The sequence below is a fragment of the Thalassospira sp. ABL2_045 genome (assembly GCF_056161285.1).
Genome location: NZ_JBSWYV010000004.1, coordinates 171547 through 229217 on the forward strand (window position 1 = coordinate 171547; position 57671 = coordinate 229217).

The window sequence follows — 57671 nt, forward strand, 5'->3', positions numbered from 1 at the left end:
TCTTTCAGACCGGCTTCATCAAGGATGTTGCCATCGATCAGGAGCTTTTTGACCATATCGATCGGATCGTGCTCTTTACGCATTTTGTCGAGCTCGTCCTTGGTCCGGTATTTCGCCGGGTCGGACATGGAATGCCCGCGATAACGATAGGTTTTGAGTTCCAAAATGTAAGGCCCCTTGCCCGAACGGCAGTGTTCCACAGCACGTTCACCAGCGGCTTTCACCGCCAGAACATCCATGCCGTCAACCTGCTCACCCGGGATGCCATAGGCCTTGCCGCGTTCATACAGGTCCGGGCTGGACGAGTGACGCTGGGTCGAGGTGCCCATCGCATACTGGTTGTTCTCGATGCAGTAAATTACCGGCAGTTCCCAAAGGGCTGCCATGTTAAAGGACTCATAGACCTGACCCTGGTTGACGGCACCGTCACCAAGATAGGTCATGCAGACCTTGTTCTCACCGCGATATTTGTAATTGAAGGCAATACCGGTTCCGAGCGGAACCTGCGCGCCCACGATGCCGTGTCCACCATAGAAGTTCTTTTCCTTGGAGAACATATGCATCGAGCCGCCTTTACCGCGGGAATACCCGCCTTCGCGGCCCGTCAATTCGGCCATGACACCGGCTGAATCCATACCCGTTGCAAGCATGTGGCCATGATCACGATAGCTGGTGATAACACCGTCTTCGTCCGATGCGGCGGCCTGCATGCCGACAACAACGGCTTCCTGCCCGATATAAAGGTGGCAGAAACCACCGATGAGACCCATGCCATACAGCTGACCGGCTTTTTCTTCAAAGCGGCGGATCAGCAGCATTTCACGGTAATATTTGAGGAGATCGTCACTGCTCGCCTGGTTGTCGGCGCGCGTCGTGGCGCGTTTGCGTTTTGTGGTCGCCATGTTTCCTCCCGGTGGATGGCTATCGCTTAAGCATCATGTATGAGCGCTTAATTCGGTACTGGACCACCGAAATGACTACCGAAAACAGACCTCAAGGGCAAGCAATCTCACCGCGTTTAAACCGTTGTTTTGCAACGCACAATCACAAATAAACTGTAATTTGGTTAATCTATGAGTTTACGTGTTTTTGCAGAGATGCTGGTTTTTCAGCAACTTGAGGCACTGCCTTAAAACTCGTTCATTCCCCTGCGTCACAAATGCTATGCTTTCTCGAGGATAATTTCGCATAGCAGCGCACAACGGAAAACAACCGGAAGAATGCATTAAATATCAAAGACCTCTACCAGATCAGATCAAAATGGCGTTTAAACCATAACTCAGTTTAAACAACTACTTACCCGTTTGCGAGCATTCCTGAACGCATTTCACAACCGGTAATTTCTGTCTCACCGAGCGATATAGGCCCATCAAAACGGATTTTTTCGTGCCAAAAGCCACACTTGGTCAAAAATGGATTCTTTCCGGACGGTGCGCGCAACAAGATCAGGAGAATTCAACAGGGATCAGTGGTGATCAGCGGAGGCCAGACAGTACAGTGCCCTGCCCGACGTTTAGTTCGCCCCGGCGGCAACCGTCGTAATATCGGCGACGTCGCTATATCCATCGTGATGGAAAATGATCACGTCATCTGGATGGGCGGCATTGAGCATTGCCCGCGCGCGCTCATCAAGCAGGTCGGGATCAAGGTGCTTTGCGCGTAGCGAAATCACATGCTGCTCAAGCGACTTGCGCTCCTCGGTGGTTTCTTCGAGCACGCGGGCAATCTCGCTCACCCGGTCCTGCATCGACCAATAGGTCAGCAGACCGCGCTCCCCTTCCACGCTATGGAAGATGAAATACGCCATCACTGTAAATGCGATTACCGGTGCGACAGCCTGTTTCAGGCGACGAAAAACCGGCGAATTGGACGCCATTTACCCTATGCCCCTTGCACGCTAACGCGACTTGGAAACAAAACACACCATTCCGGGTTCACAACGTAAAAACAACATGCGTTATTTCGCTTGCCTGACAGTGACTTACCATCAAACAAGGCTACAAACCCGGTAACATTACACCTAACCTTGCGCATAAGCGGGTAAAAATAGAGTTAAGCGACCAGCGCAAACCAATGCGATTACGCTCAATCCGCTAATCCTGATATTCGAATTTACTGCCCTGTTCCGGAAGCAAACAGGCCGCTTTCCCATCGGAAAGCGGCCTGTTAGTACATCTGAAATGTCGTGCAGCGTGGTATTACTTCAGGATCGAACGACCCGGGAAGTGTGCACCGGCATCAAGAAGTTCCTCGATGCGGATCAGCTGGTTGTATTTTGCCATACGGTCAGAACGCGACAGCGAGCCGGTTTTGATCTGACCGCAATTGGTGGCAACTGCAAGATCGGCAATGGTCGAATCTTCGGTTTCGCCCGAACGGTGCGACATCACCGCGGTGTAACCGGCACGGTGGGCCATCTCGACCGCTTCAAGGGTTTCAGACAGCGTCCCGATCTGGTTGACCTTGACCAGGATCGAGTTGGCAACGCCCTTCTCGATACCGTCAGACAGACGCTTCGGGTTGGTGACAAACAGGTCATCACCGACCAGCTGGGTTTTGGCACCAATGGCAGAGGTCAGCTCTGCCCAGCCATCCCAATCGTCTTCGGCCATGCCGTCTTCAATGGAGAAGATCGGATATTTGCCGACAAGATCGGCCCAGTATTTGACCATCTCACTCGGATCAAGCGACTTGCCTTCACCAGACAGCACATATTTGCCGCCTTTGAAGAACTCGGTCGATGCTGCGTCAAGCGCCAGCACAACGTCTTCTTCCGGGCGATAGCCCGCCGCTTCGATCGATTTCATGACATAGCTGATCGCAGCTTCGGTCGAGGCGATGTTCGGCGCAAAGCCGCCCTCGTCACCAACGTTGGTGTTAAGGCCATCTGCCGACAAGGCTTTTTTCAGGTTGTGGAAGATTTCAGCGCCCATGCGGATCGCGTCCGAGCAGGTCTCGGCCGATACCGGCATGATCATGAATTCCTGAACGTCGATCGGATTGTCGGCATGCTCGCCGCCATTGATGATGTTCATCATCGGCACCGGAAGCGACCGGGCAAACGAACCACCAACATAACGATAAAGTGGCAGGCCCGCATCTTCGGCCGCAGCCTTGGCCGTTGCCAGCGATACGCCGAGAATGGCGTTTGCGCCGAGACGGCCTTTGTTTTCGGTGCCATCAAGCTCGATCATGGCACTGTCGATGGCAAGCTGGTCTTCGGCATCCATGCCGGCCAGTGCTTCAAAGATTTCACCATTCACGGATGCAACCGCCTTGGTGACACCCTTGCCAAGATAGCGGTCTTCCTTGTCACGCAGTTCGACGGCTTCGTGTGCACCGGTGGATGCGCCCGACGGAACGGCAGCACGACCAAAGGCGCCATTTTCCAGGGTGACATCAACCTCGACCGTCGGGTTACCACGGCTGTCAAGGATTTCGCGGCCGCGAATATCAATAATAGCGGTCATGACAGAAACGTTCTCCTCACTGGTAGGAACCATACCTGTTTATCAGGCATGCAGGTTACAGCAAAAAAGAATGCCGCCAATCCCTGACTGGCGGCATCTGATATTTACGCGTCAAACATATCCAGACGAACCGGATTGGCTTTTGCCACTTTGTCCAGTTCCATCAGAACCGAAAGAACTTCGGGAAGCTTGTTTAACGGGATCTGGTTCGGGCCATCGGAAATGGCCGTCGCCGGGTTATCGTGGGTTTCGATAAACAGTGCTGCGATACCAACCGAAACGGCCGCACGGGCCAGAACGGGTGCAAACTGGCGCTGGCCACCTGACGAGGTGCCCTGTCCGCCCGGCTGCTGAACCGAATGGGTGGCATCGAAGACAACCGGATAGCCCTGCTGGGCCATGGTGGGAAGTCCACGGAAGTCCGTGACAAGCGTGTTATAGCCAAAGCTGGTCCCACGGTCACAGAGCATGATGTTTTCATTGCCGGTCGCAGCCAGATTGTTGGCGACATTGGCCATGTCCCAAGGGGCCAGGAACTGGCCCTTTTTGACATTGACCACACGGCCCGTCTTGCCGGCTGCTTCAAGCAGATCGGTCTGACGGCACAGGAATGCCGGGATCTGCAGGATATCGGCAACTTCGCCAACAGCCGCGCACTGATCCGGCAGATGCACATCGGTTACGATCGGAAGCCCGGTAGTTTCCTTGACCTCGGCCAGGATATCAAGTCCTTCCTTGAGGCCGACACCGCGCTTGGACGTCGCACTGGTGCGGTTGGCCTTGTCAAACGAGCTCTTATACACAAGCCCGATGCCAAGCCCTTCGGACAGTTCCTTAAGGGCCGAAGACATTTCGAGCGCGTGCTGACGGCTTTCAATCGCGCACGGCCCCGCCAGAACGGCGAACGGCTTGTCATTGGCGATTTCGATATTGCCGACTTTGACAGTTTTAATTTCGGTCATTGCAAAGGCTTTCAGTCGATCACGTGTCTGTTGCTATCAAATAGTCCGACAGTCGCGATTACACCAGACGGCTGCGTTCTTTGGCGGCCTTGATATAGGAAACAAATAGCGGATGCGGATCAAGCGGACGCGAACGCAGTTCCGGGTGAAACTGAACGCCGATAAACCACGGATGATCCGGATATTCGACGATTTCCGGCAAACGACCATCCGGCGACAGGCCAGAGAATTTAAGACCTTTTTCCTCAAGCTGCGCCATGAAGTTGACGTTCACCTCATAACGATGGCGGTGACGTTCCAGAACGGTTTCGTTGCCATAAATGTCGCGCGCATGGGTGCCATCAACAAGTTTGCACTCATAGTTGCCCAGACGCATGGTACCGCCAAGGTCATCATCATCGGTACGACGTTCAACCGCACCACCATCCTTGGCCCATTCGGTCATAAGACCGACAAGCGGTGTCTTGGTCGGACCAAATTCGGACGAAGACGCATCCTTGATCCCGGCAAGGTTACGCGCGGCTTCAAGAACCGCCATCTGCATGCCAAAGCAAATCCCGAAATACGGCACCTTGTTTTCGCGGGCATAACGGGCGGCGGCAATCTTGCCTTCTGCGCCACGTTCGCCAAAACCGCCCGGCACCATGATCGCATCAAGCTTCGACAGGATTTCGTTGACGTTGCCGTCTTTTTCAAGCGCGTCAGACGCAATCCATTCAAGCTTCACACGCACCTTGTTGGCGATCCCGCCATGGGTCAGTGCTTCGGTCAGGGACTTATAGGCATCGGGAAGCTGGATATATTTGCCAACGATCCCGATGGTGACCTCACCTTCCGGATTGCGGATGGTGCTGCAAATATCTTCCCACGGCTGAAGGTCGGGTTCCTGCGCCTGCAGGCCAAAGTGATGCAGCACTTCGTTATCCAAGCCATACTGGTGGTAGCTGATCGGCACCTGATAGATGTTATCAACGTCATAAGCCGGAATAACCGCCGCTTCACGGACGTTACAGAAACGCGCAATCTTGCGGCGTTCATTGATCGGAATTTCACGATCACAACGGCACAGAAGAATGTCTGGCTGAATACCAACGCTCTGCAGTTCCTTGACGGAATGCTGGGTCGGCTTGGTCTTAAGTTCACCGGCCGAAGAAATATACGGCACAAGAGTCAGGTGCATGAACAACGCCCGGCCATCGCCAAGGTCGTTACCCATCTGACGGATCGCTTCAAGGAACGGCAGGCTTTCGATATCGCCAACCGTGCCGCCGATCTCAACCAGGACAAAGTCCTCGGTCGCGTCCGACATTACGAATTCCTTGATCGCATCGGTGATGTGCGGAATGACCTGCACCGTCCCGCCAAGGTAATCACCGCGACGTTCGCGTGCGATCACGTTGGAATAGATACGACCGGTGGTGACGTTATCGGAACGGCGCGAAGAAACGCCGGTGAAACGTTCATAGTGACCAAGATCAAGGTCGGTTTCCGCCCCGTCTTCGGTCACATAGCATTCGCCATGCTGGTACGGGCTCATGGTGCCCGGATCGACGTTGATATATGGATCAAGTTTACGCAGACGAACTGTAAAGCCGCGTGCCTGCAGGGACGCACCCAAAGCAGCGGAAGCCAGACCTTTGCCCAGCGAAGAAACAACGCCACCGGTAATAAAGATATAACGAGTCATTATCTTGGCCTCATCTCAAAGCACAAAGCCTCGGTTCAGTGCATCACGAACCGGGAAATACAACAATCAAAAATTGAGGCGGCAAGTTTGCCGCCTCATGTCGTCGGTTTATTTTTTATCGGGTCGGAGCCGCAGGCCCGGTATCCTCGGCGGGCTCAGTGACCGCCGGCGCCGGTTCCGGTGCCTGATCAAGGATCGAAGCCGGCTGGGTATGGGTGTTCGACTGAAGGGCAAGGATGATGCTGGTGATCATGAATGCGCCTGCCAGTATAGCAGTGGTACGGGTCAGCAGGTTCGCAGCGCCGCGTGAACTCATCACGCCGAAGCCGCCGCCTCCGCCGCCACCGCCGCTGTTACCGCCGATACCAAGCCCACCGCCCTCGCTGCGCTGCACGAGAATCACGGCGATCAGGCCGAGCGCAAGAAGAAGGTGGATTACCAGAATGACTGTTTGCATGGTGTCGAAACTCTTGTCCTAATCTACCGATCCAAACGCAATTGTGCCCGGATCGGGCATAAATTTGATGCGTATTTAACGCGTTTTATGGCTGTTGGCTAGACCATATTGAACAAAATCTGCAGCACTATCCGTTAGGCGCAGGATTCAATAATCTGCCAGAAATCTTCAACCTTCAGGCTCGCCCCGCCGACAAGCGCACCGTCGACATCTTCAACGCCCAGCAATTCCTTGGCATTGGACGGTTTGACCGAACCACCATACAGAATGCGGAACTCATTGCCATCCTCGAACCGTTTGACCAGTTCGGCACGGATCGCGGCATGAACCTCGGCAACTTCGGCAACACTTGCCGTACGGCCCGTACCAATCGCCCAGACCGGCTCATAGGCCACAACGGTGTTTTTCGCGGTTGCCCCCTCGGGAAGCGATACAGCCACCTGCCCGTTCACCACCGAAAGCGTCGCACCAAGATCACGTTCTTCTTCGGTTTCCCCCACACAGACAACCGCCGTCAAACCGGCATCATGGGCGGCAATCGCCTTTTTGCGGATATCGGTTGAGCTTTCAGCATGATCCGCGCGGCGCTCGGAATGGCCAACCAGAACATATTCCGCCCCGATATCAGCAAGCATCGCAGCCGCCACATCACCGGTATGCGCACCAGAAATCGCAGCGTGGCAATCTTGCCCGCCAACAGCAACGGCACTTCCGTGTGTGACGCCAACCACGTCCGAAAGAAGCGTCGCCGGCGGACAGACCAGAACATCACAACCAAGCGCCCCTTTTTCAGACGCCTTCGCCGCCAGGCTTGACGCCAGCGCAAGACCGTCTGCACGCAAACAGTTCATTTTCCAGTTTCCGGCAATCAGGGGACGGCGTTGGGTCATCGGGGGTACCTCGTGCTGATCAGGTTCATATTATGTCCGTGTATCAAGGCAATAACAACCCGTTTGCGGCCGTTACGATTTGTTACAGGACCTGTTTCGACGCGGGTTTTAGCATGCCATGCCAGCGGGGCCAAGTACCCGAAAACGCCTGATCGCTTATTTAGGATGTGATTGCAGTCATCTTCTATACAATCGCCTGTTGCCGCTGATAACACTCGCCATTAAGATGCGCGGCAAATTTGCTCGGCCCGTGTCATCTGAGGCGCTGTCCGGGCGATCAATAATGAAACGACGTCAAAGCCTGACTTTGGCGTCAAACCACGGATTGTTAGGCTTATCATATGCTTGCTGGCATTCGCACATTTTCGAAATCAATCTTCGCCAAGATTATCTTTGGCGTGATTGCACTGAGCTTCGTGATCTGGGGCCTGAACGCATCGATGCTTAATCTGGGCACCTCGCGTGAAGTTGCCGAAATCGGCAGCCAGAAGATCACCCCGGTCGAACTGGACCGCGCGTTTCAGCGCAGCGTTCAGAATATGCGAAACATGTTCGGACCGAACTTCAACCAGCAGCAGGCCGTCCAGATGGGCCTTCTGAACAATACGGTGCAGTCGCTCGTCTCGCAGAAGATCCTGCGTGAAGATGCCAAGAATATCGGCATCGGCATCAGCGACGAAAAAGTCCGCGATCAGATTTTCTCATCTGACAGCTTCAAGGACCCGGCCACTGGCCAGTTCAGCCGTGACCGCTTCATGCAGGCACTTTATCAGGCGGGCTACACCGAAAACGAATTCATCAATGGTGTCCGTGGCGACATGATGAGCCAGCAGGTTGTTGACAGCCTGACCAGCCCGGCAGCTGTGCCTGACATCATGGCACGCCAGATCGTTGCCTATCGCAATGAACAGCGCAGCGGTTCGTTCTTTGCACTGAATGCGGACGAGTTCGCCAACATTCCGGTCGCCGATGATGCAACCCTGCGTGCCTATCACGAAGACAACGCCGCACAGTTCACCGCACCGGAAAGCCGCGACGTGACCCTGGCAACGCTCAGCGCAGCCGATCTCATCCCGACCATCACCGTGACCGAGGATGAAATCGCCGAATCTTATGCCCAGCGCGAACCTGAATTCCAGACCCCGGAAAAACGTACGGTCGAACAGATCCTGTTTGCCCCGAACGAAGAACAGACCGCGCGTGACGCCTATAACCGCCTGACGGAAGGTGCTGACTTCATGGCCGTTGCCGAAGATGCCGGCATGGACGAAGCCATGGTCAAACTTGGCGAATTCACCGCCAATGACATCCTGCCGGATCTGAGCGAAGCCACCTTCGCCCTTGAAGAAGGTGGCATTTCCGAACCGGTTGAAACCGCCCTTGGCTGGCATATCATCCGCGTTCCGTCCGTCACCCCGGGCAGCACGCAAAGCCTTGATGAAGTCCGCGACATCATTGTTGATGGCCTCAAGCAGTTCAAAGCCGAAGACGCGATCTACGATCTTGCCGCCACCTTTGACGAGGAACTCGGTGCAGGCACCCCGATCGAAGATGCCGCACGTGACGTTGGTGCAAAAACCTACAAGCTTGACGGCGTTGTCCGTGGCGAAGGCCTTGCAGGTCAGAACGTTGACGGTGCAGAAGAAATCAACGCCAAGATCTTCGAGCTTGAAAACGGCGAGGAAAGCTTCCTCGAAGAAACCGCTTCGGGCACCCGTTATGTTGTCCGCGTTGAAAACGTAACGCCATCGGCCCTGCGTCCGTTCGAAGACGTCCGTGAAGACGTCGTCGCCGCCTGGACCGCCGAAGAACGTCAGCGCCTGATGATGGAAAAGGCCGAAGAACTGGCTGGCAACATCAACAATACCGGTGCTGACATCGCGACGCTTGCATCCGAAGACGCGACCACCGTTCGCGAAACCGGCATGACCCGCCGCACCGGCCAGGGCCTTGGCGATGATGTAAACCCGGCTGTTGCCGCAGCCCTCTTCACCCTTGAAGATGGCAAGGCCAAAGCCGTTCAGACCGGTGAAGACGTTCTTGTCGTCAAGCTTGATGACATCGAGGCCGCCGACATCAACACCGCAGACGCACGACCGGTAAATGACGAGCTCAAGGAAGCGCTTAACGAGGACATCCTTGCGCAGTATCTCAATTACCTGAACGAGGAAATCTCGGTCAGTGTGAATAACAGCGTGATCAACGAGCTTTATCAGCCAACCGCTGCAAACTGATCAGTCAACAAGGGCGACCGGAACACTCCGGTCGCCCTTTTTCTATCCTGATAACGCGCCCAACCATCGGACAGACCATGGAAATCAAACCGGATTTCACCAGTTTCAAGCATAACTACGACAACGGCATTTCGCAGGTTCTCTGGACCTCGCTGACCGCTGACCTTGATACACCGGTCTCGGCCTTTCTCAAGATCGCCGAAGGCATGCCAAACACCTATTTGCTTGAATCTGTTGAAGGCGGATCCGTCCGTGGGCGGTATTCCTTCCTGGGGCTCAAACCCGATCTGATCTGGCGCTGCTTTGGCAACAAGGCCGAACTCAATCGCCGGGCAATGGCCGATGCCGACGCCTTTGTGGCAGAGGATGACGCCCCGCTTGACAGCCTCAAGAAACTGATCGCCGAAAGCTACATCGAACTGCCTGACAACCTACCGCCGATGAGTGCCGGTCTGGTCGGCTATATGGGCTATGACACCGTCCGTCTGATGGAAAAGCTGCCCGACAGCAACAAGGATGAACTTGATGTGCCTGATGGCATTTTCATCCGCCCGACCGTGACCGCAAGTTTTGATACCATCGAAGACACGGTAACCGTCGTCACCCCGGTCCGCCCGGAAAACGGTATCTCGGCTGATGCGGCCTATGATCTGGCCTGCGCACGGCTCAATGACGTGGTCCAACAGTTCCAGCGTAACCTGTTTATCGACCGCCGCTCCAAATCCGTGCCCGACACCCTGCCCGCCCCAAAGGTCAGCGTGACCGAGGCCGGCTTCCACGACATGGTCGAAAAGGCCAAGGATTACATCCGCGCAGGCGACATCTTTCAGGTGGTCCTCTCACAGCGCTATACGCTGCCTTATCAGTTGCCGCCCTTTGCCTTTTACCGCGCCCTTCGCCGGATCAACCCGTCGCCCTTCATGTTCTATCTTGATATCGGCGGTTTTCAGGTCGTCGGCGCCAGCCCGGAAATCCTGGTGCGGTTGCGCGATGGCGAAGTCACCATTCGCCCGATTGCCGGCACCCGACGGCGCGGCAAGACGTCCGATGACGACAAAGTCATGGCGCAAGACCTGCTTGATGATCCCAAGGAACGCTCGGAACATCTGATGCTGCTTGATCTTGGCCGTAACGATGTCGGGCGCGTTTCCAAGCCGGGAACCGTGCGCGTCACCGACCGCGAACAGATCGAATACTACTCCCACGTCATGCATATCGTCTCAAACGTGGTCGGTCAGATTGACGAAACCAAATATGACGCCATGGACGCGCTCAAGGCCGGTTTCCCGGCCGGAACCGTTTCGGGCGCCCCCAAAGTCCGCGCCATGGAAATCATTGATGAACTGGAATCGGTCCGTCGTGGCATCTATGCCGGCTGTATCGGCTATATCTCGGCCGACGGTTCGATGGATACCTGCATCGCGCTGCGTACCGCCGTCATCAAGGACGAGAAAATCCACATTCAGGCAGGCGCAGGCGTCGTTGTCGATAGCAAACCGGAACTCGAGCACAAGGAATGCCAGAACAAGGCCGGCGCGCTCATGGCCGCCGCCCGCGAAGCCCATCGCTTCGCGTGACGGGAACAAACCATAACAAAGATGAAAACCGTCATTCCGGGCGAAGCGAAGCGTAGACCCGGAATCCAAACAGCGTTGCTACCGTTTTGGATTCCCACCTTCGTGGGAATGACGATTTGTTCAGGTTAAGCTTAGCCAGTCACACTCTGCATTGATCGGCGCAGAACATCTGTAATCGGGACCAGCTCGAACCCCTTGGCCTGAATTTCAGGAATCCATTTCGCAAGCGCGCCAAGCGTCCGATCGCGTGGATGTCCAATGGCGATGGCATATCCCTGTTTGCTGGCCACCCGTTCGATTTTATCAAGCATCTCAGCAATCTTGGCAGCATCGTCTGCATCATCGATAAACACATCACGCGTCAGAGCCGGAACACCAAAACGGCCCGCTGTGGAGTAGGCAACAGACTTTGCACTGGTGCGGGAATCGAGGAACATCAGTCCACGGGACTTCATGACTTCCATGACCATTTTCATATGGGCGGGGTCCGATGTAAACTTGCTGCCCATATGGTTGTTCACACCGACATAGCCATCGAACTGATCCAGCATCCAGTTCATTTCCGACAGAACCTTGTCACGACCATCGCTGACATACAGGGCATGTGGCCCCGGATCAACCGCACTGGAGGACGGCTCCATGGGCATATGCAGCATCACTTCATGTCCGGCCTTGCGCGCCGCATTGACCTGTGGCTGCAAGTTACGTGCATAAGGCAGATAGGAAATCGTGATCGGGCCTGGCAGCTCGACCGTGCGGGCAGTGCGCGGCTGATCAAGGCCGGCATCATCAATCACAATCGCAATTACCGGCTTGTCGCCGGTATCCTGTGTCAGGGCGGCATATTTTCGCCACGGCTGATCCATGGCGGCAACCGACGAACCTGGCACATCACTGCCACTGTCACCCGGAAGGATATCACCCCCTTGGGTAGGCTTGCGGGATGCAGGTGCCGGGACATAGTCCGTCAGGCCTGGTTCACCCTGCCCGATCTGTCCCTTTGATGCGCCGGCACCGTCATTCTCGCCAACGAGATATCCCGTGCGTCCGCGCTCGGAAACCGATGCGTTGTCTGACAGGGTGTAATCCTTGCGCAGCATCGGGGTCGGTTCGGGGTCAGCCAGCGCATAATTTGGTGCGCCCTGATCCGAAGCACGGCCAATTTCATCGGACGCGCGATCAAGTTCAAGCATGCTGCCGACCGCAATGATCGCCGATAACGTACCCGCAACAAAGGCCCCGCCCAGCATCAGGCGACCAATGCCACCCGTTTTCTTTTTCGGAGCGGTCTTTTTACGGTTGGATTTCTTGGGTGCCGCCTTTTTACGGCTGGCGGTCGTTGCCCGGGTTGCCCGGCGTGCCACGCTGTGGTCTCCAGTATTCGTTTGCTGGGATGCTCGTAGCGGCTGTTTCGTTGATTGAACAGCCCCTTCCCATATGGTGATTATACACCGATCCTGTCGGTGGTTCTTTTGATCTTTTTAAAACGGCTCTGGTTAGCGCACGGTTAAAGGATTACACCTCGCGTGATCAAAGACTCGCCAGAGGCTAAAAAAGCCTTGCTCTGCTTCTGCTTGACGTAAATACAATGGCGTTTATTCTCTGCCGACCTTAATGTGCGTGAGCCTGCTTTTTTATGTATCTCCTCATCGATAATTACGACAGTTTCACATTCAATCTGTGGCACTATCTGCGCGAACTCGGCCCCGAGGTCGAAGTGCGCCGCAATGATGAGGTCAGCGTTGAAGAAGCGCTCGCACTTAACCCCGAAGGCATTGTGATTTCGCCGGGTCCCTGTGACCCGGAACGGGCCGGTATTTGCCTTGATCTGATCAAGGCGGCGGCTGGCAAGGTCAAGTTGCTTGGTGTGTGTCTTGGTCATCAATCGATTGGCCAGGCATTTGGCGGCAAGGTCATCCGCGCCCCCGAATGCATGCATGGCAAGACCGATGCGATGACCCATTCCGGACAAAGCGTCTTTGCAAGCCTTCCCAGCCCGTTTGAAGCCACCCGTTATCATTCATTGGTGATTGAACGCGAAACTTTGCCCGACAGCCTTGAAATCACCGCCCAAAGCGGAGATGGTCTGATTATGGGCGTGCGTCACAAAACCCATCAGATTCATGGTGTTCAGTTCCATCCCGAAAGCATCGCTTCGGAACATGGACACGCCCTATTGAAGAATTTTATCGACTATACCAGTGCCTGACCGATAGTGCCCAACACGCACTGGACCGCAAACCAAGGAAGACCCGATGTCGACTGATCATGATCTGAAGCCAATTCTGGCCAAAGTCGCAGATGGCGAAAAACTGACCGAAAGCATGGCCGAAGGCGCCTTTAACGTGCTGATGTCCGGTCAGGCGACGCCGTCGCAGATGGGGGCTTTCCTGATGGGGTTGCGCCTGCGCGGTGAAACCATTGATGAAATCACCGGGGCGGCGCGTGTCATGCGCGAAAAGGCCACCGGCATCGTTGCCCCGGAAAATGCGGTTGATACCTGCGGCACGGGCGGTGATGGCAGCGGCACCTATAACATCTCGACCGGGGCGGCCATTGTGGCAGCCGCCGCTGGCGCAACCGTTGCCAAACACGGCAACCGTGCGGCGTCGTCAAAATCCGGTTCTGCGGACGTTTTGATGGCGCTTGGTGTCAATCTTGATGCCGATATGAAGCTTCTCGAAAAGGCGCTGAAAAAGATCAATCTTTGCTTCATGATGGCCACCCGCCATCATTCGGCGATGCGCCACGTCATGCCGACCCGTGTTGAAATGGGCACGCGAACGATCTTTAACCTGCTCGGCCCACTTGCCAACCCGGCCAAAACCAAACGTCAGGTTCTCGGTGTCTTTGGCAAACAGTGGGTTGAACCGATTGCCCATGTGCTGAACCGTCTGGGGTCGGTCCATGCCTGGGTAGTGCATGGTCATAGCGGCCTTGATGAAATCTCGACCACCGGCCCGACCTTTGTCGCCGAGGTCAAGGATGGCACCGTCACCACCTTTGAAATCAATCCAAGCGATTTCGGTCTTGAAACCGCAACGCTTGACGATCTCAAAGGCGGCGATGCCGACGAGAATGCCAAGGCGATTACGGACCTGCTCGCCGCCAAGAAAGGCCCCTATCGCGATATCGTTCTGATGAATGCCGGTGCGGTCCTTGTGGTGACCGGCATTGCCAGCGATCTGGCGGATGGTATCAAAAAGGCCGCCGACGCGATTGATAGCGGCAAGGCTGCCGAGACCCTTCAGGGCCTTGTAGACATTACGAACGAAGGAAACGCGGCGTGAGCGACGTACTGACCAAAATCTGCAACGACAAGCGCGATCATGTCGCGGCCTGCAAGACGCGCAAGACCCCTGGCGCGCTTGAGGCAGAGGCAAAAGAACAGTCCGCACCGCGTGGCTTCATCAATGCGCTTGAAACCAGTGTTGCTGATGGCCGTTATGGCCTGATTGCCGAAATCAAGAAGGCATCACCGTCCAAGGGCCTGATCCGCGCAGACTTCAATCCGCCGGAACTGGCCAAGGCCTATCAGGCTGGCGGGGCAAGCTGCCTGTCGGTTCTGACCGACATCCCCTATTTCCAGGGCGATGACAGCTATCTGGTCGCCGCCCGTGCAGCCGTCGACCTTCCGGCCCTTCGCAAGGATTTCATAATCGATCCCTATCAGGTGACAGAGGCGCGTGCGCTTGGCGCTGACTGCATCCTTCTGATCATGGCAGCCCTTGAAGACAGCCTTGCGGCCGAACTTGAAGATGCCGCGCACAGCCTTGGCATGGACGTCCTGATCGAGGTGCACAATGCCCCGGAACTTGAACGTGCGCTCAAGCTGAAATCGCGTTTGCTCGGCATCAACAACCGCAACCTCAAAACCATGGAAACCAGCCTTACGACGACCGAGGAACTGGCAAGCATGGTCGGTGATGACCGTTTGCTGGTCGCGGAAAGCGGCCTGTTCACCCCGGACGATCTCGCCCGCATGGCAAAGGTCGGCGCGCAGTGCTTCCTGATCGGTGAAAGCCTGATGCGTCAGGACGACGTCACCACCGCCACCCGTAACCTGCTCGGCCTTGCGGCCTGACCCATACTGGACCGAAAATGGCAGACAAGCTTTCCCATATTGATGCCGGTGGCAATGCGGTGATGGTCGATATTTCGGCCAAGGCGGAAACTGCGCGCATCGCGATTGCCAAAGCCCGGGTTCTGATGTCTTCGGAAACGGCCAAGCTGATTGCGGATCGCGGCCATAAAAAGGGTGATGTTCTTGGCATCGCCCAGCTTGCCGGGATCATGGGCGCGAAAAAGACCCCCGATCTGATCCCGCTCTGTCATCCCCTGCCCCTGACCTCGGTCACGGTCGACCTTGAGCTTGCGGAAGATGCCGACGCAGTCGATATCACCGCCACCTGCAAGACAACCGGCAAGACTGGTGTCGAGATGGAGGCCCTCACCGCGGCATCAGTTTCAGCACTGACGGTTTTTGACATGTGCAAGGCGGTTGATAAAAGTATGAGGATTACCGATCTGCGGGTCACCCGGAAAGAAGGTGGTAAGTCGGGGACCTTTACGGCGGACTAACATCCTGTCCTGTTTCACGGCCTACTATTCACATTTTTTGAAGGATTGCCGCGATTATTCGGTTTTTGCGTTTAATCGCACAGACCCGCTTGACCCGCGAAAAGAACTAAAGTAGAACATTCGTGTATCCTTTTTGTTCTTTTTACAGGTTCGGGAAATATCATGCTGACGCGCAAGCAATATGAGTTGCTGGTCTATATAGACAATTACCTTCGCGATCACGGGATTTCGCCCTCTTTCGATGAAATGAAAGAGGCCCTGAACCTTAAATCCAAATCCGGCATTCATCGCCTGATTACAGGCCTTGAGGAACGCGGTTTCATCCGCCGCCTTGCCCATCGGGCGCGTGCACTGGAAGTCGTGCGCCTGCCTGAAAATAACGAGGATGACACGCCCGACACGCCCAACAACGTGACATCCATCGCCAGTGCGCGAAAGGCCCCGCATCGGCCCGCGACTGTGCCAACCGCCTTCTCTGAGGCCGGGGAATCCATTGGGTTGCCGCTTTATGGCCGGATTGCTGCGGGTACGCCGATCGAGGCGCTTCGCGATCAAAGCACCATGGTGCAGGTCCCGGCCGCCCTGCTCGGCACCGGCGATCACTATGCCCTTGAAGTTTCTGGTGATTCGATGGTCGAGGCCGGCATTCTTGATGGCGACACGGTTCTGATCCAGCGTTGCGAGCAGGCTCATGACGGCACCATTGTCGTCGCCCTTGTCGACGACGCCGAGGCCACCCTGAAGCGCCTGAAACGTGGCCGCGGTGAAGTGCTGCTTGAACCCGCCAATGCACGCTATGAAACCCGCGCCCTGTCGCCGGACCGGGTGCAAATCCAGGGCCGTCTGGTCGGGCTGCTGCGTCAATACTGATTGCTTGCCTGCATTTTAAAGATCAAACGCCCGGTGCTTTTGCCCGGGCGTTTTTCTTTTTTAACGGTTATAGTTGGGGCCAACGTGGGCACCTAGCGCCCTGCTCTACTGCCAATGATGATCCAGGGCCAATTGCCGCTGTCTTCGCGCACTGTTTTGATTGTCGTTTGATTGTCCGGGCTTGTCGGCAGTTTGACGGCCACACCGCCCTGCCACCACAGCACATCATCATCAATCACCATACGCGCCCCAGACACCTGACAGCTGTTAGGCAGATCGGTTTGTTGGTTGACGACGATATCGGCATTGCGACAGGCATAAAACGGATTGGTGATGCGGCTGGCGACAATTATCTGCGCAGGAATGCCGTCCACACTGACAGCAACCCTGCAGGGATCACTTTGGCACGCCTGAACGCGCCGTGTTGCCTGTTCCGGGCGAATGCCAAAGCGGTTCATCCAGATATCTTTCTGAAAACCATTCAGCCGGGAGGATGTGTGCAGGATACCGGCATCCGGATTATAGATTGCAAAGCTTTCACGGTCCCCCGAGATCAGAATTTCAGGTTCCTGATGGGTTATCTGAAAAATGAAGACTGCCGCGATCACAGGGAGTACCGGGAGGATCATCAACTTGTCGCGCCAGATAACAATCCATGCCAGTGCGAGCAACCCCAAAGCGACCGCCAACATATCAAGACCCGCGACATACCAAAGCCCCCAGTTTTGGGCCGCGACCAGATCAGCGGTTTCGAGAAGCACTGTCAGTCCAGGCTTCATCGCCGCCAAGGACAGGCCGGATAATCCAAGCGGAATCAGCGCCAGCGTCGCAACGATCCAAGGCATCACCCAGAAGGCCATTACCGGAATGGCGATCAGATTGGCCAAAACGCCAAGCATGGAAATGCGCCCAAAATGGTAGCCGATGATCGGGGCGGTCACGGCCGTCACAATCAGGCTGGTCAGAAGCAAACCGGCAAGATAAAGACCACCTCGCTCATACCAGGACAACATCCCTTGTCGGTCAAGCCAACGCCGCCCCGGCCCGTCATAAAAGGCGACAAGCGCGCCAACGGCGGCAAAAGACAACTGGAAACTTGCCCCCAGCACGGCATCAGGCCGCAGGAGCAGCACCACAATGGCTGCTACCCCGACCAGCCGAAGTGAGATCGCACGGCGATCCAAAAGCAATGCCAACCAGACGACGAGCAACATGACAAAGGCACGCTGGGTCGGAATGGTGGCGCCGGACAAGCCCAGATAAACAAGACCCGCCAGCATCGCAGCCATCGCCGCCCATTTCTTGATCGGATAACGCAGGGCAATCGCCGGAATGGCGGCCAGTCCGAAGCGGATCAGGAAAAACACCGTCCCGCAGAGCAATCCCATATGCAAACCGGAAATCGCCAGCAGATGCGCGAGACCGGATTTTCGAAGGTTATCGGCAATTTCCGGGGTGACTTCGCCGCGCTCCCCAATGATCAGCGCCTTCGCAATTCCGGCTTCCGGTCCGCGCATTTCATTGCTGATTGTGGCGGATATATATTGACGTGCTCTTTCAACATAAACCAACAAGGCATTGTTATTTAAAGCATTATCACGCTTTAAAACTTCGAACTGCCGCCCGAACACAAACCCGGATGCGCCAATATCGCTGAAATAGAGGTTGCGCGAAAAATCGGGATCCCCGGGGACGGATGGCGAACGCAGTGGAAAGAGCCGCACGCTTGCACGGATCTGATCACCAATCGCAAGCACACTATCACCCAGAAAACTGAGCCGGACATTCCAGTTCAATTGATCGCTTGGAATGCCTTCAATTTCCGATGGCTTAACAGTTGCGCGGATCCGCCCATTGCGTGGTTCCAGCCCGACAATGGTGCCGGTGACCTCCGTCGCATAAAGCGTTTTTGTTGGAATATTATCAGGGCCGAGTTCGGTATGAACCGCACTTGTCAAAGCCCCGAAAGCCATACTGGCAAGCAGCTGAAAGACAAAGGCCATGATTGCAATGCGCCGCGACATCCAGAATGCGCAGGCCAAAAGAATCACGGCCAGACCAATCTGACCGGCACCAATGCGCGCGGGGAGCAAGAAATACGCTGCACAGCCCAACCCAAAGAGTATAACGGAGCTTAGAAACCACTTATTTCTTTGGCTTGCAACAACAAAATTAATTTGCGAGAGAACATTCGCAAATATTTGAATTAATTGAATTTTACCTGCCGCCCTACGACGAATGTCCAATAGCCCGCCCGCCGCATTGTTTCTATCTAACATCCGCTGTGGTGCAACAGCGTGTCATTTGTGTTATAGCCTGCACGCCAAAAGTCCCCAGGACAAGCGACAACATCCAAATAACGGATAGATTGAATGACGGTTGTTACCCGTTTCGCCCCGTCTCCGACCGGGTTTCTACATATCGGCGGCGCACGCACCGCACTTTATAACTGGCTTTATGCCAAACATACCGGTGGCAAGTTCCTGCTCCGGATCGAGGATACCGACCGTGAACGTTCAACGCCCGAGGCCGTAGAGGCCATTTTTGACGGCTTGAACTGGCTTGGCCTGACCGCCGACGAAGAACCGACTTTCCAGTTTTCTCGTCGCGACCGCCATGCAGAAGTCGCGCAACAGCTCCTTAATGCCGGGAAAGCCTACTATTGCTATTGCTCGCCAGAAGAGCTGACGGCCATGCGCGAGAAAGCCCGCGCAGAAGGCCGTCCGATGAAATATGACGGCACCTGGCGTGATCGTGATCCATCCGAAGCGCCCGAGGGTGTCAAACCTGTTGTGCGCGTAAAGGCGCCGCAGAAAGGTGGTGCAGTGATCAATGATCAGGTACAGGGTGAAGTTCGTGTCGGTAACGAGCAGCTTGACGATTATGTCATTTTGCGCGGAGACGGTACGCCAACCTATATGCTTTCGGTGGTGGTTGATGACCATGATATGGGTGTTACCAACGTTATTCGTGGTGATGATCACCTGACCAACGCGTTCCGCCAGAAAGTCATTTATGACGCCATGGGCTGGGATGTTCCGAGCTTTGCGCATATCCCGCTTATCCATGGTCCGGATGGTGCAAAACTGTCCAAACGTCATGGTGCACTTGGTGTTGACGCCTATCGCGATGAGATGGGTTTCCTGCCCGAAGCGATCAATAACTATCTTCTGCGTCTTGGCTGGGGCCATGGCGATGATGAGGTTATTTCGACCGAGCAGGCAATCGAATGGTTTGACATTACCGATGTCGGCAAAGGTGCGGCGCGCTTTGATTTCGCGAAGCTGACCAACCTTAATGGCATCTACCTGCGTCAGGCCGATGACAAGCGCCTTGTTGAGGAGATCGCACCGCTGATTGCCAAGAAAATTGGCGTCGACGGTCTTGATGCATCGCAAAAAGAAATCTTGATCAACGGCATGGCAGGCCTTAAAGAAAGGGCCAAGACTCTCACCGAGCTCGCCGACTCTTCGGCCTTCTACGTTACTGACGGCGTCAAGTCCGTTAACGAGAAAGCCCAGTCCCTGATTGATGGTGCACCTGAAGGTCTGTTCAAGGAACTGGCCAACAGCCTGGAAGCGCTTGATAGCTGGACGGAAGAGGACGTTGACGCAAGTGTTCGTGCCATCGCCGAGAAGTTCGAGTTAAAGCTTGGCAAAGTTGCGCAGCCCTTGCGGGCGGTGCTTACAGGCTCCAACTCTTCACCAGGCATCTTCGAAGTAATGATTGTGCTTGGCAAGACACAAACGCTGAAACGCATTCGCCATTTTGATGCATAACAACAGCGAATTAAGAAAAACTAATAACCCGTTTGCGCTTTGTGCGCCGCAGCATTATGCTGCACACAACTTGAAACCGTGTTCGTTCAAACAGGGAAGGAAAAATAGTCATGGCATCTAATTCCAAGACTTCCCACACCGTGACAATGACCGACAATGCCACTGGCAAGTCGTTCGAGATGCCGGTGCTTGAGGGTAGCGTAGGCCCGTCTGTCATCGACATTCGCAAGCTTTATGCAGAAACCGGATACTTCACTTATGACCCGGGTTTCACTTCGACCGGCTCCTGCCAGTCCGAACTGACCTACATTGATGGCGACGTTGGTATCCTGCGTCACCGTGGTTATGCAATTGACGAGCTCGCAGAGAATGCCGACTTCCTCGAAGTCTGCCATCTGCTGCTTTACGGTGAGCTGCCGAACGCCACCGAGAAAAGCCAGTTCGAAAACGACATCACCATGCACACCATGGTCCACGAACAGATGCGCAACTTCTATAACGGCTTCCGCCGTGACGCGCATCCGATGGCCATCATGGTTGGTGTTATCGGTGCAATGTCTGCATTCTACCATGACAGCACCGACATCAATGACCCGCAGCAGCGCATGATTTCGGCATATCGCCTGATTGCAAAAATGCCGACGATTGCTGCGATGGCATACAAATATTCGATCGGTCAGCCGTTCCGTTACCCGAACAACAAACTTGGTTATGCAGAAAACTTCCTGCAGATGATGTTCGGCAACCCATGCGAAGACTACGAAGTCAATCCGGTTCTGGCCAAGGCAATGGATCGTATCCTGATCTTGCATGCCGACCACGAACAGAATGCTTCGACCTCGACCGTTCGTCTGGCCGGTTCTTCGGGTGCGAACCCGTTCGCATGTATTGCTGCTGGTATCGCATCCCTTTGGGGTCCGGCACATGGTGGCGCGAACGAAGCTGTTCTGAAGATGCTCAACGAAATCGGCGATGTGAAAAACATTCCGGAATTCGTTGCAAAAGCAAAAGACAAGAACGATCCGTTCCGTCTGATGGGCTTTGGTCACCGCGTTTACAAAAACTACGATCCGCGCGCCAAGGTCATGCAGGAAACCTGCCACGAAGTTCTCAAGGAACTCAACATTCAGGATCCGCTGCTTGACGTTGCCCAGGAACTGGAACGCATCGCACGTGAAGACGAGTACTTCATCGAGAAGAAACTCTATCCGAACGTCGACTTCTATTCGGGCATCATCTTCAAGGCGATGGGCATCCCGGTCAGCATGTTCACCGTGCTGTTCGCTGTTGCACGTACCGTTGGCTGGATTTCCCAGTGGAAAGAGATGATCGAAGATCCGTCGCAGAAAATCGGTCGTCCGCGTCAGCTGTTCACCGGCATCGAAGAACGTCCGTTCGTTCCGGTCAACAAGCGCTAAGTCGCTTCGACAAACACCAGACAAAAGAAAAGGCCCGGATTTTCCCGGGCCTTTTTTATGTTTCAGGGCAGGTTTCCCCCTGCCCCGCAAAACTTACATTTGCACGCTTACCAGCTGCCGGTGTTTTCCATGCTGGCCCAGGGCTCTGCCGGGGCAAGGTTGTCACCCTTTTGCAGGAATTCGATGGAGATGCCATCCGGGGAGCGCACAAACGCCATACGGCCGTCGCGCGGCGGGCGGTTGATGGTCACACCCGCATCCATCAGTTTCTGGCAAGTGGCATAGATGTCGTCAACTTCATAGGCCAGATGCCCGAAGTTACGGCCACCCGAATAGCTTTCCGGGTCCCAGTTATAGGTCAATTCAAGCTCAGGAGCCTTGACGGATTTGGCACTTTCGACATCTGCCGGTGGTGCAAGATAAATCAGGGTGAAACGGCCCTGCTCGCTCTCGATGCGGCGGGTCTCTTGCATCCCAAGAAGGTCACAATAGAACTTCATCGACTCATCGACATTCTCGACACGTACCATCGTGTGCAGGTAGCGCATAACATGGTCTCCGTTATGAAGTGATCAATGCGAAGAACCTAATTGCAATGGGGTTTTGACGCCACCCGTAACAGGTTATTTTTTGGCGATGATTTTCAAAATCTGATCGGCGGCCTTCTCACTGGGCGGGCGATCGCCAAACCCGAGCAAGGTACAGGCCTTATCAAAACCTTCGATCTGCGCGGTTCTTTCCGGGCCGTCTGCCATCAGGGCATCAAGGCGCGGGATAATGTTCTTTGCCTTGCAGTTTTCCTGAAGGAATTCGGGGATCAGCTTATGGCCGAGCACCAGATTGACGATGGTGACGGTATCAATCTTGATCAGACGTTTGGCAATCCAGCCCGTAACAGCGTTGACCTGATAGGCAATGACATGCGGGACACCGGCAATGCCGAGTTCCAATGACACCGTTCCCGATGCAGCCAAGGCCGCATTCGCAGCCGCAAAAGCGTCATGACGGTCCTGATCGGTGGTTACGACAATCGGATTCAGCGGCCACGATTGCATTTCCTTGGTCACGGTATCGGCCACCTTGCTGACGGTCGGGACAACGATACGTGCATCGGGATATTTGGCTGCGATGTCGTCAATTACATCTTTAAACACCGGAAGCAGGCGTTTGACTTCGGAATTGCGACTTCCGGGCAGGACAGCCAGAAGCTTTTGATCGGCGCTCAGGCCATGTTGGGTGCGAAATCGTTCCGCATCACCGTCACTGCGCTCTTCGACCGCTGAGTGGCCGATAAAGGTGGTTGGCAGGCCTTCTTTTTCGAAATAGGGCGGCTCAAACGGCAGCAGAGCCAAAAGATGATCAAGAAAACCGGCAATTTTCTTGGCCCGCCCTTCGCGCCATGCCCAGACCGACGGTGCGACATAATGCACCAGCGGGATGCCCTTGCCCTTGAGTTTCTTGCCAACCCGGAAGCTGAAATCCGGGGCGTCGATGGTAATGACGACATCGGGTTTTTCGGATTTGGCGAAGTCTGCCGTCTGGGAAATGCGTTTGAGCAAATGCGGGATATGGGGCACAACCTCTGTCAGGCCCATCACCGACATTTCGTTCATCGGAAACAGGCTTTTGAGGCCTTCGCGCTCCATACGCGGGCCACCTACACCGATGAAACGGATATGATCCTGCTTGGCCTTTAGCGCCGCCATCAAGCGACCGCCCAGTTGATCACCGGATGCCTCACCGGCAACGAGCATGATTTTCGGGCCAAGTGACGCGGTTTCATCCGCCATGGGCGCCTTCCCCATCTGGCAGCGTCAGACCGACCACAAAAAGGCCCAGCGCATCTGCACGGGCAATCACAGCCGCGCGGTCAATGATCATGGTGCCGCCTGCCAGCAATGCGACACCGCGCAGACCGGCCTTGTGGGCCTCTTCGATCGTGGTCATGCCGATGGCTGGCAGATCAAGTCGTTTGTCTTGCTGAGGCTTGGACGATTTTACCAACACGCCACCAACGCCGCCGCGCTTATAGGTCGCGGAGCGGCGGACCATTTCATCGGTGCCTTCGATCGCTTCAAGCGCCAGAACCAGCCCCTGCTGTACAACGCATCCCTGCCCGACATCGGCTTGCCCCAGTGTGCGGGCAACCGCAAGGCCATGGCGGGCGTCTGAAACAGCCTGCTCGTCGGGTTTGACCGCGCCAAGAACGCCTTCTTCAACCGCCAGATCGCCAAGAATTTCATGGGCACCCAGCAAGCGGAAACCTTCGCGTTCAAGCTCTTTGCCGATCAGGCGTAGCAAGCCGTCATCGCCAAGCGCCCTGGAGCCGAGCTTCATCAGAAGTTTGGCTGCGCGCCAATCCGGGCGGATGGATGAGAAGCTTGGACGTGCAACCTTGCCCGCCAGAACCACGTCCTGACAATTGGCATCACGCATGGCATCGAGGATTTTGGCAGCAGCGCCCAGGCGCGCGGTGACAGTCGGATAGTGATCAAGTTCCGGATCATCTGCATAGCCATCAAGTTTGACGATGCAGATATCGCGCCCTGCCCTGGTGGCAGCGGCGGCCAAACGGGCGGGAAGCGCCCCGCCCCCGGCAATAATCCCCAATTTTGGCTGCGGATTATCCTGCGGAGCTGTCATATTTCGGCGTGCATACGGAACGCATGCTTTCCGCTTTGAGGAAGTCGATGATTTCCATGACCGGTCCAACGCCCTCGAAGTCTGTTGCGACTTCTTCGACACGTTCAGCCAGCGTACCCTCTTGGGCAAACAACAGGCGATAGGCCTTACGCAGGGAATGGATCGTTTCGCGATCAAATCCGCGACGTTTCAGACCAATGATGTTCAGACCCGACAAATAGGCACGGTTACCAATGACCGAACCGTATGGAATAATGTCGCTTTCAACGCCGGTCATGCCGCCAATCATGGCATGTTTGCCGATGCGCACGAACTGGTGCACGGCCGACAGGCCGCCGACAATCGCAAAATCCTCGACCAGAACATGGCCGGCCAGCGTACCGTTATTGACCAGAATGCAATGGTTGCCCACGTGACAGTCGTGGCCGACATGGGCCCCGGTCATCAGCAGGCAATCATCGCCAATGGTGGTTTCCATACCACCACCTTCGGTGCCCGGATTAAGGGTGGCACCCTCGCGGATTTTGGTGCGTTTGCCGACGATCAGGCGGCTTTGCTCGCCCTTGAATTTCAAATCCTGCGGCGCGTGACCGACAGAGGCAAACGGAAATACTTCGCACTGATCGCCAAGAGTGGTGTGACCTGCGACAGCAACATGGCTGTGCAGTTTGACACCATCACCCAAGACAACATTCGGGCCGACCACGCTATAGGGCCCGATTTCGACATCCTGACCAATCTGCGCGCCATCTTCGACAACGGCGGTTGGATGCACTTTTGACATTATCAGCTATCCCGGATCATCGCGGCGATGGTGGCTTGGGCCACGACCTGACCGTCGACCTTGACCTGGCTTTCGAACTTCCAGACCGGACCACGGCTTTGTTTCTTGGTCACATGGATGTGCATGACGTCACCCGGGGTTACGGGCTTGCGGAAACGGGCGTCATCAATGCTCATGAAGTAAACCAGTTTGCCTTCGGCGTCAGCACCCAGCGTCTGTACAACCAGGATTGCGGCCGTCTGCGCCATGCTTTCGATGATAAGAACACCGGGCATGATCGGCTGCTGGGGGAAATGGCCGGTAAATTGCGGCTCGTTCATCGTTACGTTCTTGATGCCGGTCGCGCTAACATCGGTTTCGATGTCGATGACCTTGTCGATCAGAAGGAACGGATAGCGATGCGGAATCATTTCCAGAATGCGCTGGATATCGACACTTACCAGTTCGGTCATGTGTGTAGCCCTTATTTCTTTTTTCGTATCAGACGCGACAAGGCGACCGTCTGTTTATGATATTCCATGACCGGCACAGCGGGACTGCCGCCCACTGTTTCCCCCGGTCCGATATTCTTCATCACACCGGCTTGGGCTGCGACTTTCGCGCCATCGCCGATTTCGAGGTGTCCTGTAATGCCTGCCTGACCGGCAAGCACGACAAAATTGCCAAGCTTGGTTGAGCCCGAAATCCCGACTTGCGAGACCACGACACAGCCCATGCCCAGTTCAACGTTATGGCCGATTTGCACCAGATTGTCGATACGACAGCCATTGCCGATCACGGTATCCGGGCCCGCTCCACGGTCAATGGTGCTGTTTGAGCCGACTTCGACATCGTTCCCGATGACAACCCTGCCAAGCTGCGGCACCTTGACGTGGCCCTGTGGGCCCATGGCAAAGCCAAAACCGTCCTGCCCGATGCGCGCACCGGGATAAATCAGGCACAGATTGCCAATCAGGCTGTGGCTGATGGACGCGTTTGCGCCAACCTTGCAGCCCGCACCAATCACAACCCCCGCACCGATTACGGCGTTGGATGCGATGATGGTGCCATCGCCGATTTCGCAATTGGCCCCGATGACAGCACCGGCGTCTACTTGAACACCTTTGCCGAGCTTGGCACTCGGGTCTATCGCGGCATTGTCGGAAACGACGCCATTGCCGGTTTCAAAGGGATAGAACGCGGTCGCGGCCTTGGCATAGGCGCGATACGGGTCCTTGGTGGTGAACAGCACCATGCCTTCGGGGGCGCGTTCGGCAAATTCCGGACGGACAAAGCAGGCACCGGCTTTGCTGCTGGTGAAGGCATCAAGGTATTTGCGATTATCAAAGAAGCTCAGGATATCGCCATCGGCATTTTGCAGCGGCGAGACATCCTGAAAAACCCGGGTTTCGTCTGGTGCGTTCACCGGGGTTGTCTCTGTCAGCGCGGCGATTTCAGCCACACTGAACGGCCCCTTGCGGCTAAAGAAACGCGCATCCGCCATCAGGAGCCTTCCTTGAACTCAACCGTCACGGTCGGGATTTCGGCATTGACCCGCTCAAACACTTCCTTGCTGGCATCCATCGTTGTGGCAAACAGAACCGCCTGCCCCCGATGAAGAACGAGGTTTGCACCGCGTTCTTCGGCAATGCTGCCGATGATGGCATTCAAAGACTGCGAGAACTTGGACTGTGCTTCGGCCAGGGCCTGATCTAGCACGCGACTGCGAGCCTGGGCGAATTTCTGGAAGTCCGCGACTTTCTGCTGAAACTGCTTTTGCTTGTCCTGGAAAACATCCGCGGCCAGAAGCGTGCGCTGCTGGGCGAGCTGTTTTTCTTCTTCGCGCAGGGCCTGTTCACGGGTTTCGATTTCCTGCTGATAGGAAACCTGACGGTCGCGGATCTGTTTGCGGGCATCCTGCATGGCAGATGCTTCGCGCATGATGCCGGCAACATCAACCACCATGACAGAGGCAAAATTATCCGGATTTGTTTCCTGTACCTGCGCAGCAGATGTATGTGCCGCGAAACCAATCAGGGCAGCAAGAACGAGCAGATTACGTAGAAATTTGATCATTTGCATTAGAATCTGGTTCCGAAGTTAAGTCGGAACATTTCCTCTTTGTCGTGATCTTCTTTGGTGATGGCCTGAGAGATATCCACACCAATCGGGCCAAACGGAGATTCCCAACCGACACCAAAACCAACGGAACTGCGCAACGTACCGGTGTCATAGATTTCACCTGCTCGTGCACCGTCGACATCCTGTCCGGACCCAAAGTCGCTAAAGATGCGACCGGTCAGAGCAAACTCGTCGGGTGTGCCAAGCGGAAAGTCCATTTGCACGGTACCTGTGTAGTACATTTTCGCACCGAGCGCATCCCCGGTCGCGATATCACGCGGACCAACACCGGCCGCTTCAAAGCCGCGCAAGTTCGAACCACCGACCATAAAGCGCTGGGAAATCCGGGTGTCATCGTCAAACCCGAAGATGTAACCGGTTGATCCGCGGGTCGAGAGTATCCACTCATGCTCGCGATCCAGCGGGTAATAGTACCCGCCTTCAACACGCGTACGCAGATAGTTTTCGTCACCGCCGAGTCCAGCCAGATCGTTCGACAGACGGGCAAAGTAACCCTCGGTCGGTGAAATCGTGCTGTCGCGTTCGTCATAAGTCAGGGTATGACCAATGGCGGATTCCACGAACTCCGTGTCTTCTGCCAACAGAAGGCGTGATGCGTCATCTTCGTCAATATCGGAATAGCTATTTTTCTCAAGCGTGTAGCGGAAAGAATGCGACAGTTCCTCGCTGTAGCGGAACCCGGCACGGAGACGACCACCGGTCTGCTCTTCATCGTAAGAGCTTTCATCCTGGTTGTCTTCTTCGCGGCGATATAAATCAAAGCCTGCGGCAACTTCACGATCGAGGAAATAGGGCTCTGTAAAGGAAAGATCAATCTGCTGATCAGAAGAACCAAGCGTAAAGTTCAGGCGCAAATCCTGACCTTTACCAAGCAAGTTACGTTCACGAATGCCGAGCTGACCAAAGGCACCGTCATCAGTGCCGTAGCCAGCACCAATCGAGAATTCACCGGTGGATTTTTCTTCGACATCGACTTCAATCACAGTCTGATCGGGTGTTGCCCCCGGCAGGGTTTTGACATCGACCGACTTGAAGAAGTTGAGGTTCTCGATGCGTTGCTTGGAACGCTGCATCTTGGAGCTGCTAAACGCGTCGCCTTCGACGAGACGGAATTCGCGACGGATCACTTCATCAAGCGTCCGAACGTTACCGACAACGTTGATGCGCTCAACGTAAACCTTCGGCCCTTCGGCGATGTTAAACGTGATGTCAATCGTGCCTTCTTCGCGGTTACGCTGCACGTTTGGACGAATATCGATAAAGGCATAGCCCTGATCACCAACACTGTCGGTCAGCATATCGAGTGCGTCATCGACGAGATTGGCGTTGTACCATTCACCGCTCTCGATCTCGATCAGCGGCATCAGGGTTTCGGGATCAATCTTGTCGATCTGGGAGACGACATTGATGTCCCCGAACTGATAGCGCTGCCCTTCACTGACCGTGTAGGTCACAAAGAAGTCAGAACGGTCAGGTGTCAATTCCGCGACAGAGGACAACACCTGGAAATCGGCGTACCCCGCTGCGAGATAGAAGCGGCGCAGCAATTCACGGTCAAAGGTGACGCGGTCCGGGTCATAGTTGTCGTCAGCGGTCAGGATTTTCCACCAGGCACTTTCGGTCGTACGAATAACGCTCGACAGATCGCCGTCATCAAAGGCCTTGTTGCCAACAAAGTTGATCTTGCGGATGCCCGTGGAATCGCCTTCGTCAATCTCGAACGCCAGATCGACACGGTTCTGATCAAGCTGAATGACCTTGGGTTCGACCGTTGCGGCAAAACGCCCGCTGCGGCGATAAAGTTCAAGCACACGCTGAACGTCGGCCTGAACCTTGGTACGGGTATAAACAACGCGTGGACGCAATTGCAGTTCGGCACCGAGCGTTTCGTCGTCAAGACGCTGGTTACCTTCAAAGGCAATGCGGTTGATGATCGGGTTTTCAACAACGTTCACCCGAAGGATGCCCTGATTGAAGGAAAAGGACACATCGGCAAAAAGGCCGGTCGAGAACAGCGCCTTCAGCGAGTTGTTGATTTTCTGCACGTCATAGGAATCGCCGGGAGCGACTGTCAGATAGGCATTCACCGTCGCACTTTCGATACGGTTGTTGCCTTCGACCTCGATGTCGCGAATGAGACCCGATTGGGCATGCACTGCCACAGGAACAATCAATGGCGCCGTTCCGCCAAGCAGGGCCGCGATGACAACGGCCGCTTTTACCTTACGCAGCAAGTTAACCCCCCTGTTGCTGTCATTCATCAGCCAGCAAGTCCTTTGAGGAAACTAAAGACACCCAATTGCGTCAAATCGTTCCACGTTGCAAAAATTATTAAGCTGAATACCAAACCCGCGCCAATACGGAAACCATATTCTTGTGCTTTTGCCCCCAATGGCTTACCGCGAATTGCCTCAATCGCATAGAAGACAAGATGGCCACCATCCAGAACCGGAACAGGCATCAGGTTGATCAACCCAAGGCTGATGGAAAGATAGCCCATAAAGAACAGAAGCGGCGCAATCCCACCTTCGGCCACCTGCCCTGACATTTGCGCAATCCGGATCGGACCGCCAAGCTCGGAGCTATCGCGATCCCCACTGATCATTTCACCGAGTGCCGAGAAGGTTTGCGTGGTCAAGGAATAGGTCGTCTCGAACGCGCGCCCGACCGATTCCACAACGCCCGTCCGGCTCATTTCAAATTCACCGGCGGTAATTCCAAGGCGCCCGACCGTTGCGGTCATACCGCCTTCGTCAACTTCGACGGCTTCGGGCGTCACCGCCAGGTCAAGCGTTTCACTGTCACGTTGCACGGTAACAGATAGCGGCTGACCGGGATTTGCGCGAACGATCTCGGACAGGTCAGAGAACCACTCAACCGATTGCCCGTTGATGGCAGCGATGCGGTCATCAGCAACGAAACCGGCACTTGCCGCCGGACTGCCATCAAGAACTTCGCCAACAACCGGCAGGGCCCGCTGCTGCCCGACAACGGCAAACAGGAACGTAAAGACGATGATGGCAAAAATGAAGTTCGCCAATGGTCCGGCAAAGACAATTGCCGCGCGCGCGGCCACACCTTTGTGATGGAAAGCATGTTTTGCTTCTTCTTCGTCAAGGTCGTCGCGACCGCCCGCACTGGCCGGGTTCATATCGCCAAACATTTTGACATAGCCGCCGAGCGGGATGATGCTGACCTTCCAGCGCGTGCCCTTCTTGTCCTGCCAGCCGAAAAGTTCCGGCCCGAACCCGATTGAAAAGGCTTCGACCTTTACGCCGTTTTTGATTGCCACCCAGTAATGGCCATACTCGTGAACAAATACGAGCACCGAGAGCACAAAAAGAAAAGCAAGCAAGGTTTCCATCAAGAATTCCCTAAGCCGGTCACACCAGCAATTTCAATCCAAGTCTATGCAAGGCAAGCCGCGGTTTCCCGGCGGACCATTGCATCTGTTTCAAATACCTGATCAAGGCTGGTCAGCGCGTCGCTTCCAAGCCTTGTCATGATCTCTTCGACAGTCCCGGCGATATCCAAAAAGCCGATTCTGTCTTTCAGAAACGCCTCAACCGCCACTTCATTGGCAGCGTTCAGAACAGTAGGCAGCGTCCCGCCGTCCTGCAAGGCCTGACGTGCCAGACGAAGGGCCGGGAAACGTTCCGTATCCGGCGTCTCGAAGTTCAAGCTTCCGATCGTGGCAAAATCAAGACGCGGTGTATCCACCTTGATCCGATCAGGCCATGAAAGTGCATAGGCAATCGGGGTTCGCATATCCGGCGTTCCCAGTTGCGCCAGCACTGAGCCGTCGGAATATTCCACCATACTGTGAACAACTGATTGAGGATGAACAACAATTTCAATCTGTTTTTCATCGACCGGGAACAAGTGCCAAGCTTCGATCAGCTCCAACCCCTTGTTCATCATGGTCGCAGAATCAATCGAGATCTTTGCGCCCATTTCCCAGTTTGGATGCGCCAGGGCCTGCGCACGCGTCACTGATCCCATGTCCTTTAACGACCGTTCGCGGAACGGCCCGCCAGAGGCCGTCAGAAGAATGCGATCAATGCGGTTTTCAGTAGTGTCTTCAAGCACCTGGAAAATCGCGCTGTGCTCGGAATCGACCGGGATCAGGGTTGCACCATGTTTGGCAATTTCAGCTGTCATGAGAGAACCGGCACAAACAAGCGTTTCCTTGTTGGCAAGCCCGATGCGTGCGCCGCGCCGAATTGCAGCAAGGGTCGGTTTGAGACCCGCTGCCCCAACGATGGCGGCGATGACAATGTCAGAAGGACGTTCTGCGGCCTCGATCAACGCCTCTTCGCCCGCAGCACTATCAATGCCCGTCCCGGCCAAAGCAGCCTTGAGTTCACCGTAAAGCGTCGGATCACCGATGACAGCGCATTTGGCCCCAAGATCAATGGCAACTTTCGCCAGTGCGTCTACATTGCGGTACGCGGTGATAGCTTCGACAACATATTTGTCAGTGTGGGATTTGAGAACACCAACGGTGCTGGCCCCGATGGAACCGGTAACACCAAAGACACTGACGGATTTCTTCAAAGTCATCAAACACCTGTAAGGACAGCGGCCAAAGGATCGACCGCCTTAACGCAGAGAGAGCCCTGCGAAACAGATAATAGCAAAGGCAACAGGAAAGACCGACAACATCCCGTCCGCACGATCAAGCAAACCACCGTGCCCCGGGATCAGGTGACTGCTGTCCTTGACGTTGAAACGGCGCTTAAGGGCCGATTCACCAAGGTCGCCGATCTGCGCAACAATTGCCAGAACCATACTGATGCCGACAATCACCCAATTGATCGCCCCGGCGCTGAAGTAAGTTACCAACCCACCAATAACGCCAGCGCAGACCATGCCACCGATCAATCCGGCCCAGGTTTTCTTGGGGCTGAAGCGTGGTGCAAGTTTTGGTCCGCCAATCGTCTTGCCAAATGCGTAGCCACCTGTATCGGTCGCCCAGACAAGGAAAAACAGCCACATAATGATCAGCAGACCATCCCCATCGTGGGACCGAAGCCAAAGTGCTGCCAACGCTGCCAGAGAGACATACAACACACCAAATCCGGCAAGAAGCCAGTTCGCACCAGAGCGCGCTGCGGCGATGATCACACCAATCGCAAGTGGCATGACAATGTATTCTTCCTGCCCCGTGACATACATCATCATCGCAACCGCAAGGGCAACACCGGTCACAACGGAGATGCCATTATAATGTGCTGGCGCACACATGCGCGACCATTCCCACATCATCCCGGCAGAGAAGACAAACAGCAATATGTCGAAATAGGGAGAGCCAAACCAGACAGCTGCGACAGCCACTGGTGCCATGACCAACGCGGAAAGAACGCGTGGAAGAAGGCCGGAATTGGTATCTTTTTGATCTTTGGTCTCAGATGACGGCACCAAAACGCCGCTCCCGCCCGGCAAAGTTATCGATGGCTTTTTCAAGATGGCTGCGATCAAAGTCCGGCCACAGAACGTCTTCGAAAACAAATTCCGTATAGGCCGACTGCCAAAGCAGGAAGTTACTGATCCGCTGTTCACCACTGGTGCGGATCAGAAGATCCGGGTCCGGAATGCCCGCCGTGAACAGGTTTTCTTCGATCAGCTCTTCGGTGATCGCATCAGCAGGAAGCTCGCCCTTCGCAACCTTGGTCGCGATATCACGCACAGCCTGGGTAATCTCGGCACGCGCACCGTAACTCAGCGCAATGGTCAGGTTCAGCCGCGTATTGTCGCGCGTCTGATCTTCGGCCTTGGCAAGAAGTTCGCGAATGTCGTCAGCAAAGCGTGAGCGATCACCGATGATGCGAATTTTCACACCGTTCTTGTGCAAGGTGGACAATTCACGCTTCAAAAACAGCCGCAGAAGCCCCATCAAATCGCTGACTTCGCTTTCCGGGCGCTTCCAGTTCTCAGTCGAGAAACCATAGAGCGTCAGATATTCGATCCCGAGTTCGCCTGCGGCTTCGATGGTGCGACGCACGGCATCGACACCGGCACGATGGCCCATGGTACGTGGACGTCCACGCCCGCGGGCCCAGCGCCCGTTGCCATCCATAATGATGGCAACATGACGCGGCACACAGCGCGTTTCTGAGGGTTGGGTTTGCGAAGAAAGCACAGCCATAATCAGACTTGCATGATTTCCTGTTCTTTATGGGCGAGCGCTTCGTCGATCTCGCCGATGACCTTGTCGGTCAGCTTCTGAACCTCTTTTTCCTGGTCGTGCATCTCGTCCTTGGAGATTTCACTGTCCTTTTCCCATTTTTTCAGCTGATCCATGCCGTCACGACGGACGTTACGGACCGAGACCTTGGCCTGCTCGGCATATTTGCCGGCAACTTTGGACAGTTCAGCACGGCGCTCTTCATTGAGTGCGGGAATCGGAACGCGAACCAGCGTGCCATCAGCCGCCGGGTTCAGACCAAGGCCGGACTCACGGATGGCCTTTTCAACGGCCTTAACCATCGACTTGTCCCAAACCTGTACCGAAAGCATACGCGATTCCGGAACACTGACCGATGCCACCTGGTTAAGCGGGGTCGGAACGCCATAAGCTTCAACCATAACCGGCTCAAGAAGGCTGACACTCGCACGCCCGGTGCGCAGACCGGTGAATTCCTTGTGCAGTACTTCCACAGCCCCTTCCATACGGCGGGACAGGTCCTTTTTTAGGCCAGCAACGTCAGACACGTTCAGTCTCCATTCGAAATAATCGTAAACGTCCCCTTTGCAGTAACAACGTCTGCAAAGGCACCCGGATTATGCAAAGAAAATACGATAACCGGAATATCATTTTCGCGTGCCAAAGAAATAGCCGATGCGTCCATAACACGCAAATCTTTGGACAGAACTTCCATATAGGTCAGTTCGTCGTAACGCTCTGCCGTCGGGTCGGTCTTCGGATCGGCTGTATAAACGCCATCAACCTGGGTCCCCTTGAGCAAGGCATCACACCCCATTTCAACCGCGCGCAAGGCAGCAGCGGTGTCGGTCGTGAAGAACGGGTTGCCCGTACCAGCGGCAAAGATCACAACGCGCCCTTTTTCCATATGGCGCACGGCACGGCGGCGAATATAGGGTTCACACACAGAAGACATCGGGATGGCCGACTGAACACGCGTCTGAATGCCGTGACGTTCCAGCGCATTCTGCACCGCAAGTGCATTCATGATGGTGGCCAGCATGCCCATATAGTCCGCGGTTGCGCGTTCCATGCCCTGGGAAGCCCCTTTGACGCCGCGGAAGATGTTCCCGCCGCCAATCACCATGCAAACCTCGGCACCCATGTCATGAACGGCTTTGATTTCGCTGGCAATCCGGTCAACCGTTTCAGGATCAATACCGTATTGCTGATTGCCCAGGAGCCCCTCACCCGAGAGCTTCAAAAGGACGCGACGAAACTTCAGTTGGCCGTTTTCTGCCATGTCGGATTGCCTCTTAATGCCGATGTAACGCATTGCCCAAAGGCGGGAAATGCAAAATTCAGATATAAAAAGACCGGCGAGTAACAGGGCGGATATGCGCTGCCGACCTCGCCGGTCTGGATCATACACGAAATGATGACGAACGCACCATTTCGATCAGATGTTTTATTTGTTCAGCTGCTCAGCAACTTCGGCAGCAAAGTCTTTTTCTTCTTTCTCGATGCCTTCACCGAGTTCGAAGCGAACAAAGCCCTTGAGCGTGATCGGCTTGCCAGCTTCTTTGGCAGCGTTTTCGATCACGGTTTTGACTTTGTTTTCACCGTCAATCACGAAGGTCTGCTCAACCAGAACGACCTGCTCGTAATATTTACGGATACGACCTTCGATCATCTTTTCGATGATCTCTGCCGGGCGGCCCGATTCTTTGGCCTGGTCGGTCAGAACGGCTTTTTCACGCTCTACCAGTTCCGGGTCGAGATCTTCGACGGTTGCCGATGCCGGGTTGGTTGCTGCAATGTGCATTGCGATCTGCTTGCCAAGGCCTTCGAGAACGCCGGCATCTGCTTCGGATTCGAGTGCAACCAGAACACCGATTTTACCGAGATCCGGGGCAACAGCAGAGTGAATGTAGGAAGCAACAACACCGTTTTCGACCGACAGACCAGCCGAACGACGCAGGGACATGTTTTCGCCGATGGTGGCGATCATGTGGGTGACCTGCTCTTCGACGTTACGCGACGTACCCGGGAAAGCAGCTGCTTTGAGGGTATCGATGTCGCCGTCTGCAGCAACAGCAAGCTTTGCGATTTCGCCAACGAACTTCTGGAAGTCTTCGTTACGCGAAACGAAGTCGGTTTCAGCGTTCAGCTCGACAACTGCACCTTTGGTGCCGTCAACAGAAACAGAAACCAGGCCTTCGGCAGCAACGCGGCCAGCTTTCTTGGCAGCAGCAGCAAGACCTTTGGTGCGAAGCCAGTCAACGGCTGCCTCCAGATCACCATCAGTTTCAGACAGCGCCTTTTTGCAATCCATCATGCCAGCGCCGGTGGTTTCGCGAAGCTCTTTAACGAGAGCAGCGGTAATAGCCATTTTTAAAGCCCCTAATTACGCGATCAGGTTAACACCTAACAAAACGGCGGCATGCTAGCCGCCGTTTCATCAGGTACAAAATGAAACTTATGCGGAAGCTTCTTCTGCAGCTTCGGAAGCAGCAGCTGCCTCGGCCGGAACTTCTTCCGCTTCGCCGAGATCTGCGCCAGAAGCAGTCATTTCTTCCTGGATGCCGTCCAGAACGGAACCAACGAACAGATCGCAATACAGCTGGATTGCGCGGATCGCATCGTCGTTGCCCGGAACCGGGAACTGAATGTTTGCCGGATCAGAGTTGGAGTCGAGGATCGCAACAACCGGGATGTTCAGGTTTTTGGCATCCTGAATAGCAAGCGATTCTTTGTTGGTGTCGACCACGACGATGATGTCGGGAAGACCACCCATGTCCTTGATACCGCCAAGCGCGCGCTCAAGCTTGTCGCGCGAACGGGTCAGGTTCAGGATTTCTTTTTTGGTCAGACCTTCTGCACCAGAGTTCAGGATCTCGTCCTGTTCTTTGAGGCGCTTGATCGAGTTGGAAACGGTGTTCCAGTTGGTCAGCATGCCGCCGAGCCAGCGATGGTTGACATAGTACTGGCCGCAACGCTTTGCAGCGTCTGCGATGATCGGGGAAGCCTGACGCTTGGTACCGACGAAGAGAACGCGACCACCCGAAGCAGTTACGTCACGAACGGCCTGCATCGCACGATGCAGCATCGGGACGGTTTCCTGCAGGTTCAGGATGTGGATGTCGTTACGTGCACCAAAGATGAACGGCTTCATCTTCGGGTTCCAACGGCGGGTGTGGTGACCAAAGTGGACACCAGCTTCCATGAGCTGGCGCATGGTAAAGGTTGGCAGAGCCATGATAATTCCTACCTTTTTCCGGTTAATACCTCCGCGGAAGGGAATTCCATACACCATGTATGAAACACCGGATGGACGAGTTGCCATATGACGGCAGTCGCCGCTCTTCCGCGTGCGATGTTCGAGGCGGCTTTTAGCCCCCTCGCCAAGAGAATGCAAGCCCAAAAAGCGCTGCACTCTGCACCTTCTGATCAAGCACACATAACATACCGAAATATCGACCAAAGGACAAAAACCTTTGACAGGTGTAAAACGATCGTTTTACACCTCAGCACATGAGCATTAAAACCAAACTAATCACATCCGCAGAGCGGCTGTTTGATCAGCACGGCTTCATGTCCACAAGCATGGATCAGCTGACCAAGGCCGCCGATATGTCGAGCCGCACCCTTTATAAGCATGTTGGGGGCAAAACTGGCCTGGTTCGAGCCGTCCTCACAGCGCGCGACAGGCGCTTTATGCAGATGATTGATGTTCAGAGCATCGATGATCTGTTTGAGGCCTTGCTGATCTGGACACGGAATGAGGGGGCGCGCGGCTGCCTTTTCCTGCGTGCCTATGGTGAAACAGGCGGTGAAACACCTGAAATCGCCGAAGCAGTGACGGCCCACAAAACGGCCTTTCGGGCACAAATCGCCTACATTGTTAAAACGGAGCTCGGCGCAGATCATCCACAGCTTGAACTCCTGAGCGAGCAAATCCTTGTCCTGATCGAGGGCAGCACGGCTGCGGCCATCTATCGAGGGCCCGACGCGATCAAAGCCGCACATAACGCCGCGTCGATGCTGATTACACAGGCCCGCAAATGAGCAAGGCATTCACTATTGGCGCGACCGGCTTTGGGCTTATCGCGATTTGTTACGGCTTTGCCCGGTTTGCCTTTGGGCTGTTTTTGCCGGAAATCGACCAACAGCTATCCTTGGGACCGACCCTTTCGGGGGTGATTTCAGGTGGGTCGTTTCTGGGCTATTGCATTGCGATTGTCCTGTCAGCCGCCTTGACAGAGCGGGTTGGACCACGCCTTGTTGCTGTTGGGGCCTCTCTGGTCGCAGCCCTTGGTATGGTTGGCATTGCAACAGCCCCGAATGCCATCTGGTTGGCCGGTGCCGTCCTGATCGCCGGATCAAGTACCGGACTGGCATCCCCGCCAATGGCCGCTGCCGTTGCCGCGGCAGTCAAGGGACACCAGCAAAACAAAACCAACGCAACAATCAATGCCGGTACCAGTGTGGGCGTTGCCCTGTCCGGGCCCATTGCACTTTTGATGACCGGTGAATGGCGCCTGGCCTTTGGCGGATTTGCATGTGTTGCCGTTCTCATGGCGCTGGTCGCAACCATTACCCTGCCCGCCAGGCAAAACACGCCCCGTCATCGCCATCGGTTGCCGCAGCTTGATGGTAATATCTGGCGGCTAATCATTGCGGCCTTCTTGATGGGGGCTGCAAGTACCACGCTTTGGTCATTTGGTGGCAAGCTTGCGACACTCCGGCTTGGCTGGGAGAGCAGTGATGTCGGCGTTCTCTGGATCGCAATTGGCTCAGCGGGTATTGCCGGCGCATTTTCGGGCAACCTTGTTTCACGCTTTGGACTAAACGGGACGCACTGGTTCTTTCTGGAGCTGATGTCGATCGGGATGCTTGCCGTCGGATTTGACGGTGCAAATGACGCCACAACCTTTATTGGTGGTGCGCTCTTTGGTGGGGCTTATGTAATTTTGACCGGCGTATACCTGATCTGGGGTGTTCATGCCCTGCCCGACCGCCCGGCAACCGGTTTGATGATCGGTTTTCTGATGATTGCGGTCGGACAAACGGCGGGCGCGCCCGTTTTTGGCGTGATGCTGGACACCTTCGGGCCATCATATGCGGTGCTGTCTTTTGCCGCCCTTGGCCTGATGGCCGGGCTTGCGCGCACCGGGCAAAAAGCCGCTCTTGCCTGAGCAATAGACAAGAAATCCCGGCACTCGTAACGCAGTGCCGGGCTGACCTGTTCATAAAGTGCTGTTCAGAACCCTTATATTTCCTCGGCGAACTCGACACCGGGGATTGCGCCAATGGCACCAATCAGGGACGGGCCCACTTTATAATTCTCTTCAAGCTCGATCTCGGCCATGCGGCCGTCATCACAGACCGATGACAGCGTTACCAGGCCACGCCCCTTGCCCGCCTGCTCAAGCAGTTCACGGATTTCAGTGACGGGGTCCGGGCGGTTCAGGCGAATGCGAATGCCTTCGGCGGCGCCGGCAACGGCCTTTTCAAGGTCTTCGACACGCTGGCCCTGAATACGCAATTGTCCTTCGCGCATTTCAGCAGAAACATTGAGCAATACCGGACGCCCGGCGGTGATGATTTCCTTATAGGCGGCCCATGCTTCGGCCCAGAAGGCGACCTCGAAGCTGCCGGTCGGGTCGGAGAACATGACAAAGGCGAATTTCGAGCCGTTCTTTTTGGAAATCATCTCACGCGCGTTGATCAGGGTGCCGGCCAGACGAATGGTCCCCTTGTTCGAGGCACGCATACGCGCGGGCAGCTCCTTGATCGGGGCGATGCCGATGCGCTGGATGCTTTTGCCAAACGTATCCAGCGGATGGGCAGACAGATAGAAACCAATGGCCGAGAATTCCTCGGTCAGTTTTTCCATCGGCACCCAGTCACGATCATCGGGCAAGCGGATCTGATCCTTGCCAAAGCCACTACTGTCGCCAAACATCGAAATCTGATCATCGTTGCGCGCCTGCATTTCGCGCTGGGCTACCGCAATCACCTTATCGACATTTTCAAACATCACCTTGCGGTTCGATGCCAGGCAATCCAACGCCCCTGCGCGCACAAGGTTTTCCAGCAGACGTTTATTCACCGCGCGGCTGTCAATGCGTGATGCGAAATCGGTGATGTCCTTGAACGGGCCGTTGGCTTCGCGTTCGGCAACAAGGCTTTCCATCGCGGCGTCGCCCACATTTCGCACAGCAGCCAGTGCGTAACGGATCTTGCGCACGCCATCATGGTTTTCAACCGAGAACGCCACCTGTGAATTATTCACGCAAGGTGGGAGAATTTCGATCTCAAGCCGCTCAACCTCTTGCTTGAACACCGCGAGTTTTTCGGTGTTGTGCATATCAAGCGTCATGAGAGCTGCCATGAACTCGACCGGGTAATTCGCCTTGAGATATGCCGTCTGATAGGCCACCAGCGCGTAGGCGGCCGCGTGCGATTTGTTAAAGCCGTAGGATGCGAACTTTGCGACCTGATCAAAGATATCGGATGCTTGCGCGCGGTCGACACCGTTCTTTTCGGAACCGTCGACAAATAGGCCACGCTGCTTTTCCATTTCCTCGGCGATTTTCTTACCCATCGCACGGCGCAACAGGTCAGCACCGCCAAGCGAGTAGCCCGCCATGATCTGGGCAAGCTGCATGACTTGCTCCTGATAGATCATGATGCCGTAGGTTTCTTCGAGGATCGGCTGCAACATCGGGTGCATGTAATCAGGTTCTTCCTGACCATGCTTACGCGCGATGTAATGCGGGATGTTATCCATCGGGCCCGGACGATAAAGCGCCACGACAGCGATAATATCTTCGAGTGTATCGGGCTTCAGGCCGCGCAGAACATCCTGCATGCCTTGCGATTCAAGCTGGAACACACCGACGGTTTCCGCCGCAGACAACAGCTTGAAGGCCGGTCGGTCATCAAGGGGAATTGCCCCGATATCAAAGTCTTGCGGGACATCTTTGCGAAGACGCATCAAATTGACGGCCTCGATAATCACTGTCAGCGTCTTAAGGCCCAAGAAGTCGAACTTCACCAGACCGGCATTTTCAACGAACTTCATGTTGAACTGCGTAACCGGCATGTCCGAACGCGGATCACGATAGAGCGGCACCAGTTCATCAAGATCGCGGTCACCGATCACCACCCCGGCGGCGTGGGTCGAGGAGTTACGATAAAGACCTTCGATCTGCATGGCGATGGACAGCAGACGATCAATGTCCGGGTCCTCGCGCGCAATGCGCCGCAGGTCCGGTTCCATATCAATCGCTTCCTTTAGCGGGATCGGCTTGGCCGGATCGCCGGGTATCATTTTACAGATCTTGTCGACATAGCCATACGGGATCGACAGAACACGCCCGACGTCACGCACGGCGGCCTTTGCCTGCAATTTACCGAAGGTAATGATCTGCGCAACGCGGTCATGACCGTATTTCTTTTGCACATACTCGATGACTTCACCGCGCCGGTCCTGACAGAAATCGACGTCAAAGTCAGGCATCGACACACGTTCCGGATTAAGGAAACGTTCGAACAGCAAGGAGAATCGCAGTGGATCAAGGTCGGTAATCAAGAGTGCATAGGCCACAAGCGAGCCCGCACCCGACCCACGGCCTGGCCCGACCGGAATTTCATGATCCTTCGCCCACTGGATGAAGTCGGCAACGATCAGGAAGTAACCCGGGAACCCCATCTGATTGATGATGCCAAGTTCATAATCCAAGCGTTCCCAATAGGGTTTGGCGATTTCTTCTTTTTCCGCGTCCGACATGTCATCGGTAAAGACGTGCTTCTCCAGACGACCTTTCAGGCCTTCTTCGGACATGTGGCGGAGTTCATCGACCTCGGTACGACCTTCGCCGCAATCAAATGGCGGCAGGATCGGATCGATTTTCTCAACGTGCCAGGAGCAACGTTTGGCGATCAAAAGCGTATTGTCGCAGGCCTCCGGGATATCGGCGAACAGATCGCGCATTTCAGCAGCCGATTTGAAGCGATGATCCGGGGTCAATTTCCAACGATCTTCCTGACCAACAACCGCCCCCTGCCCGACGCAGATAAATACGTCATGGGCTTCGTACATGTCGATTTTCGGGAAGTAACAGTTATTGGTCGCAACCAGCGGCACCTCATGGTCATAGGCAAGCTTGACCAGCCCCGGCTCAACCTGTTCTTCAAGCGGCTCACCGTGGCGCTGCAGCTCGATGTAAAGGCGATTACCAAAGATTTCCTTGAGCTCGGCAAGGCAGCTCTCGGCCTTTTCGACCTGTTCCTCGCCCAGCAAACGCGCCAACGGGCCGGTCGGGCCACCTGTCAGGCAGATGATATGTTCGCCATGCTCGCGGATATGCTGATAAAGCGCCTTGGGTTCGCTGCCGGCCTCGGACGTCATGTGGGCGCGTGAAACGATTTTCAGCAGGTTGAAATAGCCTTCCTTGTTCTGGGCAATCAGAACAAGGCGGTCGGGCATCGGTTCACGGGCGATCTTGCCAACGGCGGGTTTGTCACCATAGCGTTCCACGCCCATCTGCACGCCCAGAATCGGCTGAATGCCCGAACCGCTCAGCGCACCGGCAAAATCAAGCGCCCCGAACATGTTGTCGGTATCGGTCATTGCGACAGCGGGTTGGCCGTCGGCAGCACAGAGTTTGGCAAGCTCCTTGGTCGTGATTGCACCTTCGGCAAGCGAATAGTTGGTGTGTACACGAAGATGGACGAAACCATTTTCCATCGGAGCCAGACCTCTGAAATATAAGAAAAATGCAGGGTTCGCGCGCCCATCACGGACGCGCTAAAACCAGCTTAAAGAATTTTGATCGCTTAGGAAAGCTCGGCCGGGTCGAGTTCGATCAAATGGCCATCGCGCAGGGTGACCACACGATCCATCTGACGGGCGAGTTCCGGGTTATGGGTCGCAATCAGTGACGCAAGACCTGTTTCACGCACCAACGTCATCAACATACCAAACACGGTATCGGCCGTCTGCGGGTCAAGGTTGCCGGTCGGCTCATCAGCAAACAGAACATCGGGCACATTGGCCAGCGCACGGGCAATCGCCACACGCTGCTGTTCCCCGCCCGACAAGCGTGCCGGACGATGATCAGCACGGTTTTCAAGACCAAGGCAGCGCAGCAATTCAAGCCCGCGTTCTTCAGCCTCGGGCCGTTTCAGACCGTTGATCATTTGCGGCATGACGACGTTTTCAAGCGCTGAAAACTCCGGCAGCAAGTGATGGTACTGATAGACAAAGCCGATATGGCTACGGCGCATTTCAGTGCGCGCCAGATCGGACAAATCCGTGCTGCGTTTACCCCCAATCGACACCAAGCCACCATCAGGCTTTTCAAGCAACCCGGCAATCTGAAGCAGGGTTGATTTACCCGCACCTGACGGCCCGACAAGAGCGACGATTTCACCCTGATGTATTTCAAGATCAACCGATTTCAGGATTTCGAGCTGATCCGGGCCCTGATTGAAGATGCGGTCAATTTTTTCGAGGCGCAGCACGACTTTGCGTCCGCGTTCTTCGGCGGTCGTTTTCATGACATCACTCATAGCGCAGCGCCTCCACCGGATCGAGGCGCGATGCCCGCCATGCCGGATAAACCGTGGCAAGGAAGGACAGCGTCAGCGACATGATGCACACCATGACAACCTCGCCAACATCCATGTCGGCTGGCAACTGCGAGAGGAAATAAATCTCGGCATTGAACAGATCGGTGCCGGTCAGGCTCTGAATGAACTGACGGATATTTTCGATATTCAGACAGAACAGAACACCAATGATCAAACCGGAAATCGTGCCCAGCACCCCGATGGATGCACCAGCCAGGAAGAACACCTTCATGATCGACTGGCGGGTCGCCCCCATGGTGCGCAGGATGGCGATATCGCGCCCCTTGTCCTTTACCAGCATGACCATGCCCGAAATGATATTGAAGGCCGCGACCAGAATGATCAGCGTCAGGATCAGGAACATCACGTTACGCTCGACCTGAAGGGCGTTAAAGAACCCGGCATTGGATTGCTGCCAATTCACCAGACGCAGCGACTGCCCCGACAAGCTCGTGAGCAACTCATCCATCGTGTCATCAAGTGAACCGATATCATCCAGCATCACCTCGAAATGGGTAATTTGTTCCGGCAATCGGAAATAGGTCTGGGCCGCGCCCAGCGGCATGAAGATAAAGCCGCTGTCATATTCATACATGCCGATATCAAACAGGCCCGCCACGGTATATCCGCGCACACGCGGCACCGATCCAAACGCCGTCACATTGCCCTTGGGCGAAATCAGATTGACGGTATCGCCAACGCCAACGCCAAGCTTCATGGCCAGGCGTGCGCCCATGATTACGGTGTCTTCACCCTTGAAATTCTCAAGCGATCCGAAAACGATATTGTCCGCGATGGTTGCACGTTGTTTGACATCCTCGGGACGCATGCCGCGCACGATGGCACCGGATGCCCGCCCGTTTTTAGAGGCCATCACCTGCCCTTCGACCACGGGGACGGTCAGCGTGACATTGCCGTTGTTGGCAATCTCGTCTTCGATCTTGGCGTAATCGCCAATACCGCCATTACCCTGCGCATAGACAGAGATATGGCCATTCAGCCCGAGTATTCGGCCAAGCAGTTCCGCACGGAAACCATTCATTACCGACATGACAATGATGAGTGTCGCGACACCCAGCATGATGCCAAGCAACGAAAAGATGGCGATGACGGAAACAAAGCCTTCCTGCCGACGTGGACGCAGGTAGCGAAAGGCCACCATACGCTCGAACGGACTGAACATGGGCAATCGATCCTTGTGGAAGCGGGTCAGGAAACCGGATTGGTTGGACAATAAAGACTTAGCAGCCAATCCGGAAATGGCAACGGGGCAGCACACGCCGCCCCGTTTGAATGCGTTTTAAGATCAGCCGTTGATCTGGTTAAGAGCCGCCTCAAAGGTGACTTCGGTTTTTTCACCCGATTTGCGGTTCTTGAGTTCAACAACACCGTTCTTAAGCCCCTTCGGGCCAATGACGATCTGCCAGGGCAGACCGATCAGATCCATGTCGGCAAACTTGCCACCGGCACGGATGTCGCGATCATCATAAAGAACCTCGATCCCGGCATTGTTCAGCTTGGCATAGGCATCTTCGCAGGCCGCATCGCACGCATCATCACCGGTACGCAGGTTGATCAGACCAACCTTGTAGGGTGCGACGGCTTCGGGCCAGATGATGCCGTTTTCGTCGTGGGATGCCTCGATCAGGGCACCGACAAGACGCGAAACACCAATACCATAAGACCCCATCTGAACCGGAACTTCGGTGCCATCCGGGCCGAGAACGGTCGCGCCCATCGGTTCGGAATATTTCGCACCGAAGTGGAAGATATGACCGACTTCGATGCCGCGCGTGGTGACAAGATCATCACCCAGTGCGGTAACCGCATCGTCGCTGGCGTCGTGCATTTCTTCGGTCGCGGCGTAGTCTTTCAGCGTACCCTGCACCCAGTTTTCAAGGCCAGTCCGATCATTAAGATCAACGCCCTTGCCGGTCAGGTCTTTTTCCAGCCACTTCTTGTCGCAGAAGACTTCACTTTCGCCGGTATCGGCCAGAATGATGAATTCGTGGCTGAGATCGCCGCCAATCGGGCCGGTATCGGCCACCATCGGGATCGCCTTGACACCCAGACGGGTGAAGGTCCGGCAATAGGCCAGAAAGATCTTGTTATAGGTGTGACGCGCGCTTTCGTAATCGATATCGAACGAGTAAGCGTCTTTCATGTAGAATTCGCGACCACGCATTACGCCAAAGCGCGGGCGGATCTCGTCACGGAATTTCCACTGGATATGATAGAGAAGCTGCGGCAGCTGCTTATAGGAACGCACATCCTTGCGGAAGATATCGGTGATCGCTTCTTCGTTGGTCGGACCAAACAGCATCTTGCGATCATGACGGTCGGTGATGCGCAGCATCTCAAGACCGTAATCATCATAACGACCACTTTCCTGCCACAGCTCTGCCGGCTGGATCGTCGGCATCAGCAGCTCGTTAAAGCCGATCTTGTCCTGTTCTTCGCGAACGATCTGTTCGATCTTTTTAAGAACACGGTGGCCGAGTGGCAGCCAGGAATAGATCCCTGCGGTGAGCTGGCGCACCATACCGGCGCGGAGCATCAGACGGTGGGACGCAATCTGAGCTTCCGAAGGGGTTTCCTTCAGGGTCGGCAGAAAGAACTGGGAAAGACGCATCAATGCCTCGTGATGATCAAATCTGAATATTTTAACCTTGCCCGGAAAATGCGACAGAGCAGCCCGAAACGCAAGCCGGAACTTGCTTTATATCACGCCTAGCCGGTTAGGGGGCAAAGATGGCGAAACTGCGATGCCGATCCCGACGCGCAAGGCCTGATCAGCGAAAGCCCGCCTTGCGGCACGCCTCAATCAATTCCGCGCTGTTGGCAGCATCCCCCAGCGGCTGGTCATTGAAGTAAATCTGCCCATTGCGATAGGTGATTTTACCAATGCTTTGTTCGCCGCTAACGCCATTGGGCACCGCAATCCCCGCATATTCAAAGAAGTCGATCGAAACCGGGAATTCGATTTCCTTGGGCAGGGATTTCAAAATATTGCTGCCGCCATTCAAATCGGCTGGCGCCACTTCATTGCCGCGCACATCCACACCCGGCTTATAGGCAACATCGTCATCGGGCACGTGGCTGAGCAATTCCTTGCACGCCGACCGAGACACTTTGATTGTCGGTGTCGGTGTCGGTGTCGGTGCCTCTGTCGATGCTGCAGCATCATCTGCAGCAAGGTCATCGGATGGTTCTGCTGCCGACGGGAACGGGGATTCGTCCTGTGCCTTTGCACCGGTGATTGGATGCGCCATCAGCACCAGGGCACCAACAGACGCCAATAGTCTGATTTTATGACCAAAACCGGGACGATAAATAGATTGGACCCATGAAAACTCGTGCATGTTTTAGCTTCGTCCTATCTGTGTGCGGTGCAGCAACGATTCATTTGTGAAGTTTGGTCAAAACATCTTGCATAAAAATGAAACATGTGGCTTCTTAGTCCTCCGCTAACGGCGTAAGATCGTTGCGGATGGCGTATCGCAGCCGCTCATAATATTGCGGGAGGCTTTGTTGCCAATAAGCATACAAGAAGCAGGCGCGACGTCGAAATAAAACCTGTGCTAGAAGCCCAGGTCTTGAGGAGGAAGTATAAAAAGATTACGGGAAAACAGCTATAAAAATAGCGTCTAAGCAAGATCCTTGTGATCTTGCTTTTTTTTTGGCCGTCTCCCTGTCCCGGTCCGGGAGCCATAATTTTTCTGCAGGGCTTGGCAGGCCTGAACGACAAAACCCCGCAACAATTTGTGCGGGGTTTTCTGTATCCGGGATTGTGCAAAATGCTTATTCCGGCGGGCGCACTTCGATCATGCCACTGGTAATCACGAACCAGGCCACCACCCACAGGATCGCCGAGATCAGGCTGGTGGCGAGGATCTTTTTCCACATATGCGGTTTTTCCGGCGCGCCACTGTCATGGCCGGGCTCGACATTTTCAACCCGCTTCACGCCAACCGGCAACACCATAAACAGAACCAACCACCAGATAACGATGTAAACAAGTAGTCCGGAAAACCAGTTCATGGGTGTCTCTTCGGGTTGGTGACGTGAATGATGTGGTCCGCAGACGATAGAAACGCCCGCCCCGTTTGGCAAGGCCGGACGCTGTGAGATGGGTCTCGCTCAGATCAGTGTTTGAATGGTACGTGATCAAACCTGTTCGAGTTCAACCAGCGTTCCGTTGAAATCCTTGGGATGCAGGAACAGGACCGGTTTGCCATGCGCCCCGATTTTGGGTTCGCCGTCGCCCAGAACGCGGGCACCGCTTTCCTGCAATTTGTCGCGGGCCGCCAGGATATCATCAACCTCGTAACAGACATGGTGAATGCCGCCAGAGGCGTTCTTTTCAAGGAAGCTTTTGATCGGGGAGTTTTCACCCAGCGGATAGAGCAGTTCAATCTTGGTGTTGGGCAGTTCGACAAAAACAACCGTCACGCCGTGATCGGGTTCGTCTTGCGGCTCCGAGACTTTTGCGCCCAGAACATCGCGATATTGCGCAATCCCGGCTTCAAGATCCGGCACGGCAATCGCAACGTGGTTCAGCCGTCCAATCATGGTGTTCACTCCTAATGTCTTCAATCTGCCCGATTGAGGTCAATCTAGGACGATCACGATCTTTTAGACAACTGCGCTTTTGGTCGAATGCGCGCGCTGGGCGATCAGCCGTTTTCCGTCACCCGGGCCAGATGGACTTCGATCAGCGGACGTTTGCCCATGCGTTGACGCACCGGACGTCGTAGCGCCTGACGGACCGCCAGAATGACAGCAGAATCATCGAGGACTTCTTCGTCATTGAGCTGATCAATGCGATTGCCGATTTCGGCGGCAAAATGATCCAGACGGGTGTCTTCTTCGGGTTCGTCAAACAGGCTGGGGGCCGTGATCATCGGATCATTGACCATTTCTCCAAACTGATTGAGCACGACAGTCACGAAGATCACGCCGTTCCAAACGATGCGATTGCGGTTGCGGAAGGTATCGGAATCGCGTTTGAGCAACCGGCCCCCATCAAGGGCGAGAATACCGGCCTCCGCCAGCCCAATGACGTGGGCATCGCCCGGTGACAGGCGAATGACCGTGCCATCATGCGGGATCACCTGTTCGGGGATCTGGCATTCTGCCCCAAGGGCCGCCTGTTCGCAGAGATGGCGGGTTTCACCATGGACCGGAACCAGGATTTTCGGACGGGTCAGCTGATACATGCGCGTCAAATCTTCGCGCCCCGGATGGCCCGAAACGTGGATCGGCTCATCACGCGCGGTAATGACCTTAACGCCACGGCGGATCAGCATATTCTGGATATAGCCGATGGACTTTTCATTGCCCGGAATTTCACGCGCCGAAAAGACAACTGTATCGCCCGGATCAAGTTCCACATTCGGGTGATCGCCCTTGGCAATGCGTGACAGTGCCGCACGCGGTTCACCCTGGGAGCCGGTACAGATCAAAAGCACCTGATCCTTGGGCACTTCCATGGCGTCTTCGTCGCTGAGCAGGTTCGGATAGCCCTTAAGATAGCCGACTTCACGGGCGGCTTCTGTGACGCGGTTCAGCGAACGACCGGCAAGGCCAACACAGCGGCCGTTTTCATGGGCGGCTTCGATCACCGACTGCACGCGCGCAACGTTGGTCGCAAAGCAGGCAACGGCAATGCGGCCTTGCGGATGTTCGGCAAACAGTTTCGACAGGTTTTGCGCGACTTCGCCCTCGGAGCCGGTTTTGCCTTCGGAAAACACATTGGTCGAATCACAGACCAGCGCCATCACGCCTTCATCGCCGAGTGCTTCGAGCTTTTTGACATCCGATGCCTCGCCAATCTGGGGGTCGGGATCGAACTTCCAGTCACCGGTATGAACGATCATCCCTTTTGGCGTGCGAATAGCCAGGGCGTTCGGCTCCAGGATCGAGTGCGTCATGGTGACGAATTCGATGTCAAAGCAGCCCAACTCAAACCGGCCACCCAGTTCGATCACATGGATCGGCACTTCATCGGCAAAATCGGTTTCAGACAGTTTGGCCTTCAGGAATTCCGCCGCGAACGGGGTCGCATAGATCGGGCATTTCAGGCGCGGCCATAGATAGGGCACCGCCCCCAGGTGATCTTCGTGCGCGTGAGTCAGGACAAGGCCAAGCAGCTTGTCCTTGCGTTCCTCGATAAAGGATGGATTGGGCATGACGACATCCACGCCCGGCAGGCCTTCCTCACCAAAGGAGACGCCCATATCGACCATCAGCCATTGATCGTCGTAGCCATAAAGGTTCAGGTTCATGCCGATTTCGCCGGAACCACCGAGCGGCACGAACAACACGTCATCTTTTGGCAAATACAAATCCACGAAGGGTATCCTTTGTTTTCGGCACGTTGATTAGGGCTAGAAGCGGGATAATCGTTCCCCTGCCCCGGCGCAAGTCTTTATCAGACCGGCTTGCCTGCCTTCTGACTGTTGCGACGATAAATCATCAACAGGCCCAGCATGGTCAGATCACCGTGCAGATATTCAATTTCATCAACTGCCTTGGTAAAGAGCGGCGCAAGACCGCCGGTTGCCACGACTTTAATATGGTCAAGATTTTGCTGTTTGCGAATGCGGGCCAGCAGGCCTTCGATCATCGAAACATAGCCCCAATAAACGCCGGACTGCATGGCTTCGACCGTGTTTTTGCCCACAACACTGCGCGGGGCCTCAATCGCGACCATCGGCAGCTGGGCAGCAGCCATATGCAGTGCCTTGATCGACAGGTTCACGCCCGGGGCAATCACACCGCCAAGGTAATCCCCGTTTTCATCGACCACGTCAAAAGTCGTCGCCGTGCCGAAATCAAGCACCACCAGCGGCCCACCAAACAGTTCATGGGCGGCAATCGCGTTGACAAGACGGTCAGCGCCGACCTCGCTCGGTCGGTCCATGATGACTTTCATGTCAAGATTGACCGCAGGATCACCCACCACCATCGGTTCGACATTGAAATAGCGGCGGCACAGGGTTTTCAGGCTGAATTCGGCCGCCGGCACCACGGTCGCGATAATCGCGCCAGTGATGGCGTCCACCGGAACGTCAGACAAGGTAAACAGATGGTGCAACCACACACCCAATTCATCGGCCGTACGTTCGGTCGTGGTCGAACAGCGCCACTGGCCCATGATGGTATCACCATCAAAAACCGCAAAGACGATGTTGGTGTTCCCGGCGTCAATCGCAAGCAACATGATGCTTACAAGCCTCCGCTACAAAGCAAGCTATGGGGTGATATCAGGCGGCAAAGAAAACTTCGCCAGCCCCGATGCGATGTTCGATACCGCTGTCTTCTCTTAGGATAAGTGAGCCATCATCATCAAGCCCGACGAAAGTTCCCTCGAGCTCGCGTTCGGTCAAACGCGCCACAACCGGTTTGCCAATACCGTACCCACGGGTCAGCCAGGCTTCACGGATGGGCGCAAACCCATCCTTTTCCCAGATCGGCAACCAGTGTGCCACACGCGCGATATAGGTCGAAACCAGATCATCGACCGATACCGGCGCGCCTAATGCTGCCAGCGAGGTTGCCGGGCGTTCGGAATCATCGGGGAAGAAGGCGACATTCACCCCTGCCCCGATCACGAGGTAATCGGTTGCCGATCCCTGATTGGACGCGCTTTCAAGCAGGATACCGCAAATCTTTCGGCCATTGACCATAAGATCATTGGGCCATTTGCAGTCCGGGCGAACCTTGCCACCGGTGACAGTTTCAACCGCCTCGGCCATGGCAACAGCGATCAGGAAGGTCAGTCGGGCAGCCTCAGCCAGCGAACAGGTCGGGCGCAGCAACAGCGAGGAATAGAGGTTCCCCACCGGTGAGGACCAGGCACGCCCCCGGCGACCGCGGCCCGATGTCTGGGTTCTGGCTAAAACAAGGGCGCCACTTTGGGCGCCCTTGTCAGCGAGGCGCTTGGCCTCTTCATTCGTGCTGTCGACCGCTTCCAGCTCATGAAGGGTGAAACCTTCGGGAAGACGGATCGTTCGCAATGTCATTCTTACATCCCAAACAGAGATGCCGCGGCAACAGATGCGCTATCCATCAGCGGGTTCGGGAAGAAGACGAAGGCCAGGATGATGATCGTGGCAACCGCCATGATGACATTCATCTCGGTGCCATTGCGATCAAAGCCTTCGACCGGCTCATCGAAATACATAACCTTGATGATACGCAGATAGTAATAGGCACTGACGACCGAGGTCACCAAACCGATCACTGCAAGCGTCACAAGACCGGAATCAACGGCTGCCTTGAAGACATAGAACTTACCAAAGAAGCCAGCAAGCGGCGGGATACCTGCCATCGAGAACATGAAGATCGCGGTGATCGCAGCCATCAGCGGCTTGGTTTTGGCAAGACCGGCAAGATCGGTGATTTCCTCGTTCATGCGGTCATTCCGACTCATGCAGAGGATAACCGCAAAGGTGCCGAGGTTCATGACAAGGTAAATGCCAAGATAAACCAGAACACCGGTTACACCTTCCTGGGTGCCTGCCGCCAGACCGACCAGGGCAAAACCAACGTGACCAATGGACGAATAGGCCATCAGACGTTTGATGTTTTCCTGACGGAGGGCTGCAAAGGAACCAACCACCATCGAGAGGATGGAGATCAGGACAATGATCTGCTGCCAGTCTTCAACAGCACCGCCGAACGGGCCGACGGCAACGCGGATGAACAGGGCCAGACCGGCAATCTTCGGGGCAACCGCGAAGAAGGACGTGACCGGGGTCGGCGCACCTTCATAGACGTCCGGGGTCCACATGTGGAACGGAACGGCGGAAACCTTGAAGCACAGACCGGCAAAGATGAATGCCAGACCAACCAGCGCACCAAGCGGCAGTTCACCACCAACAAGGGTATCGCCAAGAACGGTGAAGTTCGTGGTGCCGGTGAAGCCATAGACCATCGACATGCCATAGAGCAGGATGCCCGAGGCGATCGAACCAAGGATGAAGTATTTCAGACCCGATTCCGTCGAACGCACGGTGTCACGGCGGATGGCAGCGACAACATAAAGTGCAAGCGACTGCAGTTCGAGACCGAGATACAGCGACAGCATATCCGTTGCCGAAACCATCGCCATCATGCCGAGCGTGGCAAGGGTGATCAGGATCGGGAACTCGAAGCGTGCCATGTTTTCGCGCTCGGCAAAGTTCATGGTCATGATGATGCCGGTTGCAGAACCGATCAGGATCAGGACCTTGCAGAACTTGGCAAACGGATCAGCGCTGAACTGACCATAAAATGCCGAGCCCCCATCACCCATCACCACCAGAACGATGGCAACGATCTGGGCGGCAACAGCCAGCCAGGATACGGTGCGGAAGGCTTTGTCCTTGCCGGCGAAAACCCCAAGCATCAACAGCGCCAAGGCAGAAACTGCCATAAACATTTCGGGCAGCGCGGCCCCGAGGTTGAGCATAGAAACTCCCATGTTCATTCCCCTCAATTCGCAGCCAGCTGAGCGGCTTGTGCCGCGGCAGCCTGGGCCGTTTCGACCTGGTTGACGAGGTTCTCAACCGAGACATGCATGATGTCGAGGAAGGAGACCGGATAGACCCCCATCCACAGAACGATGATCACCAGCGGTGCAAAGATAATCCATTCACGCGGGCTCAGATCGAGGATGGTTTTCAGGTTCTCTTTGGTGAGTGCCCCGAAAATGATTCGGCGATAGAGATACAGCGCATAAGCCGCACCAAGGATCAGGCCGGTTGCCGCAAAGAATGCGACCCAAGTGTTGGCTTCGAACGCACCCAGAAGTGCGAGGATTTCACCAACGAACCCGCCCGTACCCGGCAGACCAACCGATGCCATGGTGAAGAACATGAAGATCAGTGCATAGCTCGGCATGCGATGAACCAGACCGCCATAAGCGTCGATTTCGCGGGTATGGATACGGTCATAGACCACACCGACACACAGGAAGAGTGCACCGGAAACCACACCGTGGCTGAGCATCTGGAAGATCGAGCCTTCGATACCATGCTGGTTAAAGGTAAAGGCGCCGACGGTCACGATACCCATATGGGCGACGGACGAATATGCAATCAGTTTTTTCATGTCCTGCTGCGCGAGTGCGACCAGGGACGTATAGATGATGGCAACAATCGACAGCGTGAAGACGAGCGGTGCGAAGGTTTCAGACGCCAGCGGCATCATCGGCAGCGAGAAACGCAGGAAACCGTAACCACCCATCTTCAAGAGCACGCCAGCCAGGATCACGGAACCAGCTGTTGGTGCCTCAACGTGGGCATCGGGCAACCAGGTATGGACCGGCCACATCGGCACCTTGACAGCGAACGATGCGAAGAAGGCCAGCCACAGCCACAGCTGCATATTATACTCGAAGCCGTATTCCATCAGGGTCGGGATATCGGTGGTGCCCGCTTCGAAATACATCGCAAGCAGTGCCACCAGCATCAGGACCGAGCCCAGCAGCGTATAGAGGAACAGCTTGAACGCGGCATAGACGCGACGCTGACCACCCCAGACGCCGATGATGATGAACATCGGGATCAGGACGCCTTCGAAGAAGAGATAGAACAGCAGACCGTCAAGGGCGCTGAACATACCGACCATCATCGTTTCAAGAACGAGGAAGGCGATCATGTATTCCTTCACGCGCTTCTGGATTGCTTCCCAGGCCGACAGGATACAGATCGGTGTCAGGAAGGTCGCCAGCAGGACGAAGAGAACGGAAATACCGTCAACGCCCATGTGATAGGAAATGTTCAGACCCGGCATCCAGTCCGCCTGCTCGACGAACTGGAAATCTGCGGTCGTTGCATCGAAGTTCACCCACAGCATCAAGGATACGAGGAAGGTGAACCCCGAGGTCCAAAGCGCAACCCAACGGGAATTGCGGGCAACAGTCGCCTCCTCACCGTTGATCAGCAGCAGCAGGGCTGCACCGACCAGCGGCAGGAAAGTGACGATCGAAAGAATTGGCCAATCACTCATTGCCCGTTAACCCATCTTCCAAATTGTGTAGGAGACCAGCGCCGCAATGCCGATCAGCATCGCAAATGCATAGTGATAAACGAAACCACTCTGAATGGCGCTGACGCGACGTGCGATGTTACGGCAAGCGGCTGCAACACCATCCGGACCGCAACCATCAATGATGGCACCATCCCCTGATTTCCAGAATCCATAGCCCAAAGCAAAGGCCGGCTTGACGAAAATCTTGTCATAGAGTTCGTCGAAGTACCATTTGTTCAGCGCGAAGCGGTAAACAGGGTTGAAGCTGTTTGCCAGCGTGCGCGGAAGTGTCGGTACCAGCTTGTACATGACAATCGCAAGCGACAGACCGGTGATCATGGCAACAAACGGTGCCCATTTCACCCAGCCCGGAACATGGTGTGCATGTTCAAGCGCCTGATGGCCCTCGGCTATGAAGAGTGCGCCGTTCCAGAAGGACAGCATTTCTTCATAGTCGCCGACACCGAACCAATCCGATGCAAACCAACCAGCGAAGATCGCACCAACGGTCAGGAACAGAAGCGGACCGGTCATGACAGCAGGGCTTTCATGCACGTGCGCCATGGTCCGTTCATCCGCGCGCGGAGCGCCGAAGAAGGTCAGGAAGATCAGACGCCAGCTGTAGAACGAGGTCATCAGAGCCGCCAGGATCCCTGCCCAGAACGCGTACATGCCAACACCGGTATGTGCCGCATAAGCACTTTCAAGGATAAGGTCCTTCGAATAGTAGCCTGCGAAGCCCGGAACACCGGTAATCGCCAGCGTACCAATCACCATGACAGCGAAGGTCAGCGGGATCATCTTGGCGATGCCGCCCATCTTGCGCATGTCCTGTTCATCGGACATGGCGTGGATGACCGAACCGGCACCAAGGAACAGAAGCGCCTTGAAGAAACCGTGCGTCATCAGGTGGAAGACACCCGCCGAATAAGCCGACACGCCGCAAGCAAAGAACATATAGCCCAGCTGCGAGCAGGTCGAATAGGCAATGACGCGTTTGATGTCGTTCTGAACACAGCCGATGGTCGCAGCGAAGAACGCCGTAGAGGCACCAACGATGGTCACGATCATCAGGGTCGTTTCAGCATATTCAAAGATCGGCGACAGACGCGCGACCATGAACACACCGGCCGTCACCATGGTTGCCGCGTGAATAAGTGCGGAAACCGGGGTCGGGCCTTCCATTGCGTCGGGAAGCCAAGTGTGCAGACCAAGCTGAGCCGATTTACCCATCGCGCCGATGAACAGCAGGAAGCAGGTAATCTCGAGTGCTGAGAACTCATGACCGAGGAACATCAGCGTCGCGCCCGCGACTTCTTCGGCATTGCCAAAAATGACGTCGAACTGAACGCTGTCGAACAGGACATAGACCGCAAAGATACCAAGGGCAAAGCCGAAGTCACCGACACGGTTAACGATGAAAGCTTTCATCGCAGCAGCCGAGGCAGACGGTTTGGAGTACCAGAAACCGATCAGAAGATACGATGCCAGACCAACGCCCTCCCAGCCGAAGAACAGCTGGATCAGGTTGTCGGCGGTAATCAGCATCAGCATCGCAAAGGTGAACAGGCTGAGATACGCCATGAAGCGCGGCTTGTCCGGATCATGCGACATATAGCCGATGGAATAGATGTGAACCATCGAGGACACGCCGGTCACAACGATCAGCATCACACAGGTCAGCGTATCAATACGCAGCGACCAGGATGCATCGAAGCTGCCCGAGGAAATCCAGGTAAACAGTTCAATCACAACCGGGTTGCCACCCAAGGCAACATCGACAAAGGCAAAGATCGAAATCACAAACGCAATCACGACACCGGCAACGGTGATCAGCTGTGCCACGCGATCGGCCGAGGACGCACCATGATGGTGATGGCCGTGGCTGTCATGCGGGGCATCTTTGGCTGCCGACATGCCGCCGACCAGCGTGATGACGCCAGCAAGGATTGCCGCGATCAGGGGCAGGAATACAATCAACGGATACATATCTGCCTTACCCCTTCATCATGTTGATGTCTTCAACCGCGATGGTGCCGCGGTTACGGAAATAGACGACCAGGATCGCCAGACCAATTGCTGCTTCAGCCGCGGCAACCGTCAGAACGAAGATGGTAAAGACCTGTCCGACGAGGTCGCCGAGGAACGACGAGAACGCGACCAGATTGATATTGACCGCCAGCAGCATCAGCTCGATCGACATCATGATGATGATGACGTTCTTGCGGTTCATGAAGATGCCGAAGATCCCGAGTGTGAAAAGGATCGCCGCGACGGTCAGATAATGTGCAAGACCGATTTCCATCAGATCCCCCTTCCGACCGGAACTTTTTTGACTTCAAGCGTTTCAGCGCGGGTACGCTTGATCTGCTCGGAGATTTTCTGACGACGGACACCATCACGGTGACGCAGTGTCAGGACAATTGCGCCAATCATCGCAACAAGCAGAACCAGACCAGCCGCCTGGAAGATGTATGCGTAATCGGTGTAGATCAGTTGACCGAGTGCTTCGACGTTGGTCAGCCCTGCCGGTGTTGGCTGCGCGATAACCGCGACGGCCTCATCGGTCAGGGTCCAGCCAGCGCCAACCAGTGCCAGTTCGACGAACAGAACGACCGCGATCAGAATGCCGATCGGCAGGTAGTTCAGGAAGCCCTGACGCATCTCGACAAAGTTGATGTCGAGCATCATGACGACGAACAAGAACAGGACTGCAACCGCGCCGACATAGACGACGACGAGCAGCATGGCGAGAAACTCGGCACCCAGCAGGACGAAAAGTCCGGCTGCGTTAAAGAATGTCAAGATCAGCAACAGTACCGAATGCACCGGGTTGCGAACGGTCACAACCGCAGTCGCGGACAAAACCGCGACGGTAGCAAACAGGTAAAAAGCCAAAGCCTGTACGACCATAAGGTACCCCCTTGGCGAACCGTTGTTGCCCCAATGGCTTACAACGGCCCATGAACTCTCTTTCTAACGATCAGACGCGACACTTACCGATAAGGTGCGTCTGCCTCCAATCGTGCAGCAAGCTCGGCTTCCCAACGCTCGCCGTTTGCCAGGAGTTTGTCCTTGTCATAGAACAGCTCCTCGCGGTTTTCGGTTGCGAACTCGAAGTTCGGACCTTCGACGATGGCATCCACCGGGCAGGCTTCTTCGCAGAAGCCACAGTAAATGCATTTCGTCATATCAATGTCGTAACGCGTGGTACGACGCGAACCGTCATCGCGCGGCTCGACCTCAATGGTGATGGCCTGTGCCGGGCAAATGGCTTCGCAAAGTTTACAGGCGATGCAACGCTCTTCCCCGTTCGGGTAACGGCGCAGTGCGTGTTCGCCACGGAAACGCGGGCTCAGCGGGCCTTTTTCGTACGGGTAGTTGATCGTCAC

At 55.3% G+C, this 57671-nt stretch carries 52 protein-coding genes (2 of these 52 only partly in view); 11 read left to right on the plus strand and 41 right to left on the minus strand.

Annotated features, from left to right (window positions below; all coding sequences use genetic code 11):
- From pdhA to tpiA, 7 genes are all read right to left on the minus strand, one after another.
- A protein-coding gene (pdhA, locus tag ACXAIA_RS08460; protein WP_475345874.1) for a pyruvate dehydrogenase (acetyl-transferring) E1 component subunit alpha crosses the window boundary here: on the minus strand, positions 1-902 show its 5' portion. The gene continues 109 nt to the left of window position 1, outside the view; only the first 902 of its 1011 coding nucleotides appear in the window; the start codon lies at positions 900-902; its stop codon lies beyond the left edge, outside the window.
- Positions 903-1513: 611 nt separating this feature from the next.
- Positions 1514-1876, minus strand: a complete 363-nt coding sequence (locus ACXAIA_RS08465; RefSeq protein ID WP_475345873.1) for an FtsB family cell division protein — start codon at positions 1874-1876, stop codon at positions 1514-1516.
- Between the two features lie 322 nt (positions 1877-2198).
- A complete protein-coding gene (eno, locus tag ACXAIA_RS08470) occupies positions 2199-3470 on the minus strand; it encodes a phosphopyruvate hydratase (protein WP_475348949.1) in 1272 nt (423 codons plus the stop codon).
- A gap of 104 nt (positions 3471-3574) precedes the next feature.
- The gene (gene kdsA, locus ACXAIA_RS08475) at positions 3575-4432 is read right to left on the minus strand and encodes a 3-deoxy-8-phosphooctulonate synthase (RefSeq protein ID WP_475348950.1); all 858 of its coding nucleotides are present in this window, start codon (positions 4430-4432) and stop codon (positions 3575-3577) included.
- A gap of 58 nt (positions 4433-4490) precedes the next feature.
- Complete coding sequence (locus tag ACXAIA_RS08480; protein WP_475345870.1) at positions 4491-6119, minus strand: CTP synthase; 1629 nt, start codon at positions 6117-6119, stop codon at positions 4491-4493.
- Positions 6120-6234: 115 nt separating this feature from the next.
- Positions 6235-6576, minus strand: coding sequence for a preprotein translocase subunit SecG (secG, locus tag ACXAIA_RS08485; protein ID WP_008891176.1), 342 nt, complete (start codon positions 6574-6576; stop codon positions 6235-6237).
- A 134-nt stretch (positions 6577-6710) separates the two neighbouring features.
- A complete protein-coding gene (gene tpiA / locus ACXAIA_RS08490; RefSeq protein WP_475348951.1) occupies positions 6711-7466 on the minus strand; it encodes a triose-phosphate isomerase in 756 nt (251 codons plus the stop codon).
- A gap of 341 nt (positions 7467-7807) precedes the next feature.
- On the opposite strand from tpiA, the gene ACXAIA_RS08495 reads away from it, so the two are divergent.
- Both ACXAIA_RS08495 and trpE read left to right on the plus strand, forming a co-directional pair.
- The gene (locus tag ACXAIA_RS08495) at positions 7808-9700 is read left to right on the plus strand and encodes a SurA N-terminal domain-containing protein (protein WP_475348952.1); all 1893 of its coding nucleotides are present in this window, start codon (positions 7808-7810) and stop codon (positions 9698-9700) included.
- A gap of 77 nt (positions 9701-9777) precedes the next feature.
- Entirely contained in the window at positions 9778-11277 is a 1500-nt protein-coding gene (gene trpE / locus ACXAIA_RS08500) for an anthranilate synthase component I (protein ID WP_475348953.1), read from the plus strand.
- Between the two features lie 131 nt (positions 11278-11408).
- Here trpE and ACXAIA_RS08505 read toward each other — a convergent pair whose 3' ends face one another.
- Entirely contained in the window at positions 11409-12641 is a 1233-nt protein-coding gene (locus ACXAIA_RS08505) for a divergent polysaccharide deacetylase family protein (RefSeq protein WP_475348954.1), read from the minus strand.
- A gap of 272 nt (positions 12642-12913) precedes the next feature.
- Between ACXAIA_RS08505 and ACXAIA_RS08510 the strand changes: the two genes are divergently transcribed.
- The 5 genes from ACXAIA_RS08510 (at position 12914) to lexA (ending at position 16728) form a co-directional block, all read left to right on the plus strand.
- The gene (locus tag ACXAIA_RS08510; RefSeq protein ID WP_475348955.1) at positions 12914-13486 is read left to right on the plus strand and encodes an anthranilate synthase component II; all 573 of its coding nucleotides are present in this window, start codon (positions 12914-12916) and stop codon (positions 13484-13486) included.
- 46 nt (positions 13487-13532) lie between these two features.
- Complete coding sequence (trpD, locus tag ACXAIA_RS08515) at positions 13533-14567, plus strand: anthranilate phosphoribosyltransferase (RefSeq protein WP_475348956.1); 1035 nt, start codon at positions 13533-13535, stop codon at positions 14565-14567.
- A complete protein-coding gene (trpC, locus tag ACXAIA_RS08520) occupies positions 14564-15361 on the plus strand; it encodes an indole-3-glycerol phosphate synthase TrpC (RefSeq protein WP_475348957.1) in 798 nt (265 codons plus the stop codon). The genes trpD and trpC overlap by 4 nt, the downstream gene beginning before the upstream one ends.
- Positions 15358-15858: a cyclic pyranopterin monophosphate synthase MoaC gene (gene moaC / locus ACXAIA_RS08525; protein WP_475349059.1), complete on the plus strand. Its 501-nt coding sequence runs from the start codon at positions 15358-15360 to the stop codon at positions 15856-15858. The genes trpC and moaC overlap by 4 nt, the downstream gene beginning before the upstream one ends.
- 162 nt (positions 15859-16020) lie before the next feature.
- Entirely contained in the window at positions 16021-16728 is a 708-nt protein-coding gene (gene lexA / locus ACXAIA_RS08530; RefSeq protein ID WP_475348958.1) for a transcriptional repressor LexA, read from the plus strand.
- Between the two features lie 92 nt (positions 16729-16820).
- Here the strand turns inward: lexA and ACXAIA_RS08535 are convergent, their stop codons facing one another.
- The gene (locus ACXAIA_RS08535) at positions 16821-18821 is read right to left on the minus strand and encodes a ComEC/Rec2 family competence protein (RefSeq protein ID WP_475348959.1); all 2001 of its coding nucleotides are present in this window, start codon (positions 18819-18821) and stop codon (positions 16821-16823) included.
- Positions 18822-19100: 279 nt separating this feature from the next.
- Here ACXAIA_RS08535 and gltX point away from each other — a divergent pair, with 279 nt between their 5' ends.
- A complete protein-coding gene (gene gltX / locus ACXAIA_RS08540; protein ID WP_475348960.1) occupies positions 19101-20507 on the plus strand; it encodes a glutamate--tRNA ligase in 1407 nt (468 codons plus the stop codon).
- 110 nt (positions 20508-20617) lie between these two features.
- Positions 20618-21925, plus strand: coding sequence for a citrate synthase (locus ACXAIA_RS08545; protein WP_475348961.1), 1308 nt, complete (start codon positions 20618-20620; stop codon positions 21923-21925).
- 107 nt (positions 21926-22032) lie between these two features.
- Here ACXAIA_RS08545 and ACXAIA_RS08550 read toward each other — a convergent pair whose 3' ends face one another.
- The 16 genes from ACXAIA_RS08550 to rpsB all read right to left on the minus strand — a co-directional run bounded on the left by ACXAIA_RS08550 (position 22033) and on the right by rpsB (position 36877).
- A complete protein-coding gene (locus tag ACXAIA_RS08550; protein ID WP_475345858.1) occupies positions 22033-22473 on the minus strand; it encodes a VOC family protein in 441 nt (146 codons plus the stop codon).
- Between the two features lie 75 nt (positions 22474-22548).
- The gene (gene lpxB / locus ACXAIA_RS08555; RefSeq protein WP_475348962.1) at positions 22549-23715 is read right to left on the minus strand and encodes a lipid-A-disaccharide synthase; all 1167 of its coding nucleotides are present in this window, start codon (positions 23713-23715) and stop codon (positions 22549-22551) included.
- Positions 23705-24568, minus strand: coding sequence for an LpxI family protein (locus tag ACXAIA_RS08560; RefSeq protein WP_475348963.1), 864 nt, complete (start codon positions 24566-24568; stop codon positions 23705-23707). The genes lpxB and ACXAIA_RS08560 overlap by 11 nt, the downstream gene beginning before the upstream one ends.
- On the minus strand, positions 24549-25352 hold the full coding sequence (gene lpxA, locus ACXAIA_RS08565) for an acyl-ACP--UDP-N-acetylglucosamine O-acyltransferase (protein WP_475345855.1): 804 nt from the start codon (positions 25350-25352) through the stop codon (positions 24549-24551). The genes ACXAIA_RS08560 and lpxA overlap by 20 nt, the downstream gene beginning before the upstream one ends.
- Before the next feature lie 2 nt (positions 25353-25354).
- Positions 25355-25804 carry a 3-hydroxyacyl-ACP dehydratase FabZ gene (gene fabZ, locus ACXAIA_RS08570; RefSeq protein ID WP_475345854.1) on the minus strand — a complete coding sequence of 150 codons (450 nt, stop codon included), beginning with the start codon at positions 25802-25804 and terminating at the stop codon, positions 25355-25357.
- 11 nt (positions 25805-25815) lie between these two features.
- On the minus strand, positions 25816-26835 hold the full coding sequence (gene lpxD, locus ACXAIA_RS08575; RefSeq protein WP_475348964.1) for a UDP-3-O-(3-hydroxymyristoyl)glucosamine N-acyltransferase: 1020 nt from the start codon (positions 26833-26835) through the stop codon (positions 25816-25818).
- Complete coding sequence (locus ACXAIA_RS08580; protein ID WP_475348965.1) at positions 26835-27407, minus strand: OmpH/Skp family outer membrane protein; 573 nt, start codon at positions 27405-27407, stop codon at positions 26835-26837. Before ACXAIA_RS08580 ends, lpxD begins: the two co-directional genes overlap by 1 nt.
- Positions 27408-27412: 5 nt before the next feature.
- The gene (gene bamA, locus ACXAIA_RS08585) at positions 27413-29707 is read right to left on the minus strand and encodes an outer membrane protein assembly factor BamA (RefSeq protein ID WP_475348966.1); all 2295 of its coding nucleotides are present in this window, start codon (positions 29705-29707) and stop codon (positions 27413-27415) included.
- Between the two features lie 26 nt (positions 29708-29733).
- Positions 29734-30837 (minus strand): RIP metalloprotease RseP, encoded by a 1104-nt coding sequence (gene rseP / locus ACXAIA_RS08590; protein WP_475348967.1) that lies wholly within the window; start codon positions 30835-30837, stop codon positions 29734-29736.
- 44 nt (positions 30838-30881) lie between these two features.
- A complete protein-coding gene (locus ACXAIA_RS08595) occupies positions 30882-32036 on the minus strand; it encodes a 1-deoxy-D-xylulose-5-phosphate reductoisomerase (RefSeq protein WP_475348968.1) in 1155 nt (384 codons plus the stop codon).
- 39 nt (positions 32037-32075) lie between these two features.
- Positions 32076-32897, minus strand: a complete 822-nt coding sequence (locus ACXAIA_RS08600) for a phosphatidate cytidylyltransferase (protein WP_475348969.1) — start codon at positions 32895-32897, stop codon at positions 32076-32078.
- The gene (locus ACXAIA_RS08605) at positions 32881-33621 is read right to left on the minus strand and encodes an isoprenyl transferase (protein ID WP_475348970.1); all 741 of its coding nucleotides are present in this window, start codon (positions 33619-33621) and stop codon (positions 32881-32883) included. The genes ACXAIA_RS08600 and ACXAIA_RS08605 overlap by 17 nt, the downstream gene beginning before the upstream one ends.
- Positions 33622-33623: 2 nt before the next feature.
- On the minus strand, positions 33624-34145 hold the full coding sequence (gene frr / locus ACXAIA_RS08610; protein ID WP_475346238.1) for a ribosome recycling factor: 522 nt from the start codon (positions 34143-34145) through the stop codon (positions 33624-33626).
- Between the two features lie 44 nt (positions 34146-34189).
- A complete protein-coding gene (pyrH, locus tag ACXAIA_RS08615) occupies positions 34190-34921 on the minus strand; it encodes a UMP kinase (protein ID WP_062955241.1) in 732 nt (243 codons plus the stop codon).
- 165 nt (positions 34922-35086) lie between these two features.
- Entirely contained in the window at positions 35087-36010 is a 924-nt protein-coding gene (gene tsf / locus ACXAIA_RS08620) for a translation elongation factor Ts (protein WP_475348971.1), read from the minus strand.
- 87 nt (positions 36011-36097) lie between these two features.
- Positions 36098-36877 carry a 30S ribosomal protein S2 gene (rpsB, locus tag ACXAIA_RS08625; RefSeq protein WP_475348972.1) on the minus strand — a complete coding sequence of 260 codons (780 nt, stop codon included), beginning with the start codon at positions 36875-36877 and terminating at the stop codon, positions 36098-36100.
- 275 nt (positions 36878-37152) lie between these two features.
- Here rpsB and ACXAIA_RS08630 point away from each other — a divergent pair, with 275 nt between their 5' ends.
- Positions 37153-37686 (plus strand): TetR/AcrR family transcriptional regulator, encoded by a 534-nt coding sequence (locus tag ACXAIA_RS08630; protein ID WP_475348973.1) that lies wholly within the window; start codon positions 37153-37155, stop codon positions 37684-37686.
- Positions 37683-38816 carry an MFS transporter gene (locus ACXAIA_RS08635; RefSeq protein WP_475348974.1) on the plus strand — a complete coding sequence of 378 codons (1134 nt, stop codon included), beginning with the start codon at positions 37683-37685 and terminating at the stop codon, positions 38814-38816. Before ACXAIA_RS08630 ends, ACXAIA_RS08635 begins: the two co-directional genes overlap by 4 nt.
- 74 nt (positions 38817-38890) lie before the next feature.
- Here the strand turns inward: ACXAIA_RS08635 and dnaE are convergent, their stop codons facing one another.
- From dnaE to nuoI, 16 genes are all read right to left on the minus strand, one after another.
- Complete coding sequence (gene dnaE, locus ACXAIA_RS08640; RefSeq protein WP_475348975.1) at positions 38891-42376, minus strand: DNA polymerase III subunit alpha; 3486 nt, start codon at positions 42374-42376, stop codon at positions 38891-38893.
- Between the two features lie 89 nt (positions 42377-42465).
- Positions 42466-43200 carry an ABC transporter ATP-binding protein gene (locus ACXAIA_RS08645; RefSeq protein ID WP_475348976.1) on the minus strand — a complete coding sequence of 245 codons (735 nt, stop codon included), beginning with the start codon at positions 43198-43200 and terminating at the stop codon, positions 42466-42468.
- Positions 43193-44443: a lipoprotein-releasing ABC transporter permease subunit gene (locus ACXAIA_RS08650; RefSeq protein WP_475348977.1), complete on the minus strand. Its 1251-nt coding sequence runs from the start codon at positions 44441-44443 to the stop codon at positions 43193-43195. Before ACXAIA_RS08650 ends, ACXAIA_RS08645 begins: the two co-directional genes overlap by 8 nt.
- A gap of 123 nt (positions 44444-44566) precedes the next feature.
- Positions 44567-45892: a proline--tRNA ligase gene (proS, locus tag ACXAIA_RS08655; RefSeq protein WP_475348978.1), complete on the minus strand. Its 1326-nt coding sequence runs from the start codon at positions 45890-45892 to the stop codon at positions 44567-44569.
- A 160-nt stretch (positions 45893-46052) separates the two neighbouring features.
- Positions 46053-46532, minus strand: coding sequence for a hypothetical protein (locus ACXAIA_RS08660; RefSeq protein ID WP_475348979.1), 480 nt, complete (start codon positions 46530-46532; stop codon positions 46053-46055).
- Between the two features lie 529 nt (positions 46533-47061).
- Positions 47062-47301: a DUF1467 family protein gene (locus ACXAIA_RS08665; RefSeq protein WP_475345838.1), complete on the minus strand. Its 240-nt coding sequence runs from the start codon at positions 47299-47301 to the stop codon at positions 47062-47064.
- A 126-nt stretch (positions 47302-47427) separates the two neighbouring features.
- On the minus strand, positions 47428-47832 hold the full coding sequence (mce, locus tag ACXAIA_RS08670; protein WP_475348980.1) for a methylmalonyl-CoA epimerase: 405 nt from the start codon (positions 47830-47832) through the stop codon (positions 47428-47430).
- 104 nt (positions 47833-47936) lie between these two features.
- Positions 47937-49613 (minus strand): ribonuclease J, encoded by a 1677-nt coding sequence (locus ACXAIA_RS08675; RefSeq protein WP_475348981.1) that lies wholly within the window; start codon positions 49611-49613, stop codon positions 47937-47939.
- 80 nt (positions 49614-49693) lie between these two features.
- On the minus strand, positions 49694-50485 hold the full coding sequence (locus ACXAIA_RS08680; RefSeq protein WP_475345835.1) for a type III pantothenate kinase: 792 nt from the start codon (positions 50483-50485) through the stop codon (positions 49694-49696).
- Between the two features lie 43 nt (positions 50486-50528).
- On the minus strand, positions 50529-51287 hold the full coding sequence (locus tag ACXAIA_RS08685) for a biotin--[acetyl-CoA-carboxylase] ligase (protein ID WP_475348982.1): 759 nt from the start codon (positions 51285-51287) through the stop codon (positions 50529-50531).
- 2 nt (positions 51288-51289) lie between these two features.
- Positions 51290-52729: an NADH-quinone oxidoreductase subunit NuoN gene (nuoN, locus tag ACXAIA_RS08690; protein ID WP_475348983.1), complete on the minus strand. Its 1440-nt coding sequence runs from the start codon at positions 52727-52729 to the stop codon at positions 51290-51292.
- Between the two features lie 11 nt (positions 52730-52740).
- The gene (locus ACXAIA_RS08695) at positions 52741-54258 is read right to left on the minus strand and encodes an NADH-quinone oxidoreductase subunit M (protein WP_475345832.1); all 1518 of its coding nucleotides are present in this window, start codon (positions 54256-54258) and stop codon (positions 52741-52743) included.
- 6 nt (positions 54259-54264) lie between these two features.
- Entirely contained in the window at positions 54265-56268 is a 2004-nt protein-coding gene (gene nuoL, locus ACXAIA_RS08700) for an NADH-quinone oxidoreductase subunit L (protein WP_475348984.1), read from the minus strand.
- 7 nt (positions 56269-56275) lie between these two features.
- Entirely contained in the window at positions 56276-56584 is a 309-nt protein-coding gene (nuoK, locus tag ACXAIA_RS08705) for an NADH-quinone oxidoreductase subunit NuoK (protein WP_007089416.1), read from the minus strand.
- The gene (locus ACXAIA_RS08710; protein WP_475345830.1) at positions 56584-57192 is read right to left on the minus strand and encodes an NADH-quinone oxidoreductase subunit J; all 609 of its coding nucleotides are present in this window, start codon (positions 57190-57192) and stop codon (positions 56584-56586) included. The genes nuoK and ACXAIA_RS08710 overlap by 1 nt, the downstream gene beginning before the upstream one ends.
- Before the next feature lie 83 nt (positions 57193-57275).
- Positions 57276-57671: the 3' portion of an NADH-quinone oxidoreductase subunit NuoI gene (gene nuoI / locus ACXAIA_RS08715; protein ID WP_044826786.1), read on the minus strand. The gene runs 93 nt beyond the window's last position; 396 of the gene's 489 nt are visible here — the last part of the coding sequence; the start codon falls outside the window, past its right edge; it ends in the stop codon at positions 57276-57278.

Bases quoted from the DNA above. Each gene is read 5' to 3' on its own strand.
- ACXAIA_RS08580 (WP_475348965.1), bottom strand. From the start codon at position 27,407: ATGATCAAATTTCTACGTAATCTGCTCGTTCTTGCTGCCCTGATTGGT.
- rpsB (WP_475348972.1), bottom strand. From the start codon at position 36,877: ATGGCTCTGCCAACCTTTACCATGCGCCAGCTCATGGAAGCTGGTGTC.
- tsf (WP_475348971.1), bottom strand. From the start codon at position 36,010: ATGGCTATTACCGCTGCTCTCGTTAAAGAGCTTCGCGAAACCACCGGC.
- nuoK (WP_007089416.1), bottom strand. From the start codon at position 56,584: ATGGAAATCGGTCTTGCACATTATCTGACCGTCGCGGCGATCCTTTTC.
- nuoL (WP_475348984.1), bottom strand. From the start codon at position 56,268: ATGTATCCGTTGATTGTATTCCTGCCCCTGATCGCGGCAATCCTTGCT.
- frr (WP_475346238.1), bottom strand. From the start codon at position 34,145: ATGGAAGGGGCTGTGGAAGTACTGCACAAGGAATTCACCGGTCTGCGC.
- ACXAIA_RS08660 (WP_475348979.1), bottom strand. From the start codon at position 46,532: ATGGCGCATCCAATCACCGGTGCAAAGGCACAGGACGAATCCCCGTTC.
- ACXAIA_RS08645 (WP_475348976.1), bottom strand. From the start codon at position 43,200: ATGAGTGATGTCATGAAAACGACCGCCGAAGAACGCGGACGCAAAGTC.
- ACXAIA_RS08695 (WP_475345832.1), bottom strand. From the start codon at position 54,258: ATGAGTGATTGGCCAATTCTTTCGATCGTCACTTTCCTGCCGCTGGTC.
- ACXAIA_RS08665 (WP_475345838.1), bottom strand. From the start codon at position 47,301: ATGAACTGGTTTTCCGGACTACTTGTTTACATCGTTATCTGGTGGTTG.
- dnaE (WP_475348975.1), bottom strand. From the start codon at position 42,376: ATGGAAAATGGTTTCGTCCATCTTCGTGTACACACCAACTATTCGCTT.
- trpD (WP_475348956.1), top strand. From the start codon at position 13,533: ATGTCGACTGATCATGATCTGAAGCCAATTCTGGCCAAAGTCGCAGAT.
- lpxD (WP_475348964.1), bottom strand. From the start codon at position 26,835: ATGGCGGATGCGCGTTTCTTTAGCCGCAAGGGGCCGTTCAGTGTGGCT.
- kdsA (WP_475348950.1), bottom strand. From the start codon at position 4,432: ATGACCGAAATTAAAACTGTCAAAGTCGGCAATATCGAAATCGCCAAT.
- ACXAIA_RS08550 (WP_475345858.1), bottom strand. From the start codon at position 22,473: ATGCGCTACCTGCACACGATGGTACGTGTCGAGAATGTCGATGAGTCG.
- ACXAIA_RS08480 (WP_475345870.1), bottom strand. From the start codon at position 6,119: ATGACTCGTTATATCTTTATTACCGGTGGCGTTGTTTCTTCGCTGGGC.
- ACXAIA_RS08710 (WP_475345830.1), bottom strand. From the start codon at position 57,192: ATGGTCGTACAGGCTTTGGCTTTTTACCTGTTTGCTACCGTCGCGGTT.
- ACXAIA_RS08680 (WP_475345835.1), bottom strand. From the start codon at position 50,485: ATGTTGCTTGCGATTGACGCCGGGAACACCAACATCGTCTTTGCGGTT.
- ACXAIA_RS08650 (WP_475348977.1), bottom strand. From the start codon at position 44,443: ATGTTCAGTCCGTTCGAGCGTATGGTGGCCTTTCGCTACCTGCGTCCA.
- ACXAIA_RS08560 (WP_475348963.1), bottom strand. From the start codon at position 24,568: ATGACAGCTCCGCAGGATAATCCGCAGCCAAAATTGGGGATTATTGCC.
- lpxB (WP_475348962.1), bottom strand. From the start codon at position 23,715: ATGGCGGATGAAACCGCGTCACTTGGCCCGAAAATCATGCTCGTTGCC.
- proS (WP_475348978.1), bottom strand. From the start codon at position 45,892: ATGCGTCTTTCCCAGTTCTTTCTGCCGACCCTGAAGGAAACCCCTTCG.
- gltX (WP_475348960.1), top strand. From the start codon at position 19,101: ATGACGGTTGTTACCCGTTTCGCCCCGTCTCCGACCGGGTTTCTACAT.
- pyrH (WP_062955241.1), bottom strand. From the start codon at position 34,921: ATGGCAGAAAACGGCCAACTGAAGTTTCGTCGCGTCCTTTTGAAGCTC.
- ACXAIA_RS08635 (WP_475348974.1), top strand. From the start codon at position 37,683: ATGAGCAAGGCATTCACTATTGGCGCGACCGGCTTTGGGCTTATCGCG.
- ACXAIA_RS08630 (WP_475348973.1), top strand. From the start codon at position 37,153: ATGAGCATTAAAACCAAACTAATCACATCCGCAGAGCGGCTGTTTGAT.
- ACXAIA_RS08595 (WP_475348968.1), bottom strand. From the start codon at position 32,036: ATGACTTTGAAGAAATCCGTCAGTGTCTTTGGTGTTACCGGTTCCATC.
- ACXAIA_RS08510 (WP_475348955.1), top strand. From the start codon at position 12,914: ATGTATCTCCTCATCGATAATTACGACAGTTTCACATTCAATCTGTGG.
- rseP (WP_475348967.1), bottom strand. From the start codon at position 30,837: ATGGAAACCTTGCTTGCTTTTCTTTTTGTGCTCTCGGTGCTCGTATTT.
- ACXAIA_RS08605 (WP_475348970.1), bottom strand. From the start codon at position 33,621: ATGGCTGTGCTTTCTTCGCAAACCCAACCCTCAGAAACGCGCTGTGTG.
- mce (WP_475348980.1), bottom strand. From the start codon at position 47,832: ATGATTGGACGGCTGAACCACGTTGCGATTGCCGTGCCGGATCTTGAA.
- ACXAIA_RS08685 (WP_475348982.1), bottom strand. From the start codon at position 51,287: ATGACATTGCGAACGATCCGTCTTCCCGAAGGTTTCACCCTTCATGAG.
- trpE (WP_475348953.1), top strand. From the start codon at position 9,778: ATGGAAATCAAACCGGATTTCACCAGTTTCAAGCATAACTACGACAAC.
- tpiA (WP_475348951.1), bottom strand. From the start codon at position 7,466: ATGACCCAACGCCGTCCCCTGATTGCCGGAAACTGGAAAATGAACTGT.
- ACXAIA_RS08495 (WP_475348952.1), top strand. From the start codon at position 7,808: ATGCTTGCTGGCATTCGCACATTTTCGAAATCAATCTTCGCCAAGATT.
- lexA (WP_475348958.1), top strand. From the start codon at position 16,021: ATGCTGACGCGCAAGCAATATGAGTTGCTGGTCTATATAGACAATTAC.
- fabZ (WP_475345854.1), bottom strand. From the start codon at position 25,804: ATGACCGAACTGGTAAGTGTCGATATCCAGCGCATTCTGGAAATGATT.
- ACXAIA_RS08465 (WP_475345873.1), bottom strand. From the start codon at position 1,876: ATGGCGTCCAATTCGCCGGTTTTTCGTCGCCTGAAACAGGCTGTCGCA.
- eno (WP_475348949.1), bottom strand. From the start codon at position 3,470: ATGACCGCTATTATTGATATTCGCGGCCGCGAAATCCTTGACAGCCGT.
- secG (WP_008891176.1), bottom strand. From the start codon at position 6,576: ATGCAAACAGTCATTCTGGTAATCCACCTTCTTCTTGCGCTCGGCCTG.
- lpxA (WP_475345855.1), bottom strand. From the start codon at position 25,352: ATGTCAAAAGTGCATCCAACCGCCGTTGTCGAAGATGGCGCGCAGATT.
- ACXAIA_RS08545 (WP_475348961.1), top strand. From the start codon at position 20,618: ATGGCATCTAATTCCAAGACTTCCCACACCGTGACAATGACCGACAAT.
- nuoN (WP_475348983.1), bottom strand. From the start codon at position 52,729: ATGGGAGTTTCTATGCTCAACCTCGGGGCCGCGCTGCCCGAAATGTTT.